Raw genomic sequence first — 52,793 nt, forward strand, 5'->3', positions numbered from 1 at the left:
TCCACCTGTTCCCATTCCGAACACAGTAGTTAAGCATCCACAGGCTGAAGGTACTTGGGGGGCGACCCCCTGGGAGAATAGGTTGTTGCCAGTTTAGTTTTATATCAGGTTGTCTTTTGATAACCTGATATTGCTTTATAAAATGGTGGCTATGGTGAAGCGGTCAACACGGCGGATTGTGGCTCCGTTATTGCGTGGGTTCGATCCCCACTAGTCACCCCATTATAGGGGCATAGCTCAATTGGTAGAGTACTGGTCTCCAAAACCATTGGTTGAGGGTTCGAGTCCTTCTGCCCCTGCCATTAATTTAATAAGTGGAGTGGTACTCAAGAGGCTGAAGAGGACGGTTTGCTAAATCGTTAGACCGGGTAACTGGTGCGAGAGTTCGAATCTCTCCCACTCCGCCACTTTCGTAAGGTTCACGGCATTGGAAAGAAATTTCTGATGTCGTTTTTTTGTATTTTAGAGCACAATTTTATGATTTATCGTCAATGGTTGAGGTTATAAAAATTTAGAGATTACATAGACAGTAGAAAATTTGTTGTTAAGAAGTCATATCTTTTGTATTATTGAATAAATCAGCACTGTAAAGGAGGCAAATATTAGGATTTTTCTGATATAATTCTATATTGTGAGGTGATAAACATGTCTGCCACGTTAGCACGAAGGATCGGGCTGCGTATTGCGTATTATAGGAAATTGCAAGGTTATACGCAACAACAGTTGGCACAAAAAACTGATATAAGTTTTAGTTATTTAGGGAAAATAGAATGTGGTGCTTTGAAAAATTGTGCATCGCTGCCATTATTAATGAAAATTGCCAGTGGACTTGATATTTCATTAATGGATTTATTAAATGATAAATTAAACGATAATTTATAATGATTTACGCGATGGTAAAAAGTTTTTTAGACATGATGTATAAAGAATTTTTTATTGGTTATTTAAATTTTAAAATTCAAAAAGGGTTGTTTTATTATATTAGTTTAAGTATATTGTAGGAGATGTTTCTGGTAATATCATTTTTAATGAATAAAAAAATAAAATAATAATGAGTGGATTTTTAAAAAGGAGAATCATTTTATGGAAAAATATGGGAAAATATTAACGCTGAGTATATTTTTTATTGGATTTTTTTGTATAGGATCCATCGTATCAGCAGAATCTGTTGGCGGTGTTTATTTATCACAAAGTATATATGATGTGGAAGATATGTATGGATATCCAGATAAGGAATTATCAAATTCCCTATCTCAAAAATTTACCGGTGAAGATTTTTCCAATCTTAGGCATTATTATTATAAAAATGGAATGATTGTGCATGTAGATGCTAACGATATTGTTAAAGCAATTAGTATAGTCGGTGGTGACCGTAAGCTGGATAATAGTGGACTTACTATAGGTGCCGGTGATTGGCAATGGTTAATTTATAGTATTCCTGGATATAGTGCAAAATCGAAGGTCGCGTCTGATGTCGATGGTATAAATGTAGTGTATGTATTTAAAGATACATCAGATGGCAGTTACATACATGTATGGATGGTTGGCGAATTAAGCTTGCATACTACTCCATATGCTAAAGCAATAACTGTATCTAGTTTGCAGCATCCTCAAACTGGTAACGTAGAACATTATGGTAGCTGGGGTTATTAGAAAGCAGAATTATGTGTTTATGGTCTTTTCCTAGGTAGTGTTAGCATATAGTTTTTGAACTGCCTCCTTCATAAGTTAGAGTTAAAAATCTAGCTTATACGGGGGCAGTTTTTATGAACAAATTTACTTTTAAATTAATTATGGCTAAAAAGAAAGTAAGTTTTTTATTAATACTTGACATATAGTAGGATTAAATAGTATTATCATAGAAACTAGTGTACATACACATAGTCTGAGTGTAATGTGGCAAGAGAGGAGCTGTATCTGTGAAGAAACAAATAAATGTATGTCCTATGCAGGCTAGCCGTTGCAACTGTATGAATCTTCGCAGAGCCTCTAGAGCAATTACTCAATTTTATGATGACACATTAAAACCGAGTGGATTAACCATTACACAATTGTCCCTTTTGCGGCATCTTGAGATGGTAGAAGTGGCTACTATTAGTGAATTGGCAAAAATGGTACAGATAGATCGTACCACATTAAATCGAAATATGAAGCCATTAATTAGAGAGGGATTTATTGATATCAGGCAGGGGAAGGATTCACGTACACGGCAAATATCATTAACGCTTCAGGGGAAAGATGCAGCGGCTAAAGGTTGGAAATTATGGAAGGTGGCTCAGAAAAAAATAGAAAAATATATGGGAAATACTGAGTTGGCTAAGTTGGTTCAATTGCTCTTAAAGTTAGAAAATATTGTGTACTATGATGAAAAAAAGCAATAAGTATGAAAGTCTGAGGAAATAGTTATGTATTTACATACGTGTATATGCACATATATAGACAACAAGGATAACATAACAATGTTTTAATTGGAGTGATAATGATATGCTAGTAAACAGCATACAAGAAAAAGTTAATGAATTTATATCAAAAAGTCCCCTGAACATAATAGAGCATCTTGATACCTTGTCCTCAACGCCAAATTCTGTTGAACCTATGAAAATATATGAATTACCTTTAATAGGTATTGCTAGTGCTGAAGATTCATTGTGGGATACATTTAAAAACAGTAATGTGATTGGGCCCGATCATATGACTCCCAATGAGTGGCTGCCGGGAGCTAAATCTGTAATATCGTATTTTTTACCGTATACTGCAAGGATACGTGCGGCAAACAGAATTGAGAAAATAACAGCAACCGAATGGCTTTATGGTCGTTGGGAAGGAGAATTTCTTAATCAAGCATTACGTCAATTTATCATTGACTTGTTTGAAAAAAATGGTAATAGTGCATTAGCGCCTGCTTTAGATAAGCGATTTACTGTTAAAAACCTTCGTGCAAATTGGTCAGAACGACATGTTGCTTTTGTAGCAGGATTAGGAACCTTTAGCCTTAGTCGATCAATGATTACCGCAAAAGGGGCAGCCGGTCGGTTTGGCAGTGTAATAGTAAGTTCTTCATTAGAACCAACAAAACGGAGCTATACAAAATTTGATGAATATTGTATAAAATGTATGGCTTGCGCTAAGCGTTGTCCGCCTCAGGCGATTAATAAATTGGGGAAAGATAATGAACGTTGCAGGATACATTTATCTAAGGAAAAAGAAATGTATAGTCCACGCTATGGTTGTGCTAAGTGTCAAACAAAAGTACCTTGTGAAGACAGGATTCCAATTCAGTTTGGAAAAAAATAATTGGAGCATAGTAGAGAGAAACTAAGATAATATTGAATTGACATAATGTTTTACTAGATAGGCTTTAGAGAAAAATATATATAAGTTATATGGAGAGGTATAGAAGAATGGAATTAATAACAGTAGATCAAAAAAAATGTATTCAATGTGGTATCTGTATTAAAGAATGTCCCTCATTTGTTTTAAGTATGGGGAAAAATGGACCACAAGCAACAGCACCTCAGTCCTGTATCGCTTGCGGGCATTGTGTTGCCGTATGTCCACGGGCAGCAATCGATCATAAAAAAACACCTTTAGCCAATCAACTGGATCTAGCAGATTATCCTAAATTAACTGCAACGGAGTCCGAGGTATTTTTACGCTCTCGTCGTTCAATTCGTAGTTATTTAAAAAAAGCAGTTCCGAGAGAAGATCTGTTAAAACTTGTGAATATAGCTAGATTTGCACCTACAGCAAGTAATTCGCAAGGAGTATCGTATGTAATTATCGACGATAGGGAAATCTTGGATACAGCGGTTAAAATAGTGATTGAACGTTTGGAAAATGATAAGGTATTGAAACAAATATTTGCGCACTATTTAAATGTATACTATGAGAAAGGAATTGATGTTGTCCTTAGAAATGCGCCCAGCCTCATTTTATCGACTGCTGATATAAATGCTACACGAGGTAGAGAAAATTCCATTTTTTCTTTAGCATACTTGGAACTATATGCACCAACACTTGGACTTGGTTCATGCTGGGCTGGAATTTTAGAGGTTTTAGCGCTTGAGCTCAAATCACCTTTACTTAAGTTATTTCATATTCCGGAGGGTAGAAAGATTACTGGAGCCGTAATGGTAGGCTATCCTCAATATAAATATAAACGATTAGTCGATAGGAATCCTTTGGTAGTTTCTTTTTATGAAAAAAATAATGATTAATATTGGGAAGGATATTTCTAAAGAATATATTTTTTTGCTGAATATTTTTATTATATGATGGTTTTGGATATTTGGGTTTTATACTAAAAATTGGGGTAAGCTTAAACTTTTTTGCTTACCCCAACATTTAGTATAGAACCTTTTTTATTATCATAAATGCAATTTATGTTTTTTATTGCTTATCTAGAAAAGATAGTGTCTTTAAGCTTAGTGGACCAGAACCGAGAAATGCCAATACTACCTGCAAGAAAATCCATAAGAGAGGAAATTCATAGCCACCACGATTAGCCCAGATGCCACTTGGAATCCAGACCTCCATAGCAGGAACTAATATCACTAATGCCAGCAATGAAATACTACGGACATAAAGCCCAAGTATCAAACTGATGATGATAATAGTCTCAAGGGTTATATCTCCCCAGGCAAATAAGGGTGGATAACCCAGGCTGGCAAAAAATGCTTCTGTTTTGCCCATTCCTTGAAAAAATACTTTGTATCCCAAATGGACACTCCAATAGAGCACAAGTACGAGGTAAAGCAACGATACCGTAAGGTGTTAAGGATTGATTCTTTTCGAAAGCAGCCAGATACTTCATGTATTTCCTCCTTGATTTAAACTTTAGTAACGTTATCCGTATTTACTTAGACGATGCTATTCGAATTATGTAAAATTTAGATTATTGATGAATGGATATGATTGCGAGATATACCAGATTATACTTGGATTTACTTTTATCATATTACATTCAGAGCAACACTACTATTTAATGTGTTTATGATAACGTCCACATTCTATAAAGTCAAGGAATTGTGTTGATATTTTTTGTAAATTTAATAATAGTTATCGGGAACATTATTTTTAAACGATAGGCCGTTCCTATCTGCGGTTATTTGGTGGATTGTTGACCATTCATAAAGTTTATCTAGGCTGGCAGGAAAATTAAAAAATTGAGGATTATCATATACGAGAAATAATTGATAGTCATTTAAGATAAATAACCATTTATAAATTCTTCAGTGGCGCGTATATCAAACCGAGGTGATGGAATATAGTGGCAAACAGCATTATTGTCTTTCCATGTTAGTAAAAATGTGTCGATAAAGGGGCCTTGATTATAAACAAGTTTAAAATTGAAATGATTATTAGAATAATTATAAGCTGCAAAGGGTGAATTATAAAAAACCGTTGAACAGGAATCAAATTGATTTTTGTCACCGGTTTTATTTTTTTGCCATCTATTAAAATCGGTGTTCAGTATGATGGTTTTTGTTGTCAATTCCATCTTTATAGTAGCGGTGGAATTGTTTGCAGGGATAATTGTGATGGCTCTTAATCCCAGCTTGTTTTTAATGAAAATAAAAGATTTCTTTAAGAGAGGAATCTTTGCTGAGGATTGAGAAACAGGAAAAGGTATAGTGAGATTGGCTGCATATTTTTGAAATACTGGCTGCTTAGCCGTAAGTTTAATTGTGGTGGTAAATGAATTTATAAAATTCCATACGGTAGATAAAATGGACTGGGTTTGGCTCCGTGCGGCGCTGCAGGTCATGGCAATGACTATATTTTCATCAGGCAGGATAAGGCAATATTGCCCAAATAATCCTGCTGCCCGAAAGGCATGTTTGTGTGCGCATTTCCAGAAATAGTAGCTATAACCTTGAATGCTGTCAATAGCCAGTTCATCCTTTTGGCAATTTTGGGTAGAAACATGAACGGAAAACAATTTTTTTATATATTTTTCATCCAAAAGTTGACGCTTTTTATAATTGCCTTTATTTAATAGGAATAAACCAAATTTGGCGAGATCAGTAGTTCTTATTGACAAGCCCCATGCTCCAGGATTATAATTTTGGGAATTTTTTTCCCAGCTAACATCTGTTATATCCAGTGGTTTGAAAAGGCGCGGTTGAAGATATGTATATATGTCCTCACCTGTTAGTTCTTTTAAAATAGCTGCACATAAAAACGGGCAGCGGTTATCATAAAAGAACTCTGTTCCAGGCTCATTTTGCGGCTGTAGTTGAAAAGCTTCCTTTATCCAATCAGGCTGTAAATAAAAAAGCTGTGGTTCTTTATCTACATAACCGAAACGCATAGATAAAAGATCTTTGACAGTTACTGCTAGAAGTTTTTTGTCAGGCAGAAAATTAATTTTATTTTTTAAGACATCATATAAAAGTGTGTTTTCGTTTAAAATTCCCTCTTGCATAGCAAACATCATAGCGACGGCAGTGAAACTTTTGCTTACAGAGTAAACTATTTGCTGCTGATTTTTATTATAAGGTTGCCAGTAGGTTTCAACGGCCAATTCATTGTTTTGGTAGATAACTAATGAATGACAATTTAATTTATCAAGTTGTTGTATAAAACGTAATAAGATATTAGGTTTTTTATTTGAAAGTAAATAATTCATAGGATATCCTTGTAAAAAAAACGATTGGGAAAATAGCTCATCCAATCGTCTTGTCAATTATTATATAACAGAATTATCTAAGCATCTTTAGGCAATACTTTTTGTAAATGGCTGCCAATATAAGCAGCTAAGAAATTTTTTACTATGTCGCCGATTATAAAGGGTAATGCGCCTATTATAATGGCCTGTGTAATAGAAATTTTTGTAATCAGGCAAAGACCGGCAACACCAAAAAAGTAAGTGATGGGAATACTAACAAGTCCAGCAGCAAAATAATGCAATAATTTGGCATCATGTCCCTTTAACATACTGCTGATGGGATAAGCGACTATAAACCCTAAGAGATAACCACCACTTGGGGAAAGCAATGCCCCAATGCCACCACTGCCACCAACAAATACCGGTAGGCCGACAGCACCTAAAAGAACATATACAATTAGGACAATAAACGTTTGGGAAGGCGTCAATAAGAACGCGGTTAATAGTAATGCCAGCGTTAAAAAAGTAAAGGGAATAGTAGTAAAAGGAATAGGAAAAGAAAGATATGCTGATATGCAGATTATAGCGACACAAACTGCCATTTTACTCATAGTGCGTGTTGAAGACATAATATCAACCAGTCCTTTTCGTTAGTTATTAGAAAAATTATAATATACTATATATAGCACACTGTTTAATATTAGTCAACTTATAAATTTATATAGTTTACTAAATGGTTTTAAATTAGAATAAGCAAAATCAATAATTTGGGGTATTTGTTTTGGGTAAAATAGAAATGTGGACATAATCTGTTGATCCTTTTATTTATAAATGTGTCGGTATCCAGCGGCCTGGGCATCTTTTTCGGTAAAGAACCATTGGGCAACGTGTGTTGTTTTATTATAGTATCGGTCACCGGGCAGATGGTAGATTTTCGTTCCCCGTTCATTATCTATATGGCCTTTGATACCCTCTCCGTTTGGGCCATTGCCATAATATTCTTTTTCGTTTGAAGATGACTGGGGTGGTGCGGTTTGAGCGGGGTTCTGTTGTGTTTGTTGGGCAGAAGCAGTTTGTTCTGCTGAGGAAAACAGAGAGACTGGTGTTTGTTGTGTTTCCTCTGCTTTTGGGGACGCAGGCACAGTAGTATTTGCCTGCATAGATGATGCTGTTGCTGAAGGAGTTGTTTCTTTTTTGCTGCTGTCAAACATATAGGATCCGATTAAAAAGAATATGACTATGATAGCAAGGCAGCCAATATAGCCTTGTTTTTTATTTGGAGATGATTTCGGTTTTAAATGGGGCGTTGGTGGTGTCGGTGGGAGATTATTATCTATAAAATGTACTTCTGCATCAACAATAGTAGAGTCGTTGTCTTCTAGCATTATTTTTTCTGTTGGAAGACTTTCTTTTATTAAAGATCGTTTGCATTTAGGGCAGGCATCCCATTGCTTACGCATACGATGACCACAAAAAGGGCACTCAGTCAGTCGTTTACTCACAGGTTTATCCAAACGCTGAATGGTGTTGAAAGTGGTAGTCAGTTTTTTAGCACATTGATTTGTAGTGCGGCTGGGATTCCTTTTTTTACCCGTATTAAGAAGATCAGGCAATGTTTTCTGTGTTCGCCGATTCATATCTGTGTCCACCTTCTGAAACTAATCTAAAATATGTATATCTTCAGCCTCAAGCTTTTCTTTTACCCAAATATAATGTTCATCAATCGCTTCATAAAATTGTGGGCAAAAATCTGGATCGTTTAATATATAATTCTTGTCATATTTTTCGAGAGAATCATCAAAGCCAAAATAACTTTTGTTTATATAATCTACCCATACGTTATTACGATGAGTATAATCCTCATCAGTAAAACCTTTAAAGCAAGTTAGTAATTTATTTTCTTGCTCCGCAGTTAGCGTATTGGGAGTATTTTTTACTGTGGTTAATATGGCGTATATTGCTCTGGAGGCTTCAAGAAATTCTGTCCAGTTTTCCCTTCCATTAGGAAATTTAGGGGTACATTTCCAATATGCATAAGGGCGGTCTGGCCAATGGATAGCCGTTGCATGGCCTAATGGTGGCAGACTGTGTATTACAAGTGAAGAATTTTGGGCCAATTCCCAAAGGGATTGTTCAGGAGAAAGAATAGTAAGGTCTGTTAATATATTATTTTTAGAAATGCAACCTAAAAATTCTTGGTGTGACCAAGTATCTGCATAAACATGCAGCCCAATTCCTAATCGAAAAAGATTTTTATTAATTTGTAAATCAGTTGTTGATTTTAATTCGTCTGATAGTTGGAGAGCCAAATTGCTGTTCTTTTTGCAAACTAATTTATCTGTAGCATTTTTATTTAAGTTGGGTAAGAAATGAAATGGAAACCATATTTCATTGTTGTCCTTTAAATCGGATAAATTTTCTAATGGCTCATGGCCAGAACTACGATGCTTTCTATTGATTTTTAAAGTCAGCGTATTATCATCCACAAGCTGTGAAGCTGTAGCTAATGCTTTTGCATCTAATTTGTTAAAACCGGCCCAACGTGACAATACATAAATAGTGCCAAAATGAAAATCAATATCCATTCTTATTACCTTCTTTATTATAATGATTTATGTTCTATAAATTACTATGTTTCGAATAATATTGAGAAAAAATGCATAAATCAATCTAATGTTACACTAAATTAGCATAGAATTCTACAACTCCTTTGTCATTAATAGGTACAAAATGACTGATATTTAAACTTATATAGGGCAAAAAAAAGAGCTGCAAAATGCAGCTCAAATTAGTTTTAACTGTAAGTATTAACAAGGGGATTTATCTTTGTACTGAGAAATTATCCTTGTCTTTATTTTCATTCCATATGTACTCCATTTTTATGGTAATATCATCAGCTTCTTGTTTGCCAAGTTTATCAGCAATAAAACCTAATGACATGTCAATTCCTGCTGATACACCAGAGGATGTGTAGTATTTTCCATCAACAACCCAACGGGCAGCTTCTTGCCAATTTACTTCTGGACAACTATTTTCCACCCATGTAAAAGCCCGTTTATTTGATGTTGCCTTTTTGTTGTTTATACAGCCTGTTTTAGCTAATAAGACAGAACCTGTGCAAACTGTCAGGCAGTATTCGGCTTTATTGACAAACTTCTTTAAAGCATGAATAAATAAATCGTTATTTGCTAATGGTCGTACTCCCTGCCCACCCGGAATCAATAGTAATCCCGAGAAATTTTCCAAAGCTAATTTTTCTGTCATAACTGGAACATGCTGCCGGCTTTTAATAATTCCACCATCCATAGAAACATAACGCAGCTTATATTTATCCACGCAACCAAATACTTCAACTGGTCCAAAGGCATCTAAGCTTTCAAAATCATTAAATAATAGAATATTTATGTACATTAGATTCACTCCCTTTTCCACATTATAACATATTTATTAATTTAAAATGCTAGATAGAATTTGTGCGTTTGTAGTGGAAAAGTAAAACTTTTATGGCTCCTAAACGTTAAGTTTTTGTATTTTATCGATAGAGTCCATTTAAAACAGTTTTTATATATTTACGTCCATTTTCCATAAGAGAAAATTCACCATTGCCAAAACACCAACTTGCCATCATCCCACGGACGCTTGTTTCTAAATATAGAAATATTTCATTTGCTGTATATTAATGACTTATATATTTATGGTATTCAATAATGAAGGAGAATGCAATATGTTTATTATTAATCTTACTTACAAAAAATCTACTGATGAAGTTGACAATATCTTGCCACAACATATTCTATACTTAGAAAAAAATTACGCCCAAAAAAATTTCATTTGTTCTGGCAGGAAGAATCCACGTAATGGGGGTATAATTATTTGCCGCTTAAAAAGCATTGAAGAAGTAAAACAAATTATCCAAGAAGATCCATTCTATAAAAATGGTATTGCAACATACGATATTATTAATTTTTGTCCTTCAAAATATGCTGATGGTTTTGAAAAGTTTATAGATTAATGAGAAAACCTGCTGTGTTTATTGCATAGCAGGTTTTTTCCTTCTTTTATATTGATTGTGTATAAACGCGCTTTTAACGAATAAATTTATGGTTAAATAAGTCTACCTTCTGTTCCTTAAAATCAGTTGTTAAATTTTTCTTAGATAGGTCTCAACAGATTTATCAATTCAGTTTTGAATATCTTTGTCAGGCATTGTAAAATGTACTTGGTTCATCTTAAATCTTCCGATAGTATTGTTTTATTTGGACAGAAATATTATACTGTAAAAAGGGTTCAGATGGTTCTCTCTTTTCACACAATTATATGGAATTTATCCTAGGGCACTATCACTGTAAGGAGGCAATGATGAAATATAAAGTTTTAGGAAATACAGGCGTATTAGTATCGGAGCTATGTTTTGGAACCATGACTTTTGGTAATGAGACCGATGAAACGGAAGCTGCACTCATGTTTAATAGGTGCAGAGATGTCGGTATCAATTTCTTTGACTGCTCAAATAATTACAATGGCGGAAGAGCCGAAATCATCCTCGGAAAACTTATTGGTGATTGTCGAGATGAAGTTTTTATTACATCGAAAGTATCCCAACGGGTTGGTAAAGATGTCAATGCATTGGGCTCATCTCGGCGACATATCATGCTCTCTATCGAACAAAGTCTTTCTCGATTAAAAACAGACCGAATTGATCTTTACTTTATTCACCATTTTGATCCGCTTACACCTATGGATGAGACACTACGAGCACTTGATGACTTAGTACATCAGGGTAAGGTCCTGTACCTTGGCGTAAGCAATTGGGCTGCATGGCAGATAGCAAAAGCATTAGGCATCTCTGAGAAAGAAAACTTGGCCTGCTTTAAATGTATCGAACCCATGTATAACTTATTAAAAAGACAAGTGGAAGTAGAAATTTTACCATTGGCTCAGTCGGAGAAACTGGGGGTCATCTCCTATAGCCCGTTAGGTGCAGGGTTGTTGACCGGAAAATATTCTAATAGCACAAAACTAGGCACAGGACGGATTGTTGAAAAAAAGCAATACAGTCAACGCTATAGCAATCCAAGATACTATGAAATTGCTGAACAATTTACTAATTACGCACAAGAACTGGGTGTTAAGCCTGGAACACTAGCCATCAGTTGGATTATGGCTAACCCAGTGATTACCGCACCGATCATTGGTGCCAGAAACGTAGCACAATTGAATGATTCACTTGCAGCAATCAACTTCCATATGGAACCCCAAATACTTGATCAGATTACCAGGTTTTCTGATGCTCCCGGTAATGCAACAGACCGTTCGGAAGAAGAACTCGATTCAACGTTCAAATTGAGAAACAGCTAGCCTACAATCGAGAAGAATTGGCTACTATACTCATAGTGTGAGAGTTTTTCTGGTTCATCGTCAATAGTTGGGGTTATGAAAAACTCAAGATAGTACAAGAGTAGTAGGAAGATTATCCTGCCGCTTTTTTACAATTAGCAATAAATATCAATCTATTACGGAACCGTTTAAAGTTCCTGACACCGAAACAAATTCTTTTCAAAACCTTAGTCCTGTTGTTATTGGTAAAAGCAATTAATGAATCCTTTTTACAATGTGCATGGCAACGCGGTAAAATTCATTTCATGCGAAATATTCTAGCATATATTCCGGCGAAGGAAAAAGAATGATTTGCAGGACAGTTGAAACAAATCTGGTCACAGCCTGATTATAACAGTGCTAAAACGTATGCCCATTCTTTCATAGAATCTATTGAAAAATCCTATCCGGAAGCAACAGAGGTTTTAGAAGATGGTCTGGAAGATTCATTACAGTGTTATAGTTTTACACCAATAGATTTTCGTAAAATTGCTTCTAATAATATGCTTGAGCAGCTCAATCGGGAAATTTGCCGCCGGACAACCGTTGTAGGAATTTTCCCCAGTATGGATTCTTATATACGACTAGTTGTGAGATATCTGATCGAATATAGTGAAGATTGGTCAATGAGTTATTGCTATATTAATCCGAATACACTGCAACAGGTTAAAGGAAAAAGACAAAAATCGGTTGATTAATTGCTTCGGATTTACTTTAGATTTTGCGAACTACTATTGACATTAGCTTTCTAGAAGTGTTTTATTATATTCCGGATTACTCCCAGAATTTTTATGCGCTAAAAGGTAAATTAAAAAAAACAGCAAGTGCTGAGAACCCTAATGTTATCAGTTATACACTATGCTCCATAGTTGTTTCTGTGACACATGGCATAGAAGTATCTTCTTTACATTCTTCCTATTTTACTCATAATAATCATTACTTTATTAAAAGCTTCTTCCAAATTATAACAGGACCTATTTCCTAAGTTGTATTTTCTTATATATGTTGACATAATAGCTTTAATATTTAGCATATGTTATAATAATCCACATGGGATAGTTGATGTTTCGGTTTTTCCTCTTCGGAGGAGGTGGTGCTGTGAGTACATTTCAAGTCTTATCTTTAATGATAAGCTTTGGCTTACTTATAGTAGCCATTATTTCATGTACTAAAATGAAATAAGCCGACTCACGTTAGTAAGCCGGCTTTCTTTCAAACACGTCAGTATATGAGGAAAGCCGAGCCACTACGCGTCAACTATCCCTTTATGTATCTAATTATAACATAGATTAATTAAAAATCAATTACCTTTAGTGTTCTATTGAGAATTACCAAAAATTCTCAACTATAAATAATTGAAGAAAAGCAACAGGATAGCGGTTGCTCCCCTGTTGCTCCCTATGATATACGGTTTGCGTTGCTCCCAACGCTGGAACCCTTAATTTCAGTGGTGCGCCAAGCAGGATTCGAACTTGCGACACACGGCTTAGAAGGCCGTTGCTCTATCCAACTGAGCTATTGGCGCATAAACTATATTAACAACGAAAGAAATTATACTATAAAAAAAATCCTTTGTCAAATTTATTTAAAATGATGTGAGTTTATAGTCATGGTGAATACTTAAATTTTCAATGATATTCATGTGTTTAGTACTTTTTTTATAGTATTGGTAAAATTTACTAAAACTTCACTTGAGTTGGCAAATGTTTTTATACATAATTTATCGTCATTAATAAGACTGGCACCGCCGTCAATTTCTGTAGCCTCAGTAATAAGTTGTCTAATTTTTTCCAGCAGTTTTTTACTATTAGCAAAATTAAAAATAAGTAATGTGGCTAAATGTGTATAGCCTTCGTAAAAGCCAAAAGAAACTAACTTTTGCTGCATGGGAAGGTAGCGGGTATTTTCAAAATAGCAGAGATTTTCGTCTTCGTAAATTTTTATTGAGGATATATATTTCCTATAAAGGAACCTTTCATGGTGCGCAGTTCTTCCACTGCTTAGTATTTCACTGAAAAACAGCTTGGCAGTATTATTGGCGAGATGAATAACGGTACTATCAACAAAAGCGGATTGAGCGAAGGGAATAGTTGGCTGTGGCATATAAAAAAGACGTGTATCATTAGCCATAGTAATTTCTATGTTGCGTGTGCCCTCGGCATCGGCTAGCATTTTATGAATTTTTTCATAAGATTGTGATGTTAATTCTACATCGGCACCTTTTTCTAAACAGATATTTATCTTTTGTTGGTCTCCAGCCATAATTCCTGCTGAAGCACTTAGAATCATAAAGCGTGCGCTTGTTGCCGAGGTAAATGGCTTCATTATCTTGAAAGGAGCTGTAAAATAGACATCATCAAGAACAGTTGTTTTTCGTCGGTAGCAAAATCTTAGGATTAGGTCTGAAGTTTTACCATAAGCATTGTTATTTTCCTGCTTAAGCATCTTCTAATAGTACCTCATGTTTTATCCAGGCTATGATTTCATCAGTGCCCTTATTTTCACGAATATTGGTAAATAAAAATGGTTTTTTGCCGCGCATTTTCTTGGCATCCCGTTCCATTATGGTGAGGTTAGCACCAACGTATGGTGCTAGGTCAATTTTATTGATAATTAAGAGATCAGAGCGCATAATGCCTGGCCCACCTTTACGCGGAATTTTATCACCTTCAGCCACGTCAATGACAAAGATTGTTTTGTCGGCAAGCTCTGGGCTAAATGTAGCGGACAAATTATCACCGCCGCTTTCAATAAAGAAAATTTCCACATCAGGGAATTTATTTTCCATTTCTTCAATAGCTTCAAGATTCATGGATGCATCTTCACGGATTGCCGTATGCGGGCAACCACCCGTTTCTACGCCAATGACACGTTCTTTTTCCATTACAGAATTCTTAATTAGAAATTCTGCATCTTCCTGTGTGTAAATATCATTAGTAATAACACAGATGCTGTATTTGTCGGCCAATCTGCGTGTTAGTGCTTCTATCAGGGCTGTCTTGCCGGAACCAACAGGGCCGGCTACACCAATTTTTACATAACTCATAAAATTTATATTCCTTTCCTATGACATATACAGCCGAGAGTATAATGTTTCATGCTGCATTGACCTAATGTCAAATCCTGGTGTTGATAAACAAAAATCATCTATTGATAAAGAGGCGAGCTTATCCAGTAATTGGGGGAAATGGGTACTGCAATTACGCAATATTTGCTGGCCTGCGGTTTGGCTGAGGGGGATGCTTTTTACACAAGTGTTTATCAGTCCTGCTGTTTGTGCGTATATATAGTGAAGCAGGCAGTCTGGCAGTGCAACACCGGCTGCTGAACAGAAAACACCATAGGCAGCCGGATGTATATGTGAACAAGGCTGGCAAACATATTTCTCAAAAATATCGTCAATTGATGTTAACGGGAGTGAACGTATTGTTTTTATAAATCTGGAGGCCAATTTGATTGTGGCTTGGCGAAGTTCGGAGGAGGCCTTTGCGGCTAGAAATGTTCTTTCTAGAGCGGAAATGCTTGCTAAATCATGCTTTTGTGTATGATTATAGGATAGCTTGACAGTTAACAGTTCACTATATAAAAAATTTGTTGATATATATTGCAGTAACCATTCCTGCGCGCTTGCGGCATCTTTTATTAATTCATGTTGTATATAGGTTTCGAGCCCATAGGAATGGACATAGGCACCGATGGGGAAAAGTACATCATTTATTTGCAGTAATAAAAATTTTTTGGCGATATCATTCATGTGCGACTGCATTTGTATACGATCCTTTCATATGGACATGAGAGTGATTGTGTCCAGCTGAAGCACATATCCGCCAGCGATTATCAAGCTGCACATTTTCAATGTTAAAGGAAAGATTTAATTTTTGCAGTAATTGTTCAAAGGGACGATCATAGGGGATAATAAATTTTTCGGTTTCCGGCATGTAATAAAATGGTGCATGGCGGTTGCCTGTTTCATAACACAAAGTAATGAGCTTAATTTTGTTATCACATGATAAAACTAGGCATTTACTGGGAACGATGTCGACCACAATAATATCATTTTCAACTACAGCTAAAACATCACCTTGCCATAACCCGCGATTTTGGTCTTGGGGTGACAAACGTATGGCTACGTCCCGGCCTTTTTGACTTGTCAGGCGATGTAGTTTATTTTTGCTGTCATACCATTCGATATTTACTCTATCTATAGAATTATTTTTGAATTGGGGATCATTGCTATTTCCTATTATATGTTCTATCAGCATTGGATGTTCATTCCTTCTCAAAACAGATTGTATAATTGCGCTAATGCTAATTCTTTTGCCGGTTTGCTGACTAAATGGACACCGTCAACATGTACAGCATACGTTTCTGGATCAACATCAATATGTGGTGTAGCATTGTTAAGAACCATGTCTTTTTTACTGATTGCTCGACAGTTGTGTACGGGAAGGACAGTTTTTTCTAGTTTTAGTTTTTCTTGGATGCCATTTTTCCATGCTGCTTTAGAAACAAAAGTTAGGCAGCTGGTATATTTCGCTTTGCCGTCCGCACCAAACATATGACGATAAAAAACTGGCTGGGGTGTAGGAATTGATGCATTGGGATCGCCCATCTTTGCTGCGGCAATCATACCACCTTTTATGATCATTTCTGGACGTACACCAAAAAAGGCAGGATGCCAAATAACAAGATCGGCAAATTTACCTTTTGTTATAGATCCTACATAGTCAGCAATCCCCTGCATTATTGCAGGATTGATCGTATATTTGGCTATATAGCGGCGAATACGGAAATTGTCATTTTCTCCTTTTTCTTCTGGCAAGCGGCCGCGTTCTTTTTTCATTTTATCAGCAGTCTGCCAAGTGCGGGTGATTACTTCACCGACACGTCCCATTGCCTGCGAATCAGAACTCATCATGCTGAAAACACCCATATCATGTAAAACATCTTCCGCGGCAATAGTTTCTGGCCGTATTCGTGAATCGGCAAAAGCGACATCTTCTGGTATGCGGCTGTCAAGATGATGGCAGACCATCAGCATGTCAAGATGTTCGTCAATGGTGTTGACAGTAAAAGGCATCATGGGGTTGGTGGAAGAAGGCAGGATGTTAGGAAATCCCGCGGCTTTAATAATATCTGGGGCATGACCGCCGCCCGCTCCTTCTGTGTGATAGGTATGAATCGTTCTGCCAGCGATAGCTTTAAGCGTATCTTCAACGCATCCGGCTTCGTTGAGGGTGTCTGTATGGATAGCCGTTTGTACATCGTATTTATCTGAAACTTGTAGACAGGCATCAATTACTGCTGGTGTTGCGCCCCAATCTTCATGGATTTTTAGGCCTAAAGCACCGGCTAATATCTGTTCTTCTAATGGTCGTGTATTGGAACAGTTACCTTTGCCTAAAAAACCAAGATTCATTGGATATTCGTCAGCTGCGCGCAGCATTTGCGCAAGATTCCATGGCCCCGGAGTACAAGTGGTGGCATTAGTTCCGTCGGCTGGACCTGTTCCGCCGCCGATCATTGTAGTGATACCGCTATAAAGGGCTGTATCTATCTGCTGCGGACTAATAAAATGAATGTGTGAGTCGATTCCACCAGCAGTAACAATCATACCTTCGGCGGCTATGGCTTCAGTCGAGGCACCGATGGTCATACCCGGAGTTACTTTATCCATAATATCCGGATTACCGGCTTTACCGATACCGGCAATTTTACCATCTTTGATTCCTATATCAGCTTTAAATATACCATATGCATCGACAATCAAGGCATTGGTTATAACAAGGTCGAGATCGCCGTCACTACTGAGCGTATTTACTGATTGTCCCATGCCGTCACGTAGTGTTTTGCCACCGCCAAACTTTGCTTCATCACCATAATAGGTATAATCTTTTTCTACCTCCAGAAAAAGGTCTGTATCAGCTAGGCGTACTTTATCACCCGTTGTCGGGCCGAACATCATTGCATATTCGGATGCGGTCATTTTACGGCTCATAGTTCTGTTCCTTTCTGTATGAAATCAGCGTTGGCAGCTTTTTCTATGGCCAGACGTTGAGTGTCTTCATTGATGTGGCCACATGTTAAGGCATTAAAACCAAAGACCCGCTGCTTACCACCCATAGTGGTTAATTGTACAGTTTTCTTCTCCCCCGGTTCAAAACGTACGGATGTTCCGGAAGGAATATCAAGCCTCATACCAAAAGCTTGGCTTCTATTAAACAGTAGACAACGATTTACTTCAAAAAAGTGAAAATGGGAGCCTACTTGTACCGGTCGGTCACCTGTATTACTGACAGCTAGTGTTTTGGTAGGACGGTTGCTATTTATTTCTATATCTCTATCAGCAGGTATGATTTCCCCTGGAATTACCATTTTTTATGTCCCCCTTATTGAATTGGATTGTGTACTGTTACTAATTTTGTTCCGTCGGGAAAGGTCGCTTCTATCTGTACTTCATGGATCATAGAAGGAACCTCTTCCATAACATCATCACAAGTCAATATTTTACGGCCAGCCCGCATTAGTTCTGTCACCGTTTGGCCATCTCTGGCTAACTCCAGTAATTCCCTGCTGATATAGGCGATAGCTTCTACATAATTTAGCTTGATACCACGTTCTTTACGTTGCTTGGCCACCGTTCCGGCATAATGTAGTAATAATTTCTCCATATCTTTAGGCGCTAAATGCACAATATTTTTCCTCCCCGTATTTAAATGGCGATCTTGCTCTTAATATCTTCTTGGTCCATACTGCTGACAAGACCCTGGGCAACAATATTTCCTTTATCCATAACATAATATTCATCAGCAATATTGAGGATGAACTCTAGATATTGTTCTACAATTAAAATAGTATATCCTTCCTTTTTTAATTGTAAGATAACCCTGCCGATATCCTGGATAATAGATGGTTGGATTCCTTCTGTTGGTTCGTCCAGCAATAATAGCTTGGGGTGGGCGACGAGCGCCCTTGCGATAGCAAGCTGTTGCTGCTGGCCACCGCTGAGATTGCCTCCTTTGCGGGTAAGCATTTCTTTTAATATGGGAAATAATTCATAAATTTCAGGAGAAATATTACCATTTCCGTTATTTACTTCTAAGCCAAGCTGTAGGTTTTCTTCTACGGTCATCTGTGGGAAAATATCTCTGCCTTGTGGGACATAGCCGATACCTGCACGTGCACGGAAATAAGTCGGTTTATTGATCAGTTCTTTATTTTGGAAGAGGATACTGCCGCTTGGAGTGCGGACAAGCCCCATAATGCTTTTTAAAAAAGTGCTTTTGCCTACACCGTTTCTTCCTAAAAGACATACGATATGTCCTTCTTGTACTTTAAGGTTAATATCTTTTAAAATGATGCTTTCACCATAATAGGCTTGTAATTTATCAACATTAAGCACAGTTTCCACCCCCACGTCCTAAATAGACATCAATTACTTTAGGATTGTTTTGTACTTGACTGACGCTGCCTTCGTCTAAAATACGTCCCTCATGCATTACCGTTACCTTACTGGCATAGTCCCGTACAAATTCCATATCATGTTCAACGACAATCACAGTACAATGATGGGCAATGCTTTTCAAAAGTTCGCCCGTTTTTATTGTTTCTTTGCGTCCCATGCCGGCTACAGGTTCATCAAGTAAGATGAGCTGTAAATCCTGCACCAAGAGCATAGCTATTTCAAGCCATTGTTTTTGCCCATGGGAGAGATCAGCAGCTTTCTTGTCACAGTAATCTTTTAGATCTACTAAATCTAATATATCATCAATTTTTTCTTTTTGTGCTTTAGTTATAGGCTGGAAAAGTGATGCCATGATACTGCGGTCATTGACAACTGACACCTCCATATTTTCGTAAACGGACAGGCTCGTAAATACAGAAGGTACCTGAAACTTGCGGCCAATACCGATATTGACCAGCTTATGTTCAGGATAGTGCATGATGTTTTTGTCGCCATCGAAAATTATAGAACCCTGCTGTGGACGTATACGTCCACAAATAGCATCGAGTAAAGTCGTTTTACCGGCACCGTTTGGACCTATGAAAAAGCGTATTTCACCTTTTTCCACTTTTGTAGTAACTCCATTTAATGCGCGGAATCCATCAAAAGATATTATCAGATTATTTATTTCTAAAATTGTTCCCATAATATACCTCAATTCACAGATGAAGCTTTTTCTGTTGCTTTCCTTTTTTTAATAGGGCATGTTATTTTACTGGCGTATTTTTTGACTAAACCTACAAGGCCTTCAGGCATAAATATGACCACTATAACGAAAGTTAAACCCAAAAAATATGACCATACTTCAGGAAAAGATTCACTGATACCACTTTTTAGACCATTGACGAGAATTGCACCAATAACAGCACCGATTAAAGTCCCTCTGCCACCGATAGCTACCCATATTACCATTTCGATAGAGGGAATAATACCCATTTCCGCGGGTGAAATAATACCGACTTGGGGAACAAAAATCGCACCAGCTATTCCGGCGATAACAGCAGAAGAAACGTAGACGAAGATTTTATAAACCGCAGGATCATAACCAGAAAAACGCACCCTGTTTTCTCCGTCACGAATTGCTACCAAAATTTTGCCGAGACGATGTTTGACTAAAAAATGGCAGTATAAATAAACTAAAACCAAAAGAAATATAGCAGCATAATATAAAATATATTTGGTATTATCGGTTGCTAACGGCATGCCGAACATTGTGCGAAAACCGGTAAGACCGTTGGTGCCACCGGTATAGGCTTGCTGGCCAATAAAAAATACTACAAAAATAAGCGATAAGGCTTGCGATAAAATGGAGAAGTATACACCGCGAATACGGTTGCGAAATGTAAGGTAGCCGATGATAAATGCCAAGAGGGCAGGGACGAGAACAATTAAGGCAAGCGATAACGGATTGCTAAAGGGAGCCCAGACAGTAGGCAAATTTTCCAGCCCGCTCCATGACATGAAATCAGGTAATTTACCATGGGCTGCTTCCATTTTTAAATACATGCCCATTGCATAAGCACCAAGACCAAAAAATACACCGTGCCCTAGGCTTAAAATCCCTGTATAGCCCCAGATTAAATCAATACCAATCGCCAAGATAGCATAGGCAATAAACTTACCTAAAAGGTTTATCCTAAATACAGATAAGAACAATGGGGCTATTAAAAGTAATAATACGATAATTAAAAAGGTCTGACTCGATGGTGTTTTGAAAAAGTTTTTTGTAGTCAATTGTGCGGCCCCCTTTCTATTCATCCAATGAACGACTGTGGATTGTAAACAATCCTTTGGGACGCCATTGTAAAAATAAAATAACTAAAGTGAATACCAGAACCTTGCCTAATGTTGCATCTGTTAGAAATTCCAATGTAGTATTACCAGTACCAATTAGAAATCCACCGGCAATAGTTCCCCACAAACTACCAACTCCGCCAAGTACGACAACCATAAAAGTATCTACAATATAATTGGTGCCGAGCGTCGGACCTATTGAACCAAGCAATGTCAGGGCGCATCCTGCAATGCCTGCTAAACCGGAGCCGAAGGCAAAGGTATAGGCATCTATTCTGCGTGTATTTATACCCAGACTGGCTGCCATAGCACGATTTTGCATAACTGCCCGTATTTTCCTGCCATAATTACTGCGATACATTAGATAATATATTACCACCATGCAAGCAATGACCATCAGCATAATAAAAAGACGCTTGTAAGGCAATTGTAAACCTGGATGCACTAAAAATGCACCATTCAACCAGTCAGGGCTTTTAACATCTACATTTGGTGCACCAAAAATGCTGCGGGCCAATTGCTGTAATATAAGGCTTACACCCCATGTAGCCAATAAACTGTCTAAAGACCTTCCGTATAAGTGGCGGATAACTAATCTTTCCAATATCCAGCCTAATACACCAGCCAATAGAAAAGATGCAGGGATAGCTGCGAAAAAGTAAAAATTAAAGAATGAAGCAGGTAAATATTGACTGAAAAAATTTTGTACCATATAAGCGGCATAAGCACCAATCATTATAAACTCACCATGTGCCATATTAATTATTTTCATAAGACCGAAGGTGATTGCCAACCCCAATGCAGCCAGCATGAAAATTGAACTTACACTAATACCGTTAAAAATCTGAAGTAGATAAGTATCCATAGTATTTACTGCGGCCTCCTTTTGTTAATAAAAATAAAGCGGTATGTTTTTAAATACCGCTTTATTTTATTATTCAATTAATCAACTAATTAGCAAGTCCTTTTGCCCAATCATATGTTTTTAAGAATGGATCGGGGCGTATGGGATCTGGTGTGCTCCAAACTTCTTTAATCATTCCATCTGGTTGGACTTCACCAATACGGACTTTTTTCCAAAGGTGTTGATTTTCTCCTTCTATTTTTACAGTTCCTTCTGGTGCTTTAAATTCTAAGTCTTTTGCTGCTTCTTTTACCTTGTCAACATCAGTTGAACCAGCTTTTTCTACAGCTGCAGCCCATAAGTACACTGCGTCATATGCTGCTTCTATGGGATCATCTGTTACACGGTCTTGTCCATAACGAGCTTTATAATTGGTAACGAAGTCTTTATTTTCAGGTGTATCAGTTGTTTGGTAATAGTTCCAGGAAACGAGCTGTCCTGCCATGTTTTCTGCGCCAATACCGCGGACTTCTTCTTCAGCAATGCTGACTGAACAGGTAATGAGATCTTTTTCCGTTATTCCTGCATCCTTGAGCTGCTTAAAGAAAGCTACATTACTGTCACCGTTAAGTGTATTAAATACTACATCAGGTTTTTCTTCTTTGATCTTGTTGATGATTGTACTATAATCTGTATGACCCATTGGCGTATATTCTTCCCCTACGACCTGACCGCCTTCTGCTTGAAGTTCAGCTTTGATTATCTTATTAGCAGTACGCGGGAATACATAATCGGAACCGATCAAAAAGAATTTTTTGCCTTTGTTTTTTAGCAGCCAATCAACTGCTGGGACAATCTGTTGGTTCGGGGCGGCACCTGTGTAAAAAATGTTTGGTGATGATTCCATCCCTTCGTATTGTACAGGGTACCATAAGAGTCCATTGTTACTTTCAACTACAGGCAATACTGCTTTGCGGCTGGCTGAGGTCCAACAACCAAAAATAGTTGCTACCTTATCCTGCTGTAAGAGTTTTTTTGCTTTTTCAGCAAAAACTGCTGGATCTGAAGCGCCATCTTCAGTAACAGGCTCTATTTTTTTACCTAAAACACCGCCTTTGGCATTGATTTCATCAATAGCCATCATTTCTGCATCTTTTACAGAAACTTCACTTATTGCCATTGTACCGCTTAGTGAATGGAGGATACCAACTTTGATCGCATCCTTGGAATCGGTTCCTGTGTCACTAGATTGTGATACCTGCGAATTGCCGCAACCACTTAAAAGAGCTGATGAAACAAAAAGAGCTGTCATTGTTATAGTCGCACTTTTTTTCATTTTGGAGAAAAAATTGATTTTCATATGATTCCATTCCTTCCTTGTAACAGCAAAAATAAAAAAACGCTGTGGTACGTATATGCATACATACCACAGCGTCGTTGCTGTTTGCTATATTGTTTTTAAGACAATATCAGTTTAACAATTTTTGCTATCAGAAAAAACCATATAAAAAAGATATTTTCCAGTAAAAAAACGATAATTATCAATTCCTTTGTAAAAGTACTTATTTTTTATCATTAATATTTCTTTTATATTCACCAGGTGTCATTTTAGTATAAAGCTTAAACAGGCGGCGAAAATAATCGGGACTTGCATAACCTAAACGGTCGCTGATTTCATAATTTTTATATTTACCAGTACGTAATAAGTATTTTGCATGTTCCATTTTTATTTTAGTTAAGTATTCATTAAAATTTTCACCCACCTTTTGTTTGAAATATTTTCCGGCATAATCACGGCTTATTGAAAATTCTTGGGCGATACTGTCTAAAGTGATATTGTCTTCAATGTGGTCAAGGATAAAGCGATATATTTTAGTGGCGATACTATTCTTGTTCATTTCATATTTTTCGGCTATTTCTTCTTGCAGATACTTTTCACTTGTAAAATAGTCACGCACACGTTGTAAAAGTAATTGAAGCTCTTTGTCTACAGGCGGTTTTGTCATATAATCAAATATGCCTAGGCGTATGCCTTGCTGGGCATATTCAAAGTTATTGTAAGTGCTTAAGATAATAATACAACTGCGGATTTTTTTTTGACGCAACTCTTGCAGAAAGGAAATTCCGTCCATGCCGGGCATTCGTATATCAGTTATAATAAGGTCTACCTTTTGGTGGGTTAAAAATTGCAAAGCCTCTTTTCCATCAGCTGCTTCTCCTGCTATACAAAACCCATATGCCTGCCAGTTAAAGCGTTTCAGTATATATCTTTCAGCACGATCATCATCTACCAGTAATACCTGATACATATTATCGCTCTCCATTTTTTCCTATTTCCTTAGATAATAAAATTGCTGCCGCGGGAAAGTCATAGGTATTTACTTTCTGCCATAAGCGTTTGTAAAAATTTTCGCCGAAAAAACTACGTAGGGAATCTCGCATTTTGCGGCAGGTTTCTTTCGCTGTAAAATCACCACTTTGCAGCATTAAAAGAAAATTACGTATATCATCTTTAGATGCATGTGGGGGTGTTATAGCTGCTGGCTCCTTAGTCACATTTTCTGTAAGATACTGTTGGATTGCTTGCATCGATTCATTGAATGTACGGCTAAAATCGGTACCGAGCTTTTCCGCGTTTACTTTGTCTAACGCGGCAGAGTAGGATAATATTGCTGCATATAATCCATTTGCCCCAATATTACCAGATGCTCCCTTTAGTTCATGCAAAAGGTTGGCTGCCTTTTGATATTCTTTATGGCGGACATAATATTTGATTTTGCGCTCATCCTTTATATGGTTATCATAAAAGAGGGTGAGAATTTTTATATATGTGGCTTTTTTCCCTTTTAATTTTTTAATAATACTTTGTGGATCGAAAAAAACCGCTGATTTTGGTACGGGAGACTGTATATTTTTTATAGAAATTTTTAAGACCTTGGCTAGTATTTTTAATAGTTTATCTAGTTGCAGTGGTTTTTCCAGATAACCTGCCATCCCTGCTGCGAGGACTTTCTCCTGTACATCGCCGAGAACATCCGCAGATAAGGCCACAATAGGCGTGTCCGTATTTTGCGAATCCTTTTGCAGGTGTGCCGCCGTTTCATAACCATCCATTATAGGCATGCGGATATCCATTAGAATAAGAGCATATTTGTTTTTCTTAGCTGCTGCAAGAGCCTTTTTACCACTATTGGCAGTAGTGACACTAAAGCCAAATCCCGAAAGTATTTCCTCAGTCATATGCAGGTTAACTTCATTATCTTCAACCAAAAGGAGTTTCATTCCGTGAAAATTTATATTTGTAGAAAGTGGTTTTTCCTGCACGATAGTTTTGTCTGTGCGTTGCACGGGAAAAGAAAAAATAAATGTTGAACCGTGGCCAGGTTCGCTATTTACTTCAATTTTTCCCTTCATCAACAAAGCAATTTGCTGACTGATAGCTAGACCGAGGCCTGTACCACCGAAACGGCGGGAAGTTGAAATGTCCGCTTGTGTAAATGCTTCAAATAAATGCGTCTGCGCTTCTTTGGCAATACCTATACTGCTATCTGTAATGGACATCTCCAGCCATTCTTGCTCCTTTTGCAGTTTTTCCACGACTTTAAGGTTAATAAAGCCCTTTTCTGTAAATTTTACTGCGTTGGATAATAGATTTAAGGTAACTCTTTTTAAACGAAAAGCATCACCACAAATAATATCTGGAACAGATTCACCGATTTCTAAAGAAAAAACCAATCCTTTCTTTTTGGCTTCAACATCAATCATTGTGTATAGTTCTTTTAATACCTGCCGAAAACTAAAAGGAGCTGATTCCAGCTCTATTTTTCCTGATTCAATTTTAGAGAAATCAAGAATTTCATTGACAATAGCCAATAAATTTTTAGCGGCCAGACCGATGTTATTTGTATAAGTTAATATTTTTGTTGTAGGGCGCTGCTGCTCCAACATGTAATGATAGCCGATAATTGTATTTAAAGGTGTCCGTATTTCGTGGCTCATATTTGCCAGAAATTCACTTTTAGCTGCGTTTGCCTTTTCTGCTTCTTCTTTCGCAAGAATCATGCGCTTTTCTGTTTCCTGGCGCCGTTTTAATTCTTGTTGGAAGGAAATATACAATGTATTAAAGGTGTCTGCTAAAATACGCAGTTCTTTGGTACCTTCTGCCTTTAAAGAAAAATGACGCTGGAATGAAAATCCTTCTAACTTTTTTGTATAATGTTGGATGGGATGGGTTATATACAGCATGAAAATACGCATTAAAACTAGAATTTCGGCAATGATTAGACATGCCAGAATGACTTGTAAAACAAAAGCATGATAAAGATTTTGCCGGGCATGCAGCAATTCATTTTCCAAACGATTGTTCATATTCTGTTGGAAAGCGGCAATTGGTTTCATAATATGTTCTTTGCTGGTATCATAGTTATCGTCGAACATGATTTCAACAGCTTTGGCTTTTTTGGCATTGTCTGATAATGCGGCATCGCTCTCTGTTAATTTTTTAGTTGCTACTGGTGGTGGCATTAATTCCTCTGGTACATGTTCTGATTCTAATACCAATCGCATGGAACGGCGTTCGGTTTCTACCAGTTCATCAGAATATTTTTTCGCCTCTTCCAGTAACAATAATTCATTTTCTGGCGCGTTCGCTTCCTGCATTTTTTCGATAACGTAATCCCGTGTTTTGGTCTTTTCAATTTCCTGCCAATAATTTTCCATATGTGAACGGTCACCGGTAACTGCATATTTACGGCCTTCCGCTGTTAAATAGTCAGATGCTTCTGCCAGTGATTCTCCCAGTTGCTGGAACATTATACGATGTTCTTCGGCTGTTTTTTCCGCATTAATGTTTATTTTCATATATATACTGCTAATGGCTAACAAAGCTGTAATCATGAAAAAACTGATTGCCATGAATAGGCGCAGCTTTGATTGCGTCATAACAAAATTTCTTTTCATAGATATATCCTCACTGCAAATTGTACAAAAAAAGCCTGACCAAATATGTGGTCAGGCACCATTGCCAAAATCTATGTCCATATTATAAGCCAATTGCCTTAAAATGACAAATGTATTATTTTTTTATACCATTGCAGAAAAAAATGAATATGTTAAAATGATATCTAAAAATATAGAAGAAAAGGTGTTTTTTATGGCCGTTCCTTATGAGAAACAAATCCTCATAGTAGATGATTCGCCGGAAAGTATCGAATTGGTAAGCAGTATTTTGAAACGGTCTGATTTTACTATCCGGGTTGCTAAAAGTGCTAATTCTGCTTTACAATTATTGCAATTCCGGTTGCCACACATTATTTTGCTTGATGTTACTATGCCGGAAATGGATGGTTTTGATTTTTGTAGATTATTGAAAAATGATTCTAAATATAAAAAAATACCTATTATTTTTTTGACAGCCAGTAATGATGAAGAAAGTATAAAAAAAGCATTTGAGTTGGGCGCACAGGACTATGTTACAAAGCCATTTAAACCAGCGGAATTAATCGCACGAGTTAATACGCAGTTGAAACTGGCACAGCGAACAGAAGAATTGGAAAATGCATACAAAAATCTTGATAGCTTTTGTTATTCTGTTGCGCATGACCTTAAAGCACCATTACTTTCTATAAAGCGTTTAATTGATTTCTTACTGCATGATTGTGCTGCAAAATTCACTATAGATGAAAGGGAACTTGCTGCAAATATACAAGAAAAATCACATGAAGTAACAGATATTATCGATCATTTATTAGAGTTTTCACATGCAGGCAGTAAAGAGATACATATGCATAAAATTGATCCGCGGCCGGTTTTTTTGACAACATATAATGAATTGCGGGCATTGGAACCGTCCAGAAAAATCTGTTTTCATATAGAGGAGTTACCTTGTATATATGCGGATCCAATTCTTTTTAAACTTTTGTGCCAAAACATTTTGTCTAATGCTTTAAAATATACGAGGAAAAAAGAACACGCCATCATTAAAATTAGTTGTCAGCAAACAGAAGATTATCTTGTCTTTTCTGTTAAAGATAACGGTGCAGGTTTTGATATGCGTTATGTAAATCGTCTGTTCCATGTATTTGAACGGCTTCATTCAGAAAGTGAATTTGAAGGTACTGGTGTCGGCCTTGCCATCTGCCAACGCATTTTGCAAAGGCAGGGAGGAAAGGCTTGGATGACAGGGCAGCTTGAAAAGGGCGCGACTTTCTTTTTTTCTTTACCATGCATAGAAAATTTTGCAGATGATACTATCGATAATAATATATAAGATAACCATACAAAAAGGCTCCCTGCTATTATCTGTGCAGGGAGCCTTTTAATAATGTAATTTACAAGTTTTATTCAGCAATACCAGGATGTGTCATTTGTGCAGGAGAAAGGATATGTTCCAATTTTTCTTTTGGTAAGAGACCTTTTTTCAGCACTATTTCACGGATAGGCGCACCTGTAGCATATGCTTCCTTGGCAAGCATGGACGCATTTTCGTAACCAATATGTGGTAAAAGCGCAGTGACAATACCAACGCTTCCATCTAACCACTTCTGGCATTGTTTGCTGTTTGGCTGCAAATCGATAAGCAGTTTTTCCACAAATGTATTGACAGCGTTTGTCAGATAATTAATGGAGTTGAAGATGTTAAAAGAAATTACTGGTTCCATTACATTGAGTTCAAACTGGCCGTTTTCAACACCGAGAGAAACAGCTAAATCATTAGCTATAACTTGGTAGCAGGTCTGGTCAAGTACTTCTGCAATAACAGGGTTTACTTTTCCTGGCATGATGGAAGAGCCTGGTTGACGAGGCGGTAATTTGAGTTCATTGATGCCACAGCGCGGGCCGGAAGCCATGAGCCGGAAATCATTGGCCATCTTGATGAGAACAAGGGCGGTGACTTTTAATGAGGCTGACACATCGGCAAAACCATCAGTGTTATTTGTCGCGTCAATGAGATTGTCCGCAGTTTTGAAAGTTTCACCAGTAACAGTAGAAAGTGTTTTGGCTACAGCTTTAATATATGCAGGTTCGGCATTAAGGCCAGTACCTACGGCAGTAGCACCCATGTTTACTGTATGGATAGAATCTACAGCTGTTTTAATGCGTTCAATACCACGGCGTACAGCAGAAGCATATGATCCCATTTCCTGTCCAAGCGCAATAGGTACAGCATCTTGTAAATGGGTACGGCCCATCTTTAAGATGTTTTTGTATTCTTCCGCTTTTTTATCTAATTCACTGGCAAGGCGTTCTAGTGCAGTGATAAGTTTCTTGCTTTTATAACTTATACATACTTTGACTGAAGTAGGGAATGAATCATTTGTTGATTGCGCCATATTGGCATGGTTATTAGGAGAAATAATATCATAGCTGCCTTTTTTTTCACCGAGTATTTCCAGCGCACGATTGACAAGCACTTCATTGACATTCATGTTTACAGAAGTACCAGCACCACCTTGTATTGGATCAACTGGGAATTGGTCAAGCATCTTGCCTGCAATTATTTCATCAGCAGCTTGTATTAAAGCATCACCTATTTTTTTATCTAATCGACCGGTAGACATATTGGCTAAAGCGGCCGCTTTTTTTACTTTGGCAAAGGACTGAACAAAATCGGGATCAATGGTCTGTCCTGTAATATGAAAATTTTCTTTGGCACGAAGTGTCTGTACTCCATAATATACGTCATCTGGTACATTTAATTCGCCAAGAAAATCGCGTTCTTTTCTCATAATAGTACACCTTTCCTTTTTGTATAAAATGTTTTGTTAATTAGAAAATATAACTGGATAAACTTAGAATATATACTTATGATATATACTGTATATTGTATACAACATCTTTACTCCTTCATTATACATCATTTGGATGAAAATTGATATACTTTCAAATGAATTTTTAGAAAAAACCAATCAACTTCATCCACGGTAATCCGATGAGTAACCAAACAACAATATGCATTGTTGAAATGAGAAAACCTATTTTCCACCATTGTCCTTGGCTCATATAATTGGCACCAAAGAATATGGGTGTAACTCCACAACCATAGTGTGTGAGGAAGGAACAACTGTTGGCTAGAACACCTAAGATGATAAGCACACCGAGTGCCGGTGCTCCGGCAGTGATAAGGACTGCTGAGAAAGTACCGAATAAAGCCATTACGTGTGCACTGTTACTGGCTAATCCATAGTGGGCATAAACATAGACGATGGATAATACAATGAGCATTATTAACCATGAGGTGTCACCAAGACTGCTGCCTACTGCATTAGCAAAGTAATCCATCAAACCTAGCTTAGAAAGATAAGCAGCCATGTTAACCAGGACACCCATCCAGATTAAAACATCCCAAGCACCTTTTTGGTGCAGCACATCATCCCAATCGATTATGTGCGCTATGAGCATAGCACTGAGCCCGAGCAGGGCAACAAATGCAGAGTCAATGCCATGTATAGGACTTGTAGCCCATAAGAGCAAAGCACAGAGAAAGATACCACAGAGTAGTTTTTCTTTACCTGACATTGGACCCATTTCAACTAATTTTTTGGCAGATAGCTCTCTAGCTTTAGGCGTTGATTTGAGTTCTGGATTTATTATTTTATATAGGAGCCAAGGGGTTATTATAGACAATATAATTCCTGGCACGATACAGGCGATAAACCAGTCTGTCCAGGTTATGGTTATACCAAACAATGTTTTTGACAGAGAAGCGGCAAGTGCGTTGTTGGAAGCGCCTGTGAGAAAAATACAAGCTGAAGTAATGACCGCGCAGTACGAACTGAAAATGAAAAAGGACGCTGTACGATGATTTGTTTTTTCATTGGGGTTGGCACCAATTGCTGAACAAATACTGTTTACTATGGGGAAGATAATGCCGCCGCCTCTGGCTGTGTTGGAAGGTGTAAAGGGTGCTATAATGAAATCAGCGGTACTTATTACATAAGCTACGCGCAGTGAACTGGTACCAAACTTAGCAAGAAGAAGATAGGCAATACGTTTGCCAAGTCCTGTTTTGATAAAGCCTTCGGCAAACATAAAAGCGGAAACTATAAGCCAGATAGTAGTATTGCTGAAGCCAGCGAGTGCTTCTTCTGCCTTTAGTACTTGCAGGATGACAAGTGCGGTACAGGCAATAATGGATATTGCACCTATTGGCAGTGGATGTAAAATGAAACCGACAATAGTAGCGGCAAAAATCGCTAAAAGATGCCATGCCTGTGGACTAATACCGGCTGGTACAGGCAAGAACCAGATTATCACACCGACAATGATGCAGAAAATACCTTGCCAAAGTTTAGATCGTAAGGATTTTTCATTGTTCATTTTTTAAATCTCCTTTTGTAATTTTTTAGAGAATAATGTAAGCTAACATAATATTGCGAATTATGCTTAAACCATTCATAAATTTTAATATAATATATCGATATACTTATATTATTTTGTCCTTGTATTATATATACAATTGTGTCTACAGGATTCGACAACAACCTACAGACAATATACATTATTAAAAAAATTTATTTTAAAATAACTGTTTTTGGTTTTCAATAAATGTTAAGCATGATAGAATAAATATTGCATATTGAAATGTTATTATAAAGGGAGGATTTAATATGTATCCAAAGAACAAGCGGGATATAATCATATTCTTATTTATGCTCATCTGCGTTTCGCTTGCAGGAGAATTAAAAATTCATCCTTTTGATGGTGCTTTTGCTCAATTCCAAGTCAGTTTGGGTTCTCCCGTATTCCTTCTGTTTATTCTTTCTATACATAATGCATCCTTTACTTTTATTGGTGTATGTATGGGAATTTTTGTGGTCATTTTCCGGGCGGCAATAGATATTTATACCGGTGGGATTAATTTTGGGCAGGCAGTTTGGCTGCATGTGGCGACTTTTTTCTATTATTTTGTTTATGCCGGATTTTTCTCTATCCCCAAATTTAATCATGTCTGCATATATGATAAGGCGTTGCAGATAGCTGGTTGGTCGATTTTGGCGGAAGTGGCTGCCAGTGTTGCTGAACTTTCGGCAACTTGTATAGCATTGTCAGGGTTATGGCAATTTCCTACGCCGGCAATGATTGTAAAAATAACGTTAATAGCTATTTTAAGATGTTTTTTTATTTTGAGCTTTTTCTTTTTGGCGCAGATTTATACTATGGAAGTGCGTATGAAACAGGAACGACGGGAAAAAGAAAGTATGCTGATGTTAGTTACCAATGTTTACAATGAAGTGGTACAGTTAAGTGAATCGCAAAAAAATGCGGAAGAGACCACTCGTGAATGTTATAAAATTTATGAAGAACTGCAAGCACATGCAAAAAACGAGCCGGAGAAAAATTTAGCGCAAAAGGTGTTAAATATTGCGGGGACGCTGCACGATATAAAAAAAGATAATCAGAGGGTTTACGCAGGGCTTATGGCAATTACCAATAATCGTGATAAAAAACTGGATGAATTTCTACCGATAAAAGCAATTGCAGAGCTGAGCGTAAATTTGCATAAAAAATATGCGAAATCACTTGCTAAGGAGATCGCTTTTCGGGTACGCCTGAATGGAGATATACCACCACTTCATGTTTATACATTGCTTTCTATGGTAAATAATATAATGTCGAATGCGGTAGAAGCGGTTAATAAAACAGGCACTATTAGGTTATTTGTAAGCAGGGAAGAAGATATGCTGCGTATTTTGATAACAAATACGGGAAGTTTTATTGCGGCGAATAGATTGGGTTTAGTCTTTCAACCAGGCTATACGACAAAGTTTGACAGTAAAGGGAATGCTTCAACGGGTGTAGGCTTGTCTTATGTCAAAAATCATGTTGAAAGACTGGGCGGTTCAATAACAATAAATTCAGATGGGATTGACAGTGTTGAATGTACATTGCAGATCCCTCTGAAAAAATTGGCAAAGGGATGAAGATGGATCTATGAAATTTATGATTGTAGATGATGATAAGGCTGTATGCACCATGTTGCAGGATATTATAGAAGATTATGAACTCGGAGAAGTGGTAGTGGCATTAGATAATGCAGTATCATTAGACAATAAGTTCTTGCGGTTGAAAAAAATAGATATATTAATAATTGATATGCTTATGCCTGTGCGTGACGGAATGCAGACGGTAAAAGATATAAAAGGCGACTTTAAAGGAAAAATTATTATGTTATCACAGGTAGAAAATAAAGAAATGGTGGGAAAAGCTTATGCGGCTGGCGTTGATTATTATATTACAAAACCCATCAATCGAAATGAAGTTGTCGGCGTAATACGGGCGGTCAGTGAACATACTTGTTTAAAAAATTTTGTTGATAATATTAGAATGGGATTGCATACAGTATATAATCCTGAAGAAGTTAAGAGAAATTCAGAAAATAGGCCTTTTTCCATAGTTGAAAATGGTCGCTTCATATTAAAAAATATGGGAATTGATAGTGAGGCCAATAGTCAGGAAATCTTGCTAATGTTGCAGCAGCTAGAACAGGATAAAATCGGAGAGATAGAGGAGTTTCCGTCTTTGAAAAGTATTTTTTCACGCTTGGCCTTGGAAAAGAAAGGCAAAGATGTGCAGAAGGATAGCAAAGCCATTGAGCAGCGATTGCGCAGAACTATTTTTCAGGCGATGGTAAATATCGCGTCTATAGGCATTGTCGATTTGACAAATCCCAAGTTTGATGACTATGCCTCACGTTATTTTGATTTAGCAGAGGTATATGCGTTGATGCGCAGTCTGAAGCAAGGGGAGAAACCACAAATAACGCAAACGCATATAAATAGTAAAAAATTTTTGCGAACATTATATATCGAATGTAGTAAAAGAGATGAAATATAAAAAAAGCTCCTGCGATTATGCGACAAATTGTAATAAAATCTGTCATATAATTACAGGAGCTTTTTATAGTGAAAATTTTTATATACGTGAAAAAATGTGTCAGATGAGGAAACGGGCAAGGAAAGACTTTGCACGTTCTGTTTTAGGCGCTGAAAAAAATTGGTCAGGCAGGGCATCTTCTATAATACTGCCATCGGCCATGAAAATAACACGATCGGCAACTTCCTTGGCAAAATTCATTTCATGTGTGACGATTATCATGGACATACCTTCGTCAGCTAACTTGCGCATAACATTTAAAACATCGCCTACAAGCTCAGGATCAAGTGCTGATGTGGGTTCATCAAAAAGAATCATCTTAGGCTGCATGGCCAGTGCACGGGCAATTGCCACACGTTGCTGCTGCCCACCAGAAAGAGAAGTAGGCATTGCATCAGCTTTATCAGCCAGGCCAACTTTTGCAAGCATTGCTTCGGCACATTCACGGGCTTCTTTTTTCCCGGTCTTTTTCACAAGACGTGGCGCCAGCATAATATTTTCCGCAACTGTTTTTAAGGGAAATAAATTAAAATGTTGGAAAACCATGCCGACTTCTTCACGCAGCTGCCGTATATCAAATTGTTTGCCCAGAATATCTTTTCCTTCATATAATATCTTACCTTCAGTAGGTTTTTCAAGAAGGTTCAGGCAGCGGAGCAGCGTACTTTTACCAGCACCGGAGGGACCAAGGATACAAGTCACGTCTTTAGTTTGGAATGAGAGGTTAATATCATTGAGTACAGTGTTTTCCTGATATTTTTTCTTTAGATGACGTACCTCCATCATTTTGTACCAACTCCCATTTTTTTCTCTAAAAGACCTAAAATTACTGTTAATATAGAAATTAAAAATAAATAAAATACTGCTAAAGTGGTATAGCTTTCGACAAGGTTAAAAGATGTGGCGGCGTACTGTCCTGCCTGATAAGTCATTTCTGCTACACCGATGACGGTAAGAATGGACGTATCTTTGATAGTGATAATAAATTGGTTGCCGAGAGCGGGCAGCATATTTTTAAATGCTAGGGGAAAAATTAAGTGCGTGATGACTTGCAGGCGGCTAAGCCCTAAGGATAATCCAGCTTCCCATTGACCGCGCGGGACACTTAGGATTGCACCACGTACTATTTCAGAAATATAAGCACCGGCGTTTATGGAAATACAGATTATGCCCGCCAGATTACGGTCAAAAGGAATATCCAGTATACGGGGAAGTACAAAATATATGTACAGTGCCTGGACGATTATCGGTGTGCTGCGTACCAACCATACATAAAAACTCATTATTTTTTTCAGAATACAATGTTCTGTTGTGCGAATATAGCCAGTAATTAGCCCGATTATAAAGCCGATGATGATACCCGAGACTGCTATGTATATAGTGAGCTGCATACCCTCTGCGATACGGGGGAAAACAGTCATTACACCATTCCAATCGAACACAAGCAGTTCCTCCTTTTGTGATGATTATTGTTTGGTATGTATATATGAAATAAGATAGTGGGGTGAGAAAGAACTTTTAACAATATACTCAGAAAATGCAGGCTTTTGATATATTATTCAAAAGCCTGCACATATTTTTCGGATACTATTCAGAAGCCTTCGTGCTCAGCCACTTTTCTTGTATTCTATCTATAGTACCATCATCTTTCAATTCTTTCAATGCCTGATTTACCTGTTCAATGTATTTACTGTCCTTCGGGAAAGCAAAACCACATGGCACTTTTTGTACTTCGTCACCTACTATATGTAGAGTGCTGTCAGGATGGGTCTGCAAATAATACAATACATTGGGTGTGTCATAAAGAGTTGCGTCAGCGGCACCTTTTTCTACTTCTAGATATGCTGCCGATTGTTGAGGGAAGACGACAACATCAGCATCAGTATAATTCTTGGTCACATATACATGTGCAGCTGTGCCTTTTTCTACAGCAATTTTCTTCCCATGCAGGTCATCCATGCTCTTGATAGGTGAGTCTTTTTTTACGGCAGCATGTAGTCCGGCATAATAATATGGATCGCTGAATCCTATTTTTTTCTTGCGTTCATCAGTTATGCTGATCTGTCCCGCTGCCATGTCTATGTCTTTGTTTTGGATGGAAATAAGCATAGGATCATATTCCATGACCTTTAAATTATAGGTAAAGCCGAGCTTTTGGCTCAAGGCATCGATTAAGTCAACATCATAGCCGATTTGTTTACCATCCTGATCCTGATACGAAAAAGGAGCATATGTACCTATCCCTATTGTCAGCTTTTTTCCTTTCAATGAACTGTCTTCCTGTGATGACTGGCTGCCGCAGCCGACGATGGCAAGAGAAACTGCCAATAATGATACGGCACATACAATAAACCGTTTCCAGCTTTGCTTCATAAGTAAATCCCCCTCTAAAATATATAAAAAGGCGCCAATAATACGTTCTGTTTTGCGCATCATTGCCGCTTTTTATTGTAATGTATTATTTTGGAATCAATCATTGCGGAAAATTATATTATCCACTAATAAATACTACTTTTTTAAATTCAACGGATATTTAAATTTTCCTGTCTTTATTTATTAATTTGTAAACTTATTATCTGGGTAAATGATTTGAATGCTTTGGTTATTTATTGGTAAATAAACGAATTTTTTAATGAAGAAATAGACATTTGCTTTTATAATATTTTTTAGAAAAGTATTGACGAAGACAGACATTTGCGCCAATATTAAAGTTAAAAATTATAAAAGCATGTAACATAAATATAGTATATTATATATATAAATTATGCAAATTTTATTTGAAATGAGGATGGGGTATGGAAGCTGCTGAAAAAAAGACACAATATCTGACGATAGGGCTTGCCCTTGCTATTTTTATGTCGTCACTTGATACGAGTGTGGTAAATGTGGTACTGCCGACATTGGTAAAGGTCTTTAAAGCATCTTTTGCCCAGGTGCAGTGGGTCGTACTGAGTTATTTGCTGGTTATTTCGTCTGTTATTGTCGGCGTAGGGAAAATTGGCGATATATTTGGTAAAAAACGACTATGCCTTATCGGCGTATTTATCTTCACTGCGGCCTCTGTACTATGCGGTTTGTCAGAAAATATTTTACTTTTGATTGGTAACCGTGCCATTCAAGGCGTGGGTGCGGCAGTGATAATGGCATTGAGTTTTGCCATAGCGCAGGAGGCAATACCCAAGGATAAGATAGTCAGGGCAATGACGATATTGACTGCCATGATATCGTTAGGGTTTGCCGTCGGCCCTACTACGGGAGGCTTCTTTATTGAAAGATTTGGCTGGCAGTCTATCTTTTTTTTCAATCTGCCGATTGGGATCATTGCTTTTTTGTTGATAAAAGAGGCTCTCCCTGCTGACCAGAAACAAAAAAATAATGGTTTTGATATAAAGGGAATGGTCAGTTTGGCTACTGCCCTTGCAGCATACATATGGGCTATGACCTTAAGTGAAGTGTATGGATTCCTGTCTATACAAGTGGGGTTATTACTGCTAGCAGCATTATTTATTGGCAGCTATTTTATTTGGGTGGAAAAGAGAGGAGAAGCTCCATTAATTCCTTTATATATATTTCGTGATAAGATATTGAGTGCGAGTCTTATTGCCAGTGTTTTCGTCTACTCCAATATGACCTGTGCGCAAATGCTGGCCGCGTTTTTTCTGGCAGGGGTGAATGGTTTTTCTGAGCTGCAAATAGGTATTGCCTTGTCCGTAGGCCCTGTAATAACTACTGTATGTGGCTTTATTGCTGGTTATCTGGAAAAATACTTTACCGAACGCAGTATTATGGTCATGGGCATTTTGATAATGGTTTTGGGTAACCTATTTATGACAACAATGGAAGCTTCAAATTCGTATTGGGATTTTTGTTGGCGGATAGCCTTTATGAACGGTGGATTGGCTTTTTTCCAGACACCAAATAATTTGCTTGTTATGGGAAATGCCGCTCCTGAGCAGCGTGGTATAGTTTCTGGTCTACTGGCATTGGGAAGAAATCTTGGACTTGTTACGGGAGCTGCCGTAATGAGTACGATTTTTGCTCTTTTTATCATTAGAGCTGCAGGAGCAGAGGCAACGAATGCAATGGCCGATCCGAAAATACTAGTCAGTGCGTATCATTATACATTCTTTATAATGGTGGCGTATATGTTACTGACCGCTATAGTACTTGTTTATGGTATAAAGAAAAAGGAAACAGTATAATAAATGAAGCCCAGCATGTAAAAATCCTTTTTTACATGCTGGGCTTTTCTAACATTAGATAAAGTAAAATTGCTAACTAATATTTTGTTTTGCAACAGGAAGAAAAATCAGAAGAAGAAGTCAAGACGACCATAGATAGCATTATAGTCAGCATCATTGCCATTATAGTCAGCAGACAATCTTTTACCTTTGTAGTATTCCACCATAGCCATAACGTTGCTAGCTACAGCATAATCTACACCAATCTGCCAGCCTTTAGTATCACGTGCACTGATATCATAGGTAGGCGCGATAGTAGCAAATTGGCCGAGGTAACGATAAGTAGCATAAATATCATAGGAGCCAGGTTTGGTTACATCAGCACCTTTATATTTTAAAGTTACGTCGTAAGCCTTGCTTTGGTCATCGCCGTTGTAATTAGCAGCTTCATCCATATCACTTTTTGCGTAAAGGCCAAATAATTGAACATTTTTGTCAAATTTGTAACCTAAGCCGCCAACCCAGAAATTGGTTTTGTCAGCGTCAGCTTTAGCAAATCTGGAAAAACTATTAGAGCCATTAGCAGGGGTTATATTTTGTAATGAATAATAACTTGCCAAAGCACTTAGACCTTTATCTTTGGCTTTATGGCCAATTTCAAAAGCGGCATAGTCACCAGTCCCATCATAAGCATAATTGGAAACACCAACATTGGCATTAGCATTATAGTCATAACGGCCAATAGTGGCTTTGGCATAATTGGTATTATCTTTACCAAGATTCCAATTGAATTCTGCACCACTGATACTACTATCAATGATCATACCGGTACCAAAAGTATTATCACTGTAAGTAGGAACTTTACCTAACTTAGCATCAGCACCAAATAGAGGACCTTCCACAAAAATACGGTCAACTACGGTGTCGCTTTTGTCACTGCCACCATTATTGTTTTGGTCATTTACGCTGCCACCGTTATTGGCGGAGCCTGCATTGGAATAATATCTAATGCGGGCATTTGCTGTCCAGCCGGAATTTCCAATGAAAGCCTTTGGTTCGAGACGCAGTTCATACTGTGTATCGTTTGTTCTGTCTTGGTTTGCTGCTGTATCATCTTTTATACCGCGGTAATAATATCTGAGTCTGCCGCCCCATTTGACATTGTCTGATTTCTTTTCGAGATCGGTAACGCGAACACCGAGGTTGTCGAGTTCTTCGGAGAATTCAGCAGCAAGTTTATCAACTAAAGCTTTATCAGCTTTGTCGATGTCGGTCTTGGTCATGGCTTTAGCTACCATTTGTGCCATTTCATAGCGGGTCATAGTCTGGCCGCCTTGATAAGTGCCATCGGGATAACCGTTGACTACACCGTCAGCAGCAAGCTTTGATACAGCGTCATAAGCCCAGCTGTCAGCCGGTACATCGCTAAAAGGATTAGCTGCAGCAAAAGTAGTGCTAGCAGCGCCGATTACCAATGCGCCGGTAATCATTGATACGAGAGTTCTTTTTTTCATTAAACTTCCCCCTGAAAATTTTTTATATTCAAAGCGGAGGAAAATCAGTTGAGACACCTTGTTTCCTCAAAATATTTTCTCCGCATTTAAATATCATTAAGTATTCTATTGTATTAGTGCAAAATAAAAATAATGATATTATATTAATATCATGACGCTATATTAACATTGTTTTTAAAACAGCGCAATATTTTTTATAGAAAATCATACAAAATTAACATATCTATAACATGGAATGGCTATTTTGACTGTTTGAAAAGACATTTGCATAGAAAAATGCTGGTTAAACGTATATGCAAAAAAGTGAAAATGAATCTATGCAAATGATAATTATAATCAATAACAACGATATATAAATTATGTCCTACCCATTTTCTGGATAGCTGGTAACAGAATTATTGAATGAAATTTATTCTTTGATATTATATTAATTAGAAAGAAAATAAAATGTAATGATAAATGGATAGGTAATATGGTAGTTACCGGGTAATGTGTTGCCTGTTTAAAATATGAAGGCGAAGTAATGCATGACTTAAGAAAATAAAGTATTTTATTTTCTTGCGTTTTAATAAAATGATGGTTGATTATATAGAATATTATGATAGAAAAATGCGGCAATAAAGCAATGGTGGGTTAGATTGTCTACTTAAACAGTAAATAAATATGAACGAAAAATTGATGAAAAATGTCAATATCCCTGCAATAACAGGTATTGCAGAGGAGAAGAAAATTGTAAAAAAACCTTGCCTTTTTTTTAACAATGTGGTAGTATATGCACAGGCTTAAAAGAGAGGTAATGAAAAGGTTGAGGAAACGTGGATACTCATACGGTTTTCCTTACTGAAATTTTAAGCAATAAATTTTAGGAGGAATTTTTTATGACAAAGAGAACTCTTGTATCAATGATTACTGGTGCTTTAGTAATTGGTGCTGCTAGCACTACTTTTGCTGCAGCTAATCCTTTTAGCGATGTACCGGCTGACAGCTGGGCTTATGACGCTGTATCAAAACTTGCTGCTGATGGTGTAGTTAATGGTTATCCCGATGGTACTTACCAAGGCCAGCAGACAATGACCCGTTATGAAATGGCTCAGATGGTAGCTAAAGCCATGACCAAGACCGACATCGATAAAGCTGATAAAGCTTTAGTTGACAAACTTGCTGCTGAATTCTCCGAAGAACTCGACAACCTCGGCGTTCGTGTTGCTGATCTCGAAAAGAAATCAGATAACGTTAAATGGGGCGGCGAATTAAAGTATTATTATCAGGGCGACAAAGATGATACTAATAGAAATGATGACGGAACAAAGAAAGATCGTACTAATGATACACAGTATGAATTCCGTCTTGAACCAAAAGCTTTTATCGGTAATTCTGGTTGGACAGCTAATGCCCGTATCAGATATTATTCAAACTCTGCTTCTGCCAATAATGGTGGTAGTATAAATGCTCAAAATCATAATGGTGGAAATGATAAGAGTGATACTGTTGTTGACCGTATTTATGTAGAAGGACCTTTGTTCGGTGCTGATACTAAATTAGGTAAACTTGATACTTACAGTGATGATGTCTTTGGTTCAGGCATGATCATCGATGATAACGTTAGTGGTGCTCAGTTCGACTGGAAATTTGGCAAAGACAAAAACAATTATGTAAAAGCTGTTGTTGGTCGTTATGATTTCGACCATGATGCTAATTTGGGCAGAGATGCTTCTAATGGCGGTGCTTATGATGGTACTGGTGATTATGGTTCTTTTGAAGTCGGCCATGCTGCTGAACATAAAGGTTTAAGTTATTTGGCAGGCTATTACACTTTAAGAAACTTTAATGAAGATTATGATAGCGTTAATCCTGATGGTAGTCGTAACTATTCAAATAGTTTTGCTTATGGTGATACCGGTAATGGTGATGGTAACTTAGTAAAAGGTAATTCTGATAACAATGGTATCTGGTCAGCAGGTTTAGGTTATAAATTCAGTGATGACTTTAATTTGTATGGCGTTTACGCAAAGAGTAATCTTGATACAGTAGACGGATACAAAGGTGACGATCAGGATAGAGCATATGATATTACCTTATCTTATAAAGGTGCTGATCCTTCTCAGGCTGGTACTTGGGGCTTGTACACCGCATATCGTTATCTTGGTCAGTTCGCTACTATTGCTCCTACTTATGATGCAGCGGCTCGTGGTTATAAAGGCTGGGAAGTTGGCGGTCAGTGGACTGTTGCCCAGAATATCTTAGCTTCTCTGCGTTACTTCAAAGGTAAGAATTTGGCTGCTGATTATGACAATAATGATGCTGACTTTAACAGAATCTATGGTTCAGTTGAATTCTTCTTCTGATCTTAGGTCTTGATAGTTTTAAAAATATTGATCATGGCTTGATGGGTCGTGGTTTGACAGCCTCCGTTAATAAACGGAGGCTGTTTTGTTATGATTTATAGTTGCTAGAGCGATTCTTTTATGATATAATGTGTGACGGTGTAAAAAACACACACGTATTTGTGCTGGTACTGTGCCTGAAATAGGGTTTACACGGCAAAAAAGGTACGTGGAGGAAAAAAACAGGAGGTGCACCTATCATGGCAGTTATTTCCATGAAACAATTATTAGAAGCAGGCGTTCATTTCGGTCATCAGACCAGACGCTGGAATCCGAAAATGGCTAAGTACATTTTCACAGAAAGAAATGGTATTTATATCATTGACCTGCAAAAGACGGTTAGAAAAGTTGATGAAGCATACAACTTTATTCGTTCCGTTGCTGAAGCAGGCAAGTCAGTATTATTTGTAGGCACGAAAAAGCAGGCTCAGGAGTCTGTTAGAGAACAAGCCGAAAAAGCTGGCATGTACTATGTAAACGAAAGATGGCTCGGCGGCATGATGACAAACTTCGGTACTATCAGAAAGAGCATCAACCGTTTGAAAGAACTTGAAGCGATGGAAGAAGACGGCACATTTGAAGTGCTCACAAAGAAAGAAGTACAGATGCTTCGCCGTGAAAAGGATAAACTGGAAAAAGCTCTCGGTGGGATAAAAGAAATGGATAAGCTGCCTGGTGCTTTATTTGTTATCGATCCACGCAAGGAACGTATTGCGGTTGCTGAAGCAAGAAAACTGGATATTCCTATTGTCGCTATCGTTGACACCAATTGTGACCCGGATGAAATCGATTATGTTATCCCTGGTAACGATGATGCTATCCGCGCCGTAAAACTTTTGACTGGCTGTATGGCAGATGCTGTGCTTGAAGGCCGTCAAGGCGGCGAAGACGATGAAGAAGTTCAGCCGGAAGATAATGAAGAAGGAAAAGCTTAATTAAAATAAATGCGAATATAAAAGGGGTAAGGGGGAAGTTAGCCCTTTACCCCTTTTTTTACAGGAGGAATTTTATCAATGGCAAAAGTTACGGCAGCAATGGTAAAGGAATTGCGTGAACAGACAGGTGCTGGAATGATGGATTGCAAAAAGGCATTGACTGCATGCGATGGCGATAAGAGTAAGGCAGTAGATTTTTTGCGTGAAAAGGGTTTGGCTTCGGCTGCTAAAAAAGCCGGCCGTGTAGCGGCTGAAGGTGTCGTTACCTCTTATATCCATGGCAATGGCCGCATCGGTGTGCTGGTCGAAGTAAACTGCGAAACTGATTTTGTCGCAGGAACACCTGATTTTAAAGAATTTGCACGTGATATAGCGATGCAGATCGCTGCTGCTAATCCTAAATATGTACGGCGTGAAGAAGTCAATGAAGCCGATCTGGAACATGAACGCAAGGTTCTGCGCGAACAGGCTTTGGCGGAAGGAAAACCGGAAAAGATCGTAGAAAGAATGGTAGAAGGCCGCATTGAAAAATACTATAAGGAAATCTGCCTTATGGACCAGCCTTATATCAAAGATCCTGACCAGAGCGTTTCTGATTTAGTAACGGCAAAAATCGCTAAAATTGGCGAAAACATTTCTGTTCGTCGTTTTGTGCGTTATCAGCTTGGTGAAGGTATCGAAAAAAAGACTGATGATTTTGCTGCTGAAGTTATGGCGGCAGCCAAAGGCTGAGTCTGACATAGTATAGAAAAATTAAAAGAGAACACAAATTTGTGTTCTCTTTTTTGAAGATATGAGATATCATATAAAGTATGAGGAATTTGTGCCTAATTCACAATTTAATATTGGACGGAGGATATGTCAGTGACGGTAAAACAATATAAGCGTGTAGTATTGAAGTTGAGCGGAGAAGCTTTGGCAGGAGATGAAGGGTTTGGTATAAATCCGGCGGTGGTAGAATCGATAGCCCATCAGATAAAGGACGTATATGAACGCGGCATTGAAGTGTGTATAGTAGTCGGTGGCGGCAATATCTGGCGCGGACTTGCTGGCAGCGCAAAGGGCATGGACAGGACTACTGCTGATTATATGGGCATGTTGGCGACTGTCATGAACTCTTTAGCTATGCAGGACGCACTGGAAAAGATTGATGTAAACACACGCGTCCAATCAGCTATTGAAATGCGTCAGGTGGCTGAACCATATATAAGAAGACGGGCTGTACGCCATCTGGAAAAGGGACGTGTGGTCATATTCGCTGCAGGAACCGGTAATCCGTATTTTTCCACAGACACAACAGCTGCATTGCGTGCCGCGGAAATAGAAGCGGATGTCATTTTAATGGCCAAGAAGAATACTGACGGTGTATATGACTGCGATCCAAATAATAACCCTAATGCCCACAAGTTTGAAACGCTTGAATATATAGAAGTCCTGCAGCGCGGTCTGGCCGTTATGGATGCTACGGCGACAAGTTTGTGCATGGACAACAAGATTCCTCTTATCGTCTTTGATATTGATAAACCGGGTAATATTTTAAAAGCTGCATCGGGTGAATGTATAGGTACAATTGTCGGAGGAAAAATGTGAGATGGTAAAAGATATATTTAATTCGAGTGAAGTTCATATGAAAAAGACCGTTGAATCTTTAAAAAGAGAATACGGTTCTTTGCGTGCAGGACGGGCTACACCTGCATTGCTGGAAAAAGTAATGGTCGACTATTACGGGACACCGACACCTATCAACCAGGTTGCCAATGTTTCGGTGCCAGAACCAAGAATGCTAGTTATTACACCATGGGAAAAGTCAATGCTGCATGCCATTGAAAAAGCTATTATGAAATCAGAACTGGAACTTAGCCCTAATTCTGACGGAAATGTGGTACGTCTTGCGATACCACAGCTTACGCAGGAAAGACGTACCGACCTGGTAAAAACGATAAATAAAAAGGCAGAAGATGCTAAGGTAGCTTTACGCAATGTTCGCCGTGATGCCAATGATTCGATTAAAAAGTTGGAAAAAACAAAAGAAGTAGCGGAAGATGAAGCAAAAAAAGCACAGGAAGATGTGCAGAAACTTGTTGACAAATACGTCAATGAAATAAATAATATAAAAACAGCAAAAGAAAAAGAAATAATGGAAGTCTGATTTATGAAATATGTGGGACAGTTTTTAGCTGATGCTGTTTGGGATTTACAAAAGCAAAAATGTAAATTTACGGTAGATTATACTATTCCTCCCGATAAAGGCTATTTTAAAGTCGATACAGACGCTTTGTATGTAGTGAGGGAAAAATACGATAAAGATGGTGTGCTGCAGCTCATAGCTGCAGCTAAGATGCGAAGGGAGGTGTGAAGTATGGCATATAAAATCACTGATGAATGTATATCCTGCGGTGCTTGTGCTGCAACTTGTCCTGTTGGCGCAATCGCTGAAGGCGACAAGCATTATGAGATTGACGAAGCTTCCTGCGTGGAATGTGGTGCATGTCAGGCTGGCTGTCCTGTATCAGCTATTGAAGCTCCCTGATTAGAAGTCCCTCTTCTCTTTATATTTTAAGGAGAGGGACTTATTTTGTATTACCAACGACAAAGAGGTTGCCAGGTTATGTGGAAAAAGTTTTTTTATAAAAGTGAAAATAAGCAGGATCAGGCAGAAATGACCAGCGTGAGAGATGACATACTGCCAGCGCATATTGCTATCATCATGGACGGTAACGGCAGATGGGCAAAAAAACGAGGCCTTCCCCGCAAAGCAGGACACAAAAAGGGTGTTGACGCGTTACGGGAAATAGTAAAGGCTGCCTGTTCTATTAATATAGAATTCCTCACTGTCTATGCCTTTTCAACGGAAAATTGGAAAAGGCCGACGACAGAAGTCAATTTTTTGATGAAATTATTTTCTTATTATTTGCATTCAGAAATTGACGAGATGAACAAAAATAATGTGCGGCTTAATTTTATCGGCTGTTTGACAGAGCTATCGGGAGAATTGCAAAGGCAGATTAGGCAAGGCGAAGCAAAAACGGCTGCCAATACTGGCCTTAATTTAAATATAGCGGTAAATTACGGTGGACGCGACGAACTTGTGATGGCTGTAAAGGACGTGGCACAGAAAGTTTTAACTAAAGAAATAGAGTTAGATGATATAGATGAGAAAATGGTAGATAACAGCCTTTATACTGCGCATAAACCGCCGATTGACCTGCTTATCAGGACAGGTGGAGATATGCGTATCAGTAATTTCCTCTTGTGGCAGTGCGCCTATGCGGAATTTTGGTTTACTGAAAAAAATTGGCCAGAGTTTACACCAGAGCAATTTATGCGGGCAATAGCAGACTACCAAAAAAGAGACCGGCGCTTTGGCGGCCTGGACAATGAGTAGTAATACGGAGGACTGTTTTGGGAACGAGAATTATATCGGGAATAATTGGTATTGCAGCGACGATTGTTATTATAATGTACGGCGGTTTTTTATTTATGTTTTGTATAGCAGCTTTGGCTGTATTGGCTTGGCTGGAATATGTGCGGGCTTTTGCCAAAATAGATATAAAGCTTTCTTTGTGGGTAGGGATGGTCTGTATTATCGGGTTGGTATTGAGCGGAGCAGGTATGTCTGCCGCTTTTATACCACTGTTGATGCTTGTGCTGACACTGCTTTTATTCGAGATGGTATTTTGCCATAAAAATTATTCGGCGATTGCAGCTTGTGTAAGTTTTACGGGAGTTCTTTATATCGGCAGCGGTTTTTATTATATAATGCAGTTGCGTCTTGGTTTTCCCGGCCAAATATTGACAGATGGCGGTATGCAAACAGGTTTTTTGCTTTTGTGGCTGACACTTATAGGTACTTGGGCAAGTGATACGTTTGCTTATTTTACAGGCTTTTTTTTAGGACGGCATAAGCTCTGTCCGTCAATCAGTCCCAAGAAAACAATAGAAGGGTTTATCGGTGGACTTATTGGTACAGTCGTGGCAGTTACCATCATAGGCTGGTACATTAGCTTTCCTTTATGGGCAATGGCAGTCTTGGGCGCATTTATAGCTATTACTGCTACTTTAGGAGATTTGGTCGAATCAATATTTAAACGGTATACGGGCATAAAGGACTCAGGAAATTTGATACCGGGGCACGGTGGAGTGCTTGATCGGTTTGACAGCTTGTTATTTACTGCGCCGCTTGTATATTATTTTTATATTTTCGGACATACATTTTTATCGTACTAGATGTAGAGAGTGCACGGAAAGGGAATTTTGATGAAGAATATTTCTGTATTGGGTTCTACCGGTTCTATAGGAACGCAAACTTTGTCAGTGGTAAGGCAGCATCGGGATTTGTTCGCAGTGAAAGCACTGGCAGCAAATAATAATGATGTACTGTTAGAACAGCAGATAAATGAATTTGTGCCTGATATGGCGGTTTTATATAATAAGGATGCGGCTGCAAGACTTGCTGCAAGGTATACAGGACCTGTAAAGATACTTTCAGGTGAAGAAGGACTGCTGGCAGCTGCCACGGGTGAAACGTTTGATACGGTTGTTACTTCTTTGATGGGGTTTGCCGGTTTAAAACCAACATTGGCGGCAATAGAAGCCGGTAAGAACATTGCTTTGGCCAATAAGGAAACTCTTGTTGTGGCAGGGGAACTGGTGATGGCTATGGCTAAGAAAAAAGGGGTTGACATACTACCTGTCGACAGTGAACATTGTGCCATTTTTCAATGTTTACAAGGAAATGACAGAAAAACAGTTAGCAAACTTTTATTGACAGCCTCTGGTGGTCCTTTCCGCGGCAAAAAAATAAACGAGCTGGAAAACGTATCAGCAAAAGAGTGTTTGGCACATCCAACTTGGTCTATGGGAAAAAAGATAACCATAGACAGTGCTACTTTAGTCAATAAAGGACTAGAAATAATTGAAGCACACTGGCTTTATGATATGCCTTATGATAAAATTCAAGTAGTAGTTCATCCGCAGAGTATAGTTCATTCAATGGTAGAATATATAGATGGCACTGTCATTGCCCAACTGGGGACAACTGATATGCGGCTGCCTATCCAATATGCACTTACTTATCCTAAAAGAGTTGCTTTAGCAGCAAAACGGCTTGATTTTTGGCATTTGTCTAGATTGGATTTCGCAAAACCGGATACAAAGACGTTTAAGGGAATTGATTTGGCATATGCGGCAGGACAAATAGGCGGAACGATGCCATGTGCCCTGAATGCAGCTAATGAAGTGGCAGTTGAAGCATTTTTAAATGGCAGGATAAAATTTCTTGATATTTATTCTATAATAGAAACAGTTATGCAAAAGCATAAACCTGTATATGAAGTGTCAGCTGCAGCGCTTTTTGCGGTAGATGCTGAAGTACGCAGCTTTGCGGGTGCTTTGCTAAAAAAGATGCAATATAAATGATATGTTGCGTATAAATAGATAAATATACCGGAGTAGCACTTCAAATTGGCTTTGCCATTTTGTTTTTTTAGATGCTACACTATGGGCAGGATGAAAATAATATATCTGGATTTGATCGACTGGATTTTGTCAGAAAGCGATTAGACAGATTAAATTTGAGATAATGGAGGATTGTATGGGTTTTAGTATAACTATGCTTGTAGCTGTGGTAGTTGTATTTGGTATATTGGTTCTGGTACATGAACTAGGCCATTTTGTTACAGCAAAACTTACAGGTATGCGTGTGGATGAATTTGCCATAGGTTTTGGCCCAAAGCTGCTCAGTTTTAAATACGGAGAAACTGTGTATTCCATAAGGAGCATACCGCTGGGTGGTTTTAATAAAATTGCGGGGATGGAACAGGATGATACGGATGCCGGTGACCGGGCTTACTGGGCAAAACCAGTATGGCAGCGGATGATCGTTATAGTGGCTGGTGCATTGATGAATATAGTGCTGGCATATGTTTTGATTGCAGCGGTGCTTTTTAGTTCGGGTATACAAACGCCAATAAAAGAAGCTCAGTTGGGCAGCGTTGTTGCCCAGAAACCGGCTGCGCAGGCAGGCCTTGAAAAAGGTGATGTCATAGTTGGCATAGACGGTGAAAAAATAGATACATGGAATCAATTCGCGGAAAAAGTACGCTCTGCAGATGGTAAGGTCTTGCATATCCAATATCTGCGCAATGGAGAAAGTAAAACTACGAATATTATTCCTGAATATGATAAAACTGCTAAACAGGCAATGGTAGGTGTCGTTGCAGCTACAGCAAATACACCGGTAAGTTTGCCGCAGTCTTTATTGCTGGCGGGAAAACAGGTCTGGTTTATCACGTATACAATGGTTGCTTCTCTTGCCGGTATGATTATGGGGACAGTGCATGCTGACCTCGCAGGACCTATTGGCGTTGCTGCTATCATTGGTGAGGCAGCACAGGTGGGCTTCCAATCGGTGCTAAATATAATGATTTTACTCAGTATAAATCTGGGTATTATCAATTTATTGCCGATACCGGCACTTGATGGAGGTCATTTCTTCACATTGCTGATAGAAGCTGTAAGAGGAAAACCGCTTAGCCCGGCACTTATGCGCAAATCGCAGTTTGTGGGGATGGCATTGCTTTTGATGCTGATGTTTTTTGCTACTGCCCAGGATTTTTCCCGTTGGTTTGGTTGATTTTACAGTAAAAAAATGGGAGAGCGACAGGAAAGATGATAGAGAGAAAGCTCACACGACAAATTCATATAGGAAATGTAAAGATCGGCGGAGGCGCTCCTGTTTCTGTTCAATCTATGACCAACACCAAGACCACTGATACGGCTGCGACCATTGCCCAGATAAAGGCATTGGCCGCAGCTGGTTGTGATATTGTGCGCATGGCTGTGCCGGATAAAGAAGCCGCCGAAAATATAAGTAATATAAAAGAACGCACGGATGTACCGCTTGTCGCTGATATACATTTTGATTATCGTTTGGCTCTGATTGCCATAGAACGTGGGATTGATGCCTTACGCATAAATCCAGGGAATATAGGTGATAAGGAACGTGTCCAAAAGGTAGTAACAGCGGCTAAAAAAAGAGATATTCCTATTCGTATAGGGGTAAATGCCGGCTCACTTGACAAAAAAATACTCCAAAAGTATGGGCGTGTTACTGCACAGGCAATGGTGGATAGTGCGATGGAACACGTACGGATTTTGGAAGATATGGATTTCCATGATATTAAAATATCACTTAAAGCGCATGATGTGCCATTGACTATTGATGCATACAGGCTGATGAGCAGGACTGTGAACTATCCGCTTCATTTAGGAATAACTGAAGCAGGGACTGTTAATACAGGCGTGATAAAATCAGCAGTAGGCATAGGTACTTTATTAGCAGAAGGCATAGGGGATACTTTTCGGATATCGTTGACGGGAGATCCTGTCAACGAGGTAAAAACAGCCAATGAAATACTAAAGGCTTTGGGACTTAGGGAATATGGGCCTACTTTGGTTTCGTGCCCTACCTGCGGCCGCTGCAATATAAATTTAGCTGGTATTGCTGAACGGGTCGAGCAAAAATTGGCCTCTGTTGCGGTACCGATAAAAGTGGCTGTTATGGGCTGTGTTGTCAATGGTCCTGGTGAAGCTAAGGATGCTGATCTCGGTATTGCTGGCGGCAAAGGAGAAGGATTGCTTTTTTGTAAGGGAAAGATAATAAGGAAAGTACCAGAAAATGATCTGGTACGGGAATTATTTAAGGAAATAGATAAAATAGCAGCATATAATAATAGATAAGAGGAGTTTTGCAATTGCGCGCGTCTAAACTTTATGCACCTACATTGAGAGAAGTTCCGGCAGAAGCCGAAATTCCGAGTCATCAGCTTATGCTTAGAGCTGGTTTTATAAGAAAAGCAGCAGGTGGAGTATATACATATTTACCGTTGGCATGGAGAACTTTACGTAAGATTGAGCAGATCATACGTGAAGAAATGGATGCGGCGGGTGGACAGGAAATAGCTATGCCTATCATGCAGCCTTCCGAGCTTTGGAAAGAATCGGGACGCTGGGAAGTATTTGGCGAAGAAATGTTTAAGCTAAAAGACAGGCATGGCCGGGAATTTTGTTTGGGCCCTACACATGAAGAAATAATAACAGATTTAGTACGCAATGAAGTTCGTTCTTATAAGCAATTACCATTGCTGCTTTATCAAATCCAGAATAAATATCGTGATGAAATACGTCCTCGTTTCGGTCTTATGCGCGGACGGGAATTCATTATGAAAGATCTGTATTCTTTTGATAAAGATGAAGCGGGACTCGATATCTCATATAAAAAAATGTATGACGCATACACTAAGATATTTTCCAGATGTGGTTTGGTCTTTCGTCCGGTGGAAGCCGACAGTGGAGCTATCGGCGGCAGCAATACCCATGAATTTACAGCTTTGGCGCAGACCGGTGAATCAGAAATCGCTGTATGCACAAAATGTGATTATGCGGCTAATGTAGAAAAAGCCGAATCGACTGTACTTTATCCGGAAGATGAAACTGAACTGCCTTTGGAAAAAAAGGCTACCCCAAATACAAAAACGATTGAAACTGTTATTGAATATTTGCAACTGCCTATTGAAAAAAGTATTAAGGCAGTGGCCTTCCAAGATGAAAAAGACAAGCTTATTTGTGTTTTTGTCAGAGGCGACCACGAAGTGAATGAAGTGAAGGTACAAAATGCTGTAGGGGCGATCAGCTTGCGTATGGCTGATAAAGAAGCTATCTTGGCAGCTGGTGGTGTGCCCGGTTTTATGAGCCCAATTGGACTACGCAAGGGAACCGTGGTTATTGTTGATGCAACCGTCATGGAAATGAAAAATGCCTGTTGCGGAGCGAACGAAGTAGATATGCATTATATAAATGCAAACCCTAAGCGTGATTTTGGTGAAGTGCTGGTTAAGGATGTACGCCTTATGCAAAAGGGAGATGCTTGTCCGCACTGTGGAGCACCTGTGCAGATAACACGCGGTATAGAAATAGGGCAGGTGTTTAAACTGGGCATAAAATACTCCAGTGCCCTGCGGGCCACTTTCTTGGATGAAAATGGTCGGGAAAAACCATTAATAATGGGATGTTATGGTATCGGTGTGAGCAGAACTATGGCTGCGGCGATAGAACAATACCACGATGAAAACGGTATAATCTGGCCTAGGGCTATTGCTCCGTATGAAGTGGCATTAGTACCGGTGAATGCCAAAAATGAAGCACAAATGAAGTTGGCAGAAAAGATTTATGCCGGTTTGCAGCAAGCGGGTATAGAAGTGCTTTTAGACGACAGAAAAGAACGGGCTGGCGTGAAGTTCAAGGATGCTGATCTCATCGGCTATCCTGTACGTGTGACAATAGGACCGAAGGCTGTAGAAGAAGATAAAATAGAAGTAAAAGTTCGTAAAACAGGTGAGTTAGTTTATTTTACCGAAGAAAATTACGAAGAAGGCATAAAGGCTTTATTGGCAAAGCTTTGATTGACCATAAAAGTTAGAATAACTTTGTTAGAAATCTTATATGTAAAAACAGCACTGGAGAAAGTGATTTCTTCAGTGCTGTTTTGTAGTTTTACCCTAATTTAATGACTTGTTAATTATTGGGAGATATTATTTTTTTTCGGTCGTTTTCTGTGAACGTACCCCCGCCTAAAGAGGCGGGAGCTTCCTGATTCTACGAGAACCGCACTGCAATTCCGAGGAACTGCGGCGACTTACACTCTCTCCACAGGCGTAGATTTCCGTGCGACCCACGGTATTTTTACGAGTTTCGTCAGGCAGACATTCGCCTGGCTTC

51 protein-coding genes, 4 tRNA genes, 1 rRNA gene and 1 pseudogene are annotated in these 52,793 nt (G+C 38.3%); 30 read left to right on the top strand and 27 right to left on the bottom strand.

Annotated features, from left to right (window positions below):
• From rrf to EDC37_RS09890, 9 genes are all read left to right on the top strand, one after another.
• Positions 1–94 (top strand): 5S ribosomal RNA (rrf, locus tag EDC37_RS09850); the annotation flags it as partial.
• Between the two features lie 51 nt (positions 95–145).
• Positions 146–222 (top strand) — tRNA-His (locus EDC37_RS09855).
• Between the two features lie 4 nt (positions 223–226).
• Positions 227–302 (top strand) — tRNA-Trp (locus EDC37_RS09860).
• Between the two features lie 14 nt (positions 303–316).
• Positions 317–407 (top strand) — tRNA-Ser (locus tag EDC37_RS09865).
• 238 nt (positions 408–645) lie between these two features.
• Positions 646–882, top strand: coding sequence for a helix-turn-helix domain-containing protein (locus tag EDC37_RS09870; RefSeq protein ID WP_132550879.1), 237 nt, complete (start codon positions 646–648; stop codon positions 880–882).
• 201 nt (positions 883–1,083) lie between these two features.
• Positions 1,084–1,653 (top strand): hypothetical protein, encoded by a 570-nt coding sequence (locus EDC37_RS09875; RefSeq protein ID WP_132550881.1) that lies wholly within the window; start codon positions 1,084–1,086, stop codon positions 1,651–1,653.
• 266 nt (positions 1,654–1,919) lie between these two features.
• A complete protein-coding gene (locus tag EDC37_RS09880; RefSeq protein WP_243642183.1) occupies positions 1,920–2,381 on the top strand; it encodes a MarR family winged helix-turn-helix transcriptional regulator in 462 nt (153 codons plus the stop codon).
• 103 nt (positions 2,382–2,484) lie between these two features.
• On the top strand, positions 2,485–3,294 hold the full coding sequence (locus EDC37_RS09885) for an epoxyqueuosine reductase (RefSeq protein ID WP_132550883.1): 810 nt from the start codon (positions 2,485–2,487) through the stop codon (positions 3,292–3,294).
• Between the two features lie 107 nt (positions 3,295–3,401).
• Positions 3,402–4,217, top strand: a complete 816-nt coding sequence (locus EDC37_RS09890; protein ID WP_132550885.1) for a nitroreductase family protein — start codon at positions 3,402–3,404, stop codon at positions 4,215–4,217.
• A 172-nt stretch (positions 4,218–4,389) separates the two neighbouring features.
• Here the strand turns inward: EDC37_RS09890 and EDC37_RS09895 are convergent, their stop codons facing one another.
• From EDC37_RS09895 to EDC37_RS09920, 6 genes are all read right to left on the bottom strand, one after another.
• Complete coding sequence (locus EDC37_RS09895; RefSeq protein ID WP_132550887.1) at positions 4,390–4,719, bottom strand: DoxX family protein; 330 nt, start codon at positions 4,717–4,719, stop codon at positions 4,390–4,392.
• A 484-nt stretch (positions 4,720–5,203) separates the two neighbouring features.
• Entirely contained in the window at positions 5,204–6,631 is a 1,428-nt protein-coding gene (locus EDC37_RS09900) for a serine hydrolase domain-containing protein (RefSeq protein WP_132550889.1), read from the bottom strand.
• A 77-nt stretch (positions 6,632–6,708) separates the two neighbouring features.
• Positions 6,709–7,239, bottom strand: coding sequence for a biotin transporter BioY (locus EDC37_RS09905; RefSeq protein WP_132550891.1), 531 nt, complete (start codon positions 7,237–7,239; stop codon positions 6,709–6,711).
• A gap of 192 nt (positions 7,240–7,431) precedes the next feature.
• Positions 7,432–8,247: a sunset domain-containing protein gene (locus EDC37_RS09910; RefSeq protein ID WP_132550893.1), complete on the bottom strand. Its 816-nt coding sequence runs from the start codon at positions 8,245–8,247 to the stop codon at positions 7,432–7,434.
• Positions 8,248–8,268: 21 nt separating this feature from the next.
• Entirely contained in the window at positions 8,269–9,195 is a 927-nt protein-coding gene (locus EDC37_RS09915) for a DUF6765 family protein (RefSeq protein WP_132550895.1), read from the bottom strand.
• 235 nt (positions 9,196–9,430) lie between these two features.
• Positions 9,431–10,021, bottom strand: coding sequence for a DJ-1/PfpI family protein (locus EDC37_RS09920; protein ID WP_132550897.1), 591 nt, complete (start codon positions 10,019–10,021; stop codon positions 9,431–9,433).
• Between the two features lie 313 nt (positions 10,022–10,334).
• On the opposite strand from EDC37_RS09920, the gene EDC37_RS09925 reads away from it, so the two are divergent.
• The 4 genes and pseudogenes from EDC37_RS09925 (at position 10,335) to EDC37_RS12690 (ending at position 13,168) form a co-directional block, all read left to right on the top strand.
• Entirely contained in the window at positions 10,335–10,622 is a 288-nt protein-coding gene (locus tag EDC37_RS09925; protein ID WP_132550899.1) for a YciI family protein, read from the top strand.
• A 344-nt stretch (positions 10,623–10,966) separates the two neighbouring features.
• Positions 10,967–11,968, top strand: a complete 1,002-nt coding sequence (locus EDC37_RS09930) for an aldo/keto reductase (RefSeq protein ID WP_196589895.1) — start codon at positions 10,967–10,969, stop codon at positions 11,966–11,968.
• Between the two features lie 221 nt (positions 11,969–12,189).
• Positions 12,190–12,684: pseudogene (locus tag EDC37_RS09940) on the top strand (transposase); the annotation flags it as partial.
• A 364-nt stretch (positions 12,685–13,048) separates the two neighbouring features.
• A complete protein-coding gene (locus EDC37_RS12690) occupies positions 13,049–13,168 on the top strand; it encodes a putative holin-like toxin (protein WP_407947288.1) in 120 nt (39 codons plus the stop codon).
• A gap of 266 nt (positions 13,169–13,434) precedes the next feature.
• On the opposite strand, the gene EDC37_RS09945 is transcribed toward EDC37_RS12690, so the two are convergent.
• From EDC37_RS09945 to EDC37_RS10015, 15 genes are all read right to left on the bottom strand, one after another.
• A tRNA-Arg gene (locus tag EDC37_RS09945) sits at positions 13,435–13,511 on the bottom strand.
• A 113-nt stretch (positions 13,512–13,624) separates the two neighbouring features.
• Entirely contained in the window at positions 13,625–14,431 is an 807-nt protein-coding gene (locus EDC37_RS09950; RefSeq protein WP_132550903.1) for an urease accessory protein UreD, read from the bottom strand.
• Positions 14,424–15,032 (bottom strand): urease accessory protein UreG, encoded by a 609-nt coding sequence (gene ureG / locus EDC37_RS09955; RefSeq protein ID WP_132550905.1) that lies wholly within the window; start codon positions 15,030–15,032, stop codon positions 14,424–14,426. The genes EDC37_RS09950 and ureG overlap by 8 nt, the downstream gene beginning before the upstream one ends.
• An 18-nt stretch (positions 15,033–15,050) precedes the next feature.
• Positions 15,051–15,752 carry an urease accessory protein UreF gene (locus EDC37_RS09960; protein ID WP_132550907.1) on the bottom strand — a complete coding sequence of 234 codons (702 nt, stop codon included), beginning with the start codon at positions 15,750–15,752 and terminating at the stop codon, positions 15,051–15,053.
• Positions 15,733–16,248: an urease accessory protein UreE gene (locus EDC37_RS09965; protein WP_132550909.1), complete on the bottom strand. Its 516-nt coding sequence runs from the start codon at positions 16,246–16,248 to the stop codon at positions 15,733–15,735. Before EDC37_RS09965 ends, EDC37_RS09960 begins: the two co-directional genes overlap by 20 nt.
• A 17-nt stretch (positions 16,249–16,265) precedes the next feature.
• The gene (ureB, locus tag EDC37_RS09970) at positions 16,266–17,984 is read right to left on the bottom strand and encodes an urease subunit beta (RefSeq protein ID WP_132550911.1); all 1,719 of its coding nucleotides are present in this window, start codon (positions 17,982–17,984) and stop codon (positions 16,266–16,268) included.
• Positions 17,981–18,361, bottom strand: coding sequence for an urease subunit beta (ureB, locus tag EDC37_RS09975; protein ID WP_132550913.1), 381 nt, complete (start codon positions 18,359–18,361; stop codon positions 17,981–17,983). Before ureB (EDC37_RS09975) ends, ureB (EDC37_RS09970) begins: the two co-directional genes overlap by 4 nt.
• Before the next feature lie 14 nt (positions 18,362–18,375).
• On the bottom strand, positions 18,376–18,678 hold the full coding sequence (gene ureA, locus EDC37_RS09980) for an urease subunit gamma (RefSeq protein WP_132550915.1): 303 nt from the start codon (positions 18,676–18,678) through the stop codon (positions 18,376–18,378).
• A gap of 20 nt (positions 18,679–18,698) precedes the next feature.
• Positions 18,699–19,388, bottom strand: a complete 690-nt coding sequence (urtE, locus tag EDC37_RS09985) for an urea ABC transporter ATP-binding subunit UrtE (RefSeq protein ID WP_132550917.1) — start codon at positions 19,386–19,388, stop codon at positions 18,699–18,701.
• Entirely contained in the window at positions 19,381–20,136 is a 756-nt protein-coding gene (gene urtD / locus EDC37_RS09990) for an urea ABC transporter ATP-binding protein UrtD (protein WP_132550919.1), read from the bottom strand. The genes urtE and urtD overlap by 8 nt, the downstream gene beginning before the upstream one ends.
• A gap of 8 nt (positions 20,137–20,144) precedes the next feature.
• Positions 20,145–21,224: an urea ABC transporter permease subunit UrtC gene (gene urtC / locus EDC37_RS09995; protein ID WP_231040117.1), complete on the bottom strand. Its 1,080-nt coding sequence runs from the start codon at positions 21,222–21,224 to the stop codon at positions 20,145–20,147.
• A 16-nt stretch (positions 21,225–21,240) separates the two neighbouring features.
• On the bottom strand, positions 21,241–22,149 hold the full coding sequence (gene urtB, locus EDC37_RS10000; RefSeq protein WP_132550923.1) for an urea ABC transporter permease subunit UrtB: 909 nt from the start codon (positions 22,147–22,149) through the stop codon (positions 21,241–21,243).
• An 85-nt stretch (positions 22,150–22,234) separates the two neighbouring features.
• The gene (gene urtA / locus EDC37_RS10005; RefSeq protein ID WP_231040118.1) at positions 22,235–23,488 is read right to left on the bottom strand and encodes an urea ABC transporter substrate-binding protein; all 1,254 of its coding nucleotides are present in this window, start codon (positions 23,486–23,488) and stop codon (positions 22,235–22,237) included.
• A 202-nt stretch (positions 23,489–23,690) separates the two neighbouring features.
• Positions 23,691–24,437 carry a response regulator transcription factor gene (locus EDC37_RS10010; protein ID WP_132550925.1) on the bottom strand — a complete coding sequence of 249 codons (747 nt, stop codon included), beginning with the start codon at positions 24,435–24,437 and terminating at the stop codon, positions 23,691–23,693.
• A 1-nt stretch (position 24,438) separates the two neighbouring features.
• Complete coding sequence (locus tag EDC37_RS10015; protein WP_132550927.1) at positions 24,439–27,087, bottom strand: hybrid sensor histidine kinase/response regulator; 2,649 nt, start codon at positions 27,085–27,087, stop codon at positions 24,439–24,441.
• A gap of 157 nt (positions 27,088–27,244) precedes the next feature.
• On the opposite strand from EDC37_RS10015, the gene EDC37_RS10020 reads away from it, so the two are divergent.
• A complete protein-coding gene (locus EDC37_RS10020; protein ID WP_196589931.1) occupies positions 27,245–28,396 on the top strand; it encodes a response regulator in 1,152 nt (383 codons plus the stop codon).
• 70 nt (positions 28,397–28,466) lie between these two features.
• Here the strand turns inward: EDC37_RS10020 and EDC37_RS10025 are convergent, their stop codons facing one another.
• On the bottom strand, positions 28,467–29,855 hold the full coding sequence (locus EDC37_RS10025; RefSeq protein WP_132550929.1) for an aspartate ammonia-lyase: 1,389 nt from the start codon (positions 29,853–29,855) through the stop codon (positions 28,467–28,469).
• A 166-nt stretch (positions 29,856–30,021) separates the two neighbouring features.
• Positions 30,022–31,446 carry a DASS family sodium-coupled anion symporter gene (locus tag EDC37_RS10030; RefSeq protein WP_132550931.1) on the bottom strand — a complete coding sequence of 475 codons (1,425 nt, stop codon included), beginning with the start codon at positions 31,444–31,446 and terminating at the stop codon, positions 30,022–30,024.
• A gap of 290 nt (positions 31,447–31,736) precedes the next feature.
• Between EDC37_RS10030 and EDC37_RS10035 the strand changes: the two genes are divergently transcribed.
• Both EDC37_RS10035 and EDC37_RS10040 read left to right on the top strand, forming a co-directional pair.
• Complete coding sequence (locus EDC37_RS10035; protein ID WP_132550933.1) at positions 31,737–33,050, top strand: sensor histidine kinase; 1,314 nt, start codon at positions 31,737–31,739, stop codon at positions 33,048–33,050.
• Positions 33,051–33,060: 10 nt separating this feature from the next.
• Positions 33,061–33,963 (top strand): response regulator, encoded by a 903-nt coding sequence (locus tag EDC37_RS10040; RefSeq protein WP_132550935.1) that lies wholly within the window; start codon positions 33,061–33,063, stop codon positions 33,961–33,963.
• A 99-nt stretch (positions 33,964–34,062) separates the two neighbouring features.
• Here EDC37_RS10040 and EDC37_RS10045 read toward each other — a convergent pair whose 3' ends face one another.
• From EDC37_RS10045 to EDC37_RS10055, 3 genes are all read right to left on the bottom strand, one after another.
• Entirely contained in the window at positions 34,063–34,788 is a 726-nt protein-coding gene (locus EDC37_RS10045) for an amino acid ABC transporter ATP-binding protein (RefSeq protein WP_132550937.1), read from the bottom strand.
• Positions 34,785–35,444: an amino acid ABC transporter permease gene (locus EDC37_RS10050; protein WP_196589932.1), complete on the bottom strand. Its 660-nt coding sequence runs from the start codon at positions 35,442–35,444 to the stop codon at positions 34,785–34,787. Before EDC37_RS10050 ends, EDC37_RS10045 begins: the two co-directional genes overlap by 4 nt.
• A 145-nt stretch (positions 35,445–35,589) precedes the next feature.
• Positions 35,590–36,375 (bottom strand): transporter substrate-binding domain-containing protein, encoded by a 786-nt coding sequence (locus tag EDC37_RS10055; protein ID WP_165874503.1) that lies wholly within the window; start codon positions 36,373–36,375, stop codon positions 35,590–35,592.
• A 422-nt stretch (positions 36,376–36,797) separates the two neighbouring features.
• On the opposite strand from EDC37_RS10055, the gene EDC37_RS10060 reads away from it, so the two are divergent.
• Positions 36,798–38,204 carry an MFS transporter gene (locus EDC37_RS10060; protein ID WP_132550941.1) on the top strand — a complete coding sequence of 469 codons (1,407 nt, stop codon included), beginning with the start codon at positions 36,798–36,800 and terminating at the stop codon, positions 38,202–38,204.
• A 107-nt stretch (positions 38,205–38,311) separates the two neighbouring features.
• On the opposite strand, the gene EDC37_RS10065 is transcribed toward EDC37_RS10060, so the two are convergent.
• Positions 38,312–39,697, bottom strand: a complete 1,386-nt coding sequence (locus EDC37_RS10065; RefSeq protein ID WP_132550943.1) for an S-layer homology domain-containing protein — start codon at positions 39,695–39,697, stop codon at positions 38,312–38,314.
• Positions 39,698–40,575: 878 nt separating this feature from the next.
• On the opposite strand from EDC37_RS10065, the gene EDC37_RS10070 reads away from it, so the two are divergent.
• From EDC37_RS10070 to EDC37_RS10130, 13 genes are all read left to right on the top strand, one after another.
• Entirely contained in the window at positions 40,576–42,042 is a 1,467-nt protein-coding gene (locus EDC37_RS10070) for an S-layer homology domain-containing protein (protein ID WP_132550944.1), read from the top strand.
• Between the two features lie 239 nt (positions 42,043–42,281).
• Positions 42,282–43,016 carry a 30S ribosomal protein S2 gene (gene rpsB / locus EDC37_RS10075; protein WP_132550946.1) on the top strand — a complete coding sequence of 245 codons (735 nt, stop codon included), beginning with the start codon at positions 42,282–42,284 and terminating at the stop codon, positions 43,014–43,016.
• Positions 43,017–43,094: 78 nt separating this feature from the next.
• Positions 43,095–43,748, top strand: coding sequence for a translation elongation factor Ts (gene tsf / locus EDC37_RS10080; protein ID WP_132550948.1), 654 nt, complete (start codon positions 43,095–43,097; stop codon positions 43,746–43,748).
• Between the two features lie 132 nt (positions 43,749–43,880).
• Positions 43,881–44,606 carry a UMP kinase gene (pyrH, locus tag EDC37_RS10085; protein WP_132550950.1) on the top strand — a complete coding sequence of 242 codons (726 nt, stop codon included), beginning with the start codon at positions 43,881–43,883 and terminating at the stop codon, positions 44,604–44,606.
• 1 nt (position 44,607) lies between these two features.
• Positions 44,608–45,165, top strand: coding sequence for a ribosome recycling factor (frr, locus tag EDC37_RS10090; RefSeq protein WP_132550952.1), 558 nt, complete (start codon positions 44,608–44,610; stop codon positions 45,163–45,165).
• Between the two features lie 3 nt (positions 45,166–45,168).
• A complete protein-coding gene (locus EDC37_RS10095) occupies positions 45,169–45,372 on the top strand; it encodes a hypothetical protein (RefSeq protein ID WP_132550954.1) in 204 nt (67 codons plus the stop codon).
• Between the two features lie 3 nt (positions 45,373–45,375).
• The gene (locus EDC37_RS10100) at positions 45,376–45,546 is read left to right on the top strand and encodes a DUF362 domain-containing protein (protein WP_132550956.1); all 171 of its coding nucleotides are present in this window, start codon (positions 45,376–45,378) and stop codon (positions 45,544–45,546) included.
• A 78-nt stretch (positions 45,547–45,624) separates the two neighbouring features.
• Complete coding sequence (locus EDC37_RS10105) at positions 45,625–46,401, top strand: isoprenyl transferase (RefSeq protein WP_132550958.1); 777 nt, start codon at positions 45,625–45,627, stop codon at positions 46,399–46,401.
• A 17-nt stretch (positions 46,402–46,418) separates the two neighbouring features.
• Complete coding sequence (locus EDC37_RS10110; protein WP_132550960.1) at positions 46,419–47,243, top strand: phosphatidate cytidylyltransferase; 825 nt, start codon at positions 46,419–46,421, stop codon at positions 47,241–47,243.
• Between the two features lie 30 nt (positions 47,244–47,273).
• Complete coding sequence (locus EDC37_RS10115) at positions 47,274–48,434, top strand: 1-deoxy-D-xylulose-5-phosphate reductoisomerase (protein ID WP_132550962.1); 1,161 nt, start codon at positions 47,274–47,276, stop codon at positions 48,432–48,434.
• Between the two features lie 175 nt (positions 48,435–48,609).
• Positions 48,610–49,650: an RIP metalloprotease RseP gene (rseP, locus tag EDC37_RS10120; protein WP_231040119.1), complete on the top strand. Its 1,041-nt coding sequence runs from the start codon at positions 48,610–48,612 to the stop codon at positions 49,648–49,650.
• 35 nt (positions 49,651–49,685) lie between these two features.
• Positions 49,686–50,756: a flavodoxin-dependent (E)-4-hydroxy-3-methylbut-2-enyl-diphosphate synthase gene (gene ispG, locus EDC37_RS10125; RefSeq protein WP_132550964.1), complete on the top strand. Its 1,071-nt coding sequence runs from the start codon at positions 49,686–49,688 to the stop codon at positions 50,754–50,756.
• 14 nt (positions 50,757–50,770) lie between these two features.
• On the top strand, positions 50,771–52,477 hold the full coding sequence (locus tag EDC37_RS10130) for a proline--tRNA ligase (protein WP_132550966.1): 1,707 nt from the start codon (positions 50,771–50,773) through the stop codon (positions 52,475–52,477).
• The last annotated feature ends 316 nt before the right edge of the window (positions 52,478–52,793 follow it).

It is taken from the genome of Pectinatus cerevisiiphilus (assembly GCF_004341685.1).
GTDB classification, from domain to species: Bacteria; Bacillota; Negativicutes; order Selenomonadales; family Selenomonadaceae; genus Pectinatus; species Pectinatus cerevisiiphilus.

Bases quoted from the DNA above. Each gene is read 5' to 3' on its own strand.
- EDC37_RS09870 (WP_132550879.1), top strand. From the start codon at position 646: ATGTCTGCCACGTTAGCACGAAGGATCGGGCTGCGTATTGCGTATTAT.
- EDC37_RS09875 (WP_132550881.1), top strand. From the start codon at position 1,084: ATGGAAAAATATGGGAAAATATTAACGCTGAGTATATTTTTTATTGGA.
- EDC37_RS09885 (WP_132550883.1), top strand. From the start codon at position 2,485: ATGCTAGTAAACAGCATACAAGAAAAAGTTAATGAATTTATATCAAAA.
- EDC37_RS09890 (WP_132550885.1), top strand. From the start codon at position 3,402: ATGGAATTAATAACAGTAGATCAAAAAAAATGTATTCAATGTGGTATC.
- EDC37_RS09900 (WP_132550889.1), bottom strand. From the start codon at position 6,631: ATGAATTATTTACTTTCAAATAAAAAACCTAATATCTTATTACGTTTT.
- EDC37_RS09905 (WP_132550891.1), bottom strand. From the start codon at position 7,239: ATGTCTTCAACACGCACTATGAGTAAAATGGCAGTTTGTGTCGCTATA.
- EDC37_RS09910 (WP_132550893.1), bottom strand. From the start codon at position 8,247: ATGAATCGGCGAACACAGAAAACATTGCCTGATCTTCTTAATACGGGT.
- EDC37_RS09915 (WP_132550895.1), bottom strand. From the start codon at position 9,195: ATGGATATTGATTTTCATTTTGGCACTATTTATGTATTGTCACGTTGG.
- EDC37_RS09920 (WP_132550897.1), bottom strand. From the start codon at position 10,021: ATGTACATAAATATTCTATTATTTAATGATTTTGAAAGCTTAGATGCC.
- EDC37_RS09925 (WP_132550899.1), top strand. From the start codon at position 10,335: ATGTTTATTATTAATCTTACTTACAAAAAATCTACTGATGAAGTTGAC.
- EDC37_RS09930 (WP_196589895.1), top strand. From the start codon at position 10,967: ATGATGAAATATAAAGTTTTAGGAAATACAGGCGTATTAGTATCGGAG.
- EDC37_RS12690 (WP_407947288.1), top strand. From the start codon at position 13,049: ATGTTTCGGTTTTTCCTCTTCGGAGGAGGTGGTGCTGTGAGTACATTT.
- EDC37_RS09950 (WP_132550903.1), bottom strand. From the start codon at position 14,431: ATGCTTAAGCAGGAAAATAACAATGCTTATGGTAAAACTTCAGACCTA.
- ureG (WP_132550905.1), bottom strand. From the start codon at position 15,032: ATGAGTTATGTAAAAATTGGTGTAGCCGGCCCTGTTGGTTCCGGCAAG.
- EDC37_RS09960 (WP_132550907.1), bottom strand. From the start codon at position 15,752: ATGCAGTCGCACATGAATGATATCGCCAAAAAATTTTTATTACTGCAA.
- EDC37_RS09965 (WP_132550909.1), bottom strand. From the start codon at position 16,248: ATGCTGATAGAACATATAATAGGAAATAGCAATGATCCCCAATTCAAA.
- ureB (WP_132550911.1), bottom strand. From the start codon at position 17,984: ATGAGCCGTAAAATGACCGCATCCGAATATGCAATGATGTTCGGCCCG.
- ureB (WP_132550913.1), bottom strand. From the start codon at position 18,361: ATGGTAATTCCAGGGGAAATCATACCTGCTGATAGAGATATAGAAATA.
- urtD (WP_132550919.1), bottom strand. From the start codon at position 20,136: ATGGGAACAATTTTAGAAATAAATAATCTGATAATATCTTTTGATGGA.
- urtB (WP_132550923.1), bottom strand. From the start codon at position 22,149: ATGGATACTTATCTACTTCAGATTTTTAACGGTATTAGTGTAAGTTCA.
- urtA (WP_231040118.1), bottom strand. From the start codon at position 23,488: ATGAAAATCAATTTTTTCTCCAAAATGAAAAAAAGTGCGACTATAACA.
- EDC37_RS10010 (WP_132550925.1), bottom strand. From the start codon at position 24,437: ATGTATCAGGTATTACTGGTAGATGATGATCGTGCTGAAAGATATATA.
- EDC37_RS10015 (WP_132550927.1), bottom strand. From the start codon at position 27,087: ATGAAAAGAAATTTTGTTATGACGCAATCAAAGCTGCGCCTATTCATG.
- EDC37_RS10020 (WP_196589931.1), top strand. From the start codon at position 27,245: ATGATATCTAAAAATATAGAAGAAAAGGTGTTTTTTATGGCCGTTCCT.
- EDC37_RS10025 (WP_132550929.1), bottom strand. From the start codon at position 29,855: ATGAGAAAAGAACGCGATTTTCTTGGCGAATTAAATGTACCAGATGAC.
- EDC37_RS10030 (WP_132550931.1), bottom strand. From the start codon at position 31,446: ATGAACAATGAAAAATCCTTACGATCTAAACTTTGGCAAGGTATTTTC.
- EDC37_RS10035 (WP_132550933.1), top strand. From the start codon at position 31,737: ATGTATCCAAAGAACAAGCGGGATATAATCATATTCTTATTTATGCTC.
- EDC37_RS10040 (WP_132550935.1), top strand. From the start codon at position 33,061: ATGAAATTTATGATTGTAGATGATGATAAGGCTGTATGCACCATGTTG.
- EDC37_RS10045 (WP_132550937.1), bottom strand. From the start codon at position 34,788: ATGATGGAGGTACGTCATCTAAAGAAAAAATATCAGGAAAACACTGTA.
- EDC37_RS10055 (WP_165874503.1), bottom strand. From the start codon at position 36,375: ATGAAGCAAAGCTGGAAACGGTTTATTGTATGTGCCGTATCATTATTG.
- EDC37_RS10060 (WP_132550941.1), top strand. From the start codon at position 36,798: ATGGAAGCTGCTGAAAAAAAGACACAATATCTGACGATAGGGCTTGCC.
- EDC37_RS10065 (WP_132550943.1), bottom strand. From the start codon at position 39,697: ATGAAAAAAAGAACTCTCGTATCAATGATTACCGGCGCATTGGTAATC.
- EDC37_RS10070 (WP_132550944.1), top strand. From the start codon at position 40,576: ATGACAAAGAGAACTCTTGTATCAATGATTACTGGTGCTTTAGTAATT.
- rpsB (WP_132550946.1), top strand. From the start codon at position 42,282: ATGGCAGTTATTTCCATGAAACAATTATTAGAAGCAGGCGTTCATTTC.
- tsf (WP_132550948.1), top strand. From the start codon at position 43,095: ATGGCAAAAGTTACGGCAGCAATGGTAAAGGAATTGCGTGAACAGACA.
- frr (WP_132550952.1), top strand. From the start codon at position 44,608: ATGGTAAAAGATATATTTAATTCGAGTGAAGTTCATATGAAAAAGACC.
- EDC37_RS10095 (WP_132550954.1), top strand. From the start codon at position 45,169: ATGAAATATGTGGGACAGTTTTTAGCTGATGCTGTTTGGGATTTACAA.
- EDC37_RS10100 (WP_132550956.1), top strand. From the start codon at position 45,376: ATGGCATATAAAATCACTGATGAATGTATATCCTGCGGTGCTTGTGCT.
- EDC37_RS10105 (WP_132550958.1), top strand. From the start codon at position 45,625: ATGTGGAAAAAGTTTTTTTATAAAAGTGAAAATAAGCAGGATCAGGCA.
- EDC37_RS10115 (WP_132550962.1), top strand. From the start codon at position 47,274: ATGAAGAATATTTCTGTATTGGGTTCTACCGGTTCTATAGGAACGCAA.
- rseP (WP_231040119.1), top strand. From the start codon at position 48,610: ATGGGTTTTAGTATAACTATGCTTGTAGCTGTGGTAGTTGTATTTGGT.
- ispG (WP_132550964.1), top strand. From the start codon at position 49,686: ATGATAGAGAGAAAGCTCACACGACAAATTCATATAGGAAATGTAAAG.